Source organism: Streptomyces sp. NPDC025618 (genome assembly GCF_055558795.1).
The window spans coordinates 1-52,268 of the sequence record NZ_JBVHLW010000038.1; the positions used below are offsets into that span (position 1 = coordinate 1).

The 52,268-nt window shown below is 69.6% G+C and carries 47 protein-coding genes and 5 pseudogenes; 32 read left to right on the forward strand and 20 right to left on the reverse strand.

The genetic code is table 11. The features are described from left to right. The first annotated feature begins 139 nt into the window (after window positions 1-139). The 5 genes from ACZ4A5_RS25580 (at window position 140) to ACZ4A5_RS25600 (ending at window position 6,038) form a co-directional block, all read left to right on the forward strand. Complete coding sequence (locus ACZ4A5_RS25580) at window positions 140-1,975, forward strand: transglycosylase family protein (RefSeq protein ID WP_467588763.1); 1,836 nt, start codon at window positions 140-142, stop codon at window positions 1,973-1,975. 302 nt (window positions 1,976-2,277) lie between these two features. Continuing rightward, entirely contained in the window at window positions 2,278-2,739 is a 462-nt protein-coding gene (locus ACZ4A5_RS25585; protein WP_467588765.1) for a spore-associated protein A, read from the forward strand. Window positions 2,740-3,782: 1,043 nt separating this feature from the next. Next, window positions 3,783-4,343: an ATP-binding cassette domain-containing protein gene (locus ACZ4A5_RS25590; RefSeq protein ID WP_467588768.1), complete on the forward strand. Its 561-nt coding sequence runs from the start codon at window positions 3,783-3,785 to the stop codon at window positions 4,341-4,343. Next, window positions 4,340-5,110 carry an ABC transporter permease gene (locus tag ACZ4A5_RS25595; RefSeq protein WP_467588772.1) on the forward strand — a complete coding sequence of 257 codons (771 nt, stop codon included), beginning with the start codon at window positions 4,340-4,342 and terminating at the stop codon, window positions 5,108-5,110. The genes ACZ4A5_RS25590 and ACZ4A5_RS25595 overlap by 4 nt, the downstream gene beginning before the upstream one ends. Further along, a complete protein-coding gene (locus ACZ4A5_RS25600; protein ID WP_467588775.1) occupies window positions 5,103-6,038 on the forward strand; it encodes an oxygenase MpaB family protein in 936 nt (311 codons plus the stop codon). The genes ACZ4A5_RS25595 and ACZ4A5_RS25600 overlap by 8 nt, the downstream gene beginning before the upstream one ends. A 74-nt stretch (window positions 6,039-6,112) precedes the next feature. Here the strand turns inward: ACZ4A5_RS25600 and ACZ4A5_RS25605 are convergent, their stop codons facing one another. After that, window positions 6,113-7,075, reverse strand: coding sequence for a phytoene/squalene synthase family protein (locus tag ACZ4A5_RS25605; protein WP_467588778.1), 963 nt, complete (start codon window positions 7,073-7,075; stop codon window positions 6,113-6,115). A 351-nt stretch (window positions 7,076-7,426) separates the two neighbouring features. Here ACZ4A5_RS25605 and ACZ4A5_RS25610 point away from each other — a divergent pair, with 351 nt between their 5' ends. After that, a complete protein-coding gene (locus ACZ4A5_RS25610) occupies window positions 7,427-8,134 on the forward strand; it encodes an HAD family hydrolase (protein ID WP_467588907.1) in 708 nt (235 codons plus the stop codon). A gap of 105 nt (window positions 8,135-8,239) precedes the next feature. Here ACZ4A5_RS25610 and ACZ4A5_RS25615 read toward each other — a convergent pair whose 3' ends face one another. Both ACZ4A5_RS25615 and ACZ4A5_RS25620 read right to left on the reverse strand, forming a co-directional pair. After that, window positions 8,240-9,739 carry a beta-ketoacyl [acyl carrier protein] synthase domain-containing protein gene (locus tag ACZ4A5_RS25615; RefSeq protein ID WP_467588781.1) on the reverse strand — a complete coding sequence of 500 codons (1,500 nt, stop codon included), beginning with the start codon at window positions 9,737-9,739 and terminating at the stop codon, window positions 8,240-8,242. A gap of 11 nt (window positions 9,740-9,750) precedes the next feature. After that, window positions 9,751-10,116, reverse strand: a complete 366-nt coding sequence (locus tag ACZ4A5_RS25620; RefSeq protein WP_467588785.1) for a DUF5988 family protein — start codon at window positions 10,114-10,116, stop codon at window positions 9,751-9,753. Window positions 10,117-10,400: 284 nt separating this feature from the next. Here ACZ4A5_RS25620 and ACZ4A5_RS25625 point away from each other — a divergent pair, with 284 nt between their 5' ends. After that, the gene (locus ACZ4A5_RS25625; RefSeq protein WP_467588788.1) at window positions 10,401-10,973 is read left to right on the forward strand and encodes a hypothetical protein; all 573 of its coding nucleotides are present in this window, start codon (window positions 10,401-10,403) and stop codon (window positions 10,971-10,973) included. A 27-nt stretch (window positions 10,974-11,000) separates the two neighbouring features. Then, the gene (locus ACZ4A5_RS25630; protein WP_467588791.1) at window positions 11,001-11,669 is read left to right on the forward strand and encodes a hypothetical protein; all 669 of its coding nucleotides are present in this window, start codon (window positions 11,001-11,003) and stop codon (window positions 11,667-11,669) included. A gap of 224 nt (window positions 11,670-11,893) precedes the next feature. Here ACZ4A5_RS25630 and ACZ4A5_RS25635 read toward each other — a convergent pair whose 3' ends face one another. Beyond that, window positions 11,894-12,472: a TetR/AcrR family transcriptional regulator gene (locus tag ACZ4A5_RS25635; RefSeq protein WP_467588796.1), complete on the reverse strand. Its 579-nt coding sequence runs from the start codon at window positions 12,470-12,472 to the stop codon at window positions 11,894-11,896. A gap of 69 nt (window positions 12,473-12,541) precedes the next feature. Here ACZ4A5_RS25635 and ACZ4A5_RS25640 point away from each other — a divergent pair, with 69 nt between their 5' ends. After that, a complete protein-coding gene (locus tag ACZ4A5_RS25640) occupies window positions 12,542-13,135 on the forward strand; it encodes a dihydrofolate reductase family protein (protein WP_467588799.1) in 594 nt (197 codons plus the stop codon). A gap of 11 nt (window positions 13,136-13,146) precedes the next feature. Here ACZ4A5_RS25640 and ACZ4A5_RS25645 read toward each other — a convergent pair. Further along, window positions 13,147-13,504 (reverse strand): annotated as a pseudogene (locus ACZ4A5_RS25645) (transposase); the annotation flags it as partial. A gap of 400 nt (window positions 13,505-13,904) precedes the next feature. Here ACZ4A5_RS25645 and ACZ4A5_RS25650 point away from each other — a divergent pair. From ACZ4A5_RS25650 to ACZ4A5_RS25660, 3 genes are all read left to right on the forward strand, one after another. Next, window positions 13,905-14,387 (forward strand): GNAT family N-acetyltransferase, encoded by a 483-nt coding sequence (locus ACZ4A5_RS25650; RefSeq protein ID WP_467588802.1) that lies wholly within the window; start codon window positions 13,905-13,907, stop codon window positions 14,385-14,387. A 315-nt stretch (window positions 14,388-14,702) separates the two neighbouring features. Further along, on the forward strand, window positions 14,703-15,155 hold the full coding sequence (locus ACZ4A5_RS25655; RefSeq protein ID WP_467588806.1) for a GNAT family N-acetyltransferase: 453 nt from the start codon (window positions 14,703-14,705) through the stop codon (window positions 15,153-15,155). Between the two features lie 147 nt (window positions 15,156-15,302). Next, entirely contained in the window at window positions 15,303-16,145 is an 843-nt protein-coding gene (locus ACZ4A5_RS25660; RefSeq protein WP_467588809.1) for an IS5 family transposase, read from the forward strand. A 213-nt stretch (window positions 16,146-16,358) separates the two neighbouring features. On the opposite strand, the gene ACZ4A5_RS25665 is transcribed toward ACZ4A5_RS25660, so the two are convergent. After that, complete coding sequence (locus tag ACZ4A5_RS25665; protein WP_467588812.1) at window positions 16,359-16,694, reverse strand: hypothetical protein; 336 nt, start codon at window positions 16,692-16,694, stop codon at window positions 16,359-16,361. A gap of 594 nt (window positions 16,695-17,288) precedes the next feature. On the opposite strand from ACZ4A5_RS25665, the gene ACZ4A5_RS25670 reads away from it, so the two are divergent. Next, window positions 17,289-17,558, forward strand: coding sequence for a hypothetical protein (locus tag ACZ4A5_RS25670; protein ID WP_467588815.1), 270 nt, complete (start codon window positions 17,289-17,291; stop codon window positions 17,556-17,558). Between the two features lie 555 nt (window positions 17,559-18,113). On the opposite strand, the gene ACZ4A5_RS25675 is transcribed toward ACZ4A5_RS25670, so the two are convergent. The 6 genes and pseudogenes from ACZ4A5_RS25675 to ACZ4A5_RS25700 form a co-directional block, all read right to left on the reverse strand. Next, on the reverse strand, window positions 18,114-19,250 hold the full coding sequence (locus ACZ4A5_RS25675; protein ID WP_467588818.1) for a serine hydrolase domain-containing protein: 1,137 nt from the start codon (window positions 19,248-19,250) through the stop codon (window positions 18,114-18,116). Between the two features lie 671 nt (window positions 19,251-19,921). Then, window positions 19,922-20,389, reverse strand: coding sequence for a hypothetical protein (locus ACZ4A5_RS25680; protein ID WP_467588821.1), 468 nt, complete (start codon window positions 20,387-20,389; stop codon window positions 19,922-19,924). A gap of 50 nt (window positions 20,390-20,439) precedes the next feature. Further along, window positions 20,440-20,619 carry a hypothetical protein gene (locus ACZ4A5_RS25685; RefSeq protein WP_467588825.1) on the reverse strand — a complete coding sequence of 60 codons (180 nt, stop codon included), beginning with the start codon at window positions 20,617-20,619 and terminating at the stop codon, window positions 20,440-20,442. 142 nt (window positions 20,620-20,761) lie between these two features. Beyond that, entirely contained in the window at window positions 20,762-21,058 is a 297-nt protein-coding gene (locus ACZ4A5_RS25690) for a hypothetical protein (protein WP_467588828.1), read from the reverse strand. A 216-nt stretch (window positions 21,059-21,274) separates the two neighbouring features. Further along, window positions 21,275-21,457 carry a hypothetical protein gene (locus tag ACZ4A5_RS25695; RefSeq protein WP_467588831.1) on the reverse strand — a complete coding sequence of 61 codons (183 nt, stop codon included), beginning with the start codon at window positions 21,455-21,457 and terminating at the stop codon, window positions 21,275-21,277. 507 nt (window positions 21,458-21,964) lie between these two features. Further along, window positions 21,965-22,882 (reverse strand): annotated as a pseudogene (locus tag ACZ4A5_RS25700) (AraC family transcriptional regulator); the annotation flags it as partial. 33 nt (window positions 22,883-22,915) lie between these two features. Between ACZ4A5_RS25700 and ACZ4A5_RS25705 the strand changes: the two are divergent. After that, entirely contained in the window at window positions 22,916-23,485 is a 570-nt protein-coding gene (locus ACZ4A5_RS25705) for a class I SAM-dependent methyltransferase (protein WP_467588835.1), read from the forward strand. A gap of 1,270 nt (window positions 23,486-24,755) precedes the next feature. Here the strand turns inward: ACZ4A5_RS25705 and ACZ4A5_RS25710 are convergent. The 3 genes from ACZ4A5_RS25710 to ACZ4A5_RS25720 form a co-directional block, all read right to left on the reverse strand. After that, window positions 24,756-25,460: a DUF3159 domain-containing protein gene (locus ACZ4A5_RS25710; RefSeq protein WP_467588838.1), complete on the reverse strand. Its 705-nt coding sequence runs from the start codon at window positions 25,458-25,460 to the stop codon at window positions 24,756-24,758. A 314-nt stretch (window positions 25,461-25,774) separates the two neighbouring features. Beyond that, window positions 25,775-26,251 (reverse strand): hypothetical protein, encoded by a 477-nt coding sequence (locus ACZ4A5_RS25715; protein WP_467588841.1) that lies wholly within the window; start codon window positions 26,249-26,251, stop codon window positions 25,775-25,777. Beyond that, on the reverse strand, window positions 26,248-26,931 hold the full coding sequence (locus ACZ4A5_RS25720) for a DJ-1/PfpI family protein (protein WP_467588844.1): 684 nt from the start codon (window positions 26,929-26,931) through the stop codon (window positions 26,248-26,250). The genes ACZ4A5_RS25715 and ACZ4A5_RS25720 overlap by 4 nt, the downstream gene beginning before the upstream one ends. Window positions 26,932-27,119: 188 nt before the next feature. Here ACZ4A5_RS25720 and ACZ4A5_RS25725 point away from each other — a divergent pair, with 188 nt between their 5' ends. Further along, entirely contained in the window at window positions 27,120-28,067 is a 948-nt protein-coding gene (locus ACZ4A5_RS25725; protein ID WP_467588847.1) for a GlxA family transcriptional regulator, read from the forward strand. A 1,314-nt stretch (window positions 28,068-29,381) separates the two neighbouring features. Here ACZ4A5_RS25725 and ACZ4A5_RS25730 read toward each other — a convergent pair. Next, on the reverse strand, window positions 29,382-29,534 hold the full coding sequence (locus tag ACZ4A5_RS25730) for a hypothetical protein (protein ID WP_467588850.1): 153 nt from the start codon (window positions 29,532-29,534) through the stop codon (window positions 29,382-29,384). 125 nt (window positions 29,535-29,659) lie between these two features. Here ACZ4A5_RS25730 and ACZ4A5_RS25735 point away from each other — a divergent pair, with 125 nt between their 5' ends. The 3 genes from ACZ4A5_RS25735 (at window position 29,660) to ACZ4A5_RS25745 (ending at window position 33,166) form a co-directional block, all read left to right on the forward strand. Beyond that, entirely contained in the window at window positions 29,660-30,940 is a 1,281-nt protein-coding gene (locus ACZ4A5_RS25735; RefSeq protein ID WP_467588852.1) for an SLC13 family permease, read from the forward strand. 4 nt (window positions 30,941-30,944) lie between these two features. Continuing rightward, entirely contained in the window at window positions 30,945-31,439 is a 495-nt protein-coding gene (locus ACZ4A5_RS25740) for a universal stress protein (RefSeq protein WP_467588855.1), read from the forward strand. Window positions 31,440-32,278: 839 nt separating this feature from the next. Continuing rightward, the gene (locus tag ACZ4A5_RS25745; RefSeq protein ID WP_467588860.1) at window positions 32,279-33,166 is read left to right on the forward strand and encodes a reverse transcriptase domain-containing protein; all 888 of its coding nucleotides are present in this window, start codon (window positions 32,279-32,281) and stop codon (window positions 33,164-33,166) included. Between the two features lie 175 nt (window positions 33,167-33,341). Here the strand turns inward: ACZ4A5_RS25745 and ACZ4A5_RS25750 are convergent. Continuing rightward, window positions 33,342-34,540, reverse strand: a protein-coding gene (locus ACZ4A5_RS25750; protein ID WP_467588863.1) for an IS3 family transposase whose coding sequence is annotated in 2 segments (ribosomal slippage) — window positions 33,342-34,258 and window positions 34,258-34,540 — 1,200 coding nt in all. Because the reading frame shifts where the segments join, the coding sequence is not laid out codon by codon here. Between the two features lie 226 nt (window positions 34,541-34,766). Here ACZ4A5_RS25750 and ACZ4A5_RS25755 point away from each other — a divergent pair. The 8 genes and pseudogenes from ACZ4A5_RS25755 to ACZ4A5_RS25790 all read left to right on the forward strand — a co-directional run bounded on the left by ACZ4A5_RS25755 (window position 34,767) and on the right by ACZ4A5_RS25790 (window position 45,120). Continuing rightward, the gene (locus ACZ4A5_RS25755) at window positions 34,767-36,167 is read left to right on the forward strand and encodes a 3'-5' exonuclease (protein ID WP_467588866.1); all 1,401 of its coding nucleotides are present in this window, start codon (window positions 34,767-34,769) and stop codon (window positions 36,165-36,167) included. Window positions 36,168-36,226: 59 nt separating this feature from the next. Continuing rightward, window positions 36,227-36,847, forward strand: a complete 621-nt coding sequence (locus ACZ4A5_RS25760; RefSeq protein ID WP_467588869.1) for a DarT ssDNA thymidine ADP-ribosyltransferase family protein — start codon at window positions 36,227-36,229, stop codon at window positions 36,845-36,847. 17 nt (window positions 36,848-36,864) lie between these two features. Beyond that, the gene (locus ACZ4A5_RS25765) at window positions 36,865-38,538 is read left to right on the forward strand and encodes an ADP-ribosylglycohydrolase family protein (RefSeq protein WP_467588873.1); all 1,674 of its coding nucleotides are present in this window, start codon (window positions 36,865-36,867) and stop codon (window positions 38,536-38,538) included. Window positions 38,539-39,291: 753 nt separating this feature from the next. Beyond that, window positions 39,292-40,047, forward strand: a pseudogene (locus ACZ4A5_RS25770) (integrase core domain-containing protein); the annotation flags it as partial. A gap of 302 nt (window positions 40,048-40,349) precedes the next feature. Continuing rightward, on the forward strand, window positions 40,350-41,159 hold the full coding sequence (locus tag ACZ4A5_RS25775) for a protein kinase family protein (RefSeq protein ID WP_467588877.1): 810 nt from the start codon (window positions 40,350-40,352) through the stop codon (window positions 41,157-41,159). Window positions 41,160-41,516: 357 nt separating this feature from the next. Next, a complete protein-coding gene (locus ACZ4A5_RS25780) occupies window positions 41,517-42,503 on the forward strand; it encodes a protein NO VEIN domain-containing protein (RefSeq protein WP_467588881.1) in 987 nt (328 codons plus the stop codon). Window positions 42,504-42,703: 200 nt separating this feature from the next. Beyond that, on the forward strand, window positions 42,704-44,629 hold the full coding sequence (locus ACZ4A5_RS25785; RefSeq protein WP_467588884.1) for a DNA/RNA helicase domain-containing protein: 1,926 nt from the start codon (window positions 42,704-42,706) through the stop codon (window positions 44,627-44,629). A gap of 191 nt (window positions 44,630-44,820) precedes the next feature. Next, entirely contained in the window at window positions 44,821-45,120 is a 300-nt protein-coding gene (locus tag ACZ4A5_RS25790) for a hypothetical protein (RefSeq protein WP_467588887.1), read from the forward strand. A gap of 179 nt (window positions 45,121-45,299) precedes the next feature. Here the strand turns inward: ACZ4A5_RS25790 and ACZ4A5_RS25795 are convergent, their stop codons facing one another. After that, window positions 45,300-45,758: an NUDIX domain-containing protein gene (locus ACZ4A5_RS25795; protein ID WP_467588889.1), complete on the reverse strand. Its 459-nt coding sequence runs from the start codon at window positions 45,756-45,758 to the stop codon at window positions 45,300-45,302. Window positions 45,759-45,762: 4 nt separating this feature from the next. Here ACZ4A5_RS25795 and ACZ4A5_RS25800 point away from each other — a divergent pair, with 4 nt between their 5' ends. From ACZ4A5_RS25800 to nusG, 5 genes are all read left to right on the forward strand, one after another. Then, window positions 45,763-45,906, forward strand: a complete 144-nt coding sequence (locus ACZ4A5_RS25800) for a hypothetical protein (protein WP_467588893.1) — start codon at window positions 45,763-45,765, stop codon at window positions 45,904-45,906. Window positions 45,907-46,407: 501 nt separating this feature from the next. Next, window positions 46,408-46,536, forward strand: a complete 129-nt coding sequence (locus ACZ4A5_RS25805) for a hypothetical protein (protein WP_467588897.1) — start codon at window positions 46,408-46,410, stop codon at window positions 46,534-46,536. Window positions 46,537-46,761: 225 nt separating this feature from the next. Next, window positions 46,762-47,799, forward strand: a complete 1,038-nt coding sequence (locus ACZ4A5_RS25810; protein ID WP_467588900.1) for an RAD23 family protein — start codon at window positions 46,762-46,764, stop codon at window positions 47,797-47,799. Window positions 47,800-47,969: 170 nt separating this feature from the next. Then, window positions 47,970-48,251 carry a hypothetical protein gene (locus tag ACZ4A5_RS25815; protein WP_467588901.1) on the forward strand — a complete coding sequence of 94 codons (282 nt, stop codon included), beginning with the start codon at window positions 47,970-47,972 and terminating at the stop codon, window positions 48,249-48,251. Window positions 48,252-48,314: 63 nt separating this feature from the next. Beyond that, a complete protein-coding gene (gene nusG, locus ACZ4A5_RS25820) occupies window positions 48,315-48,500 on the forward strand; it encodes a transcription termination/antitermination protein NusG (RefSeq protein WP_467588905.1) in 186 nt (61 codons plus the stop codon). A 658-nt stretch (window positions 48,501-49,158) separates the two neighbouring features. Here the strand turns inward: nusG and ACZ4A5_RS25825 are convergent. Then, a pseudogene (locus tag ACZ4A5_RS25825) lies at window positions 49,159-49,446 on the reverse strand (Uma2 family endonuclease); the annotation flags it as partial. 256 nt (window positions 49,447-49,702) lie between these two features. On the opposite strand from ACZ4A5_RS25825, the gene ACZ4A5_RS25830 reads away from it, so the two are divergent. Continuing rightward, a complete protein-coding gene (locus tag ACZ4A5_RS25830; RefSeq protein ID WP_467588910.1) occupies window positions 49,703-49,954 on the forward strand; it encodes a hypothetical protein in 252 nt (83 codons plus the stop codon). A 36-nt stretch (window positions 49,955-49,990) separates the two neighbouring features. Here the strand turns inward: ACZ4A5_RS25830 and ACZ4A5_RS25835 are convergent. After that, window positions 49,991-50,851, reverse strand: a pseudogene (locus ACZ4A5_RS25835) (endonuclease domain-containing protein); the annotation flags it as partial. Between the last annotated feature and the right edge of the window lie 1,417 nt (window positions 50,852-52,268).

Sequence of the window (52,268 nt, forward strand, 5' to 3'; positions counted from 1 at the left end):
TCCTCCTTCCCTCCCTCCCTCCTTTTTCTCCCCCCTCCCCTCTCCCCCCCCCCCCCCCACCCACACCCCCCCAACCCCCCCCCCCCCCCCCCCCCCCCCCCCCCCCCGCCCCGTTCTCTCACCTCTCAGGACTTCCTCCATGCGCAGTAGCTCTCGCGTGCGGCTCGCCGTCGCCGCCGCCCTCGTCTCCTCCCTCGCCCCCGCCGCTCTCCTCACCTCCGCCCCCTCCGCCTCCGCCGCCTCCCTGGCGATGTGGGAGCGGATGGCCCAGTGCGAGGCCACGGGCGACTGGACGGCTGTGAACCCGGTCGGCCCGTACTACGGCGGCCTCCAGTTCTCCAAGCCCACCTGGGACGCCAACGGCGGCACGGAGTTCGCCGCCTACCCCCACAAGGCGACCAAGGAACAGCAGATCACCGTGGCGGAGCGGCTCCTGCGCGCCGCGGGTCCGGGCCAGTGGCCCGATTGCAGCAAGCGGGTGGGCCTGGTCAACGACGGCGTCGACCCGTATCCGCGCGCCACCCCGCCCGTCACCCGCGTCACGGGCTTGGAAGACGGCGGCGTGCTCAGCGGTACGGTCACGCTGACCGCGTCCGTCACCGAGGAGCAGGGGAAGCCGACCGGGACCACTTTCTTCGTGGACGGCGACGCCGTCGGTACGGCTTCCGGGTCCGGGCCCTCGTACAGCGTGAGCGTGGACACCACGACCCTGGCGGAGGGGCCGCACACCGTGACCGCCCGCGCGGTCAACGACGCGGGCCAGACCGGGCCGACGTCCTCGGGTGTCTCCTTCTTCGTGGCCAACCGGGGCACGGCCGGACAGGCCACCGGTGACTTCAACGGTGACGGCAAGGCCGACATCGCGATCCTCTACGGCTACGACCGGGTGGGCAAGGACAACCACACCGCGCTGTGGACGCTGCTGAGCACGGGCGGGGGATCGTTCGCCCCGCCGGTGAAGGTGTGGGACAACCTCGAGGCGGGGACGGGCTCCTGGGACTGGGCCAACTCCAAGATCATCGCTGGTGACTTCAACGGCGACGGCAAGGCGGACGTCGGCGTGCTCTACAACGAAGGCCAGGACGGCGCCAACAACCGCACCGCCCTGTGGACCTTCACCAGCAACGGGCCCGGCTTCGACAAGCCTGTGAAGCAGTGGCGGAGCAGCCAGTCCTGGGACTGGAAGCGGTCCAAGCCGGTCGCGGGTGACTTCAACAGCGACGGCAAGGCCGATGTCGGCATTCTCTACAACGAGGGTCAGGACGGCACCGGCAACTTCCACACCGCCTTCCACATCGCCTACGCCACGGCCGACGGGGTCCAGGAGCCGAAGCGCGTCTGGGACAACAACGACCGCACCACCGGGTCCTGGAACTGGCAGAACAGCAAGCCGGTCGCGGGTGACTTCAATGGCGACGGCAAGGCCGATCTGGGCATTCTCTACAACGAGGGTCAGGACGGCACCGGCAACTTCCACACCGCCTTCCACATCGGCTACGGCACCGCCGACGGCATCAGCCGGCCGAAGCGGGCGTGGGACAACAATGACCGCACAACTGGCAGTTGGAACTGGGAGCGCAGCAAGCCGGTCGCGGGTGACTTCAACGGCGACGGCAAGGCTGACCTGGGCATTCTCTACAACGAGGGTCAGGACGGCACCGGTAACTACCGCACCGCCTTCCACATCGGTTACGGCCGCGCCGACGGCATCAACGCCCCCAAGCGCGCCTGGGACAACAACGACACCACGACCGGCAGCTGGAACGCCGACCGCAGCAAGGTGGTGGCCGGTGACTTCAACGGCGACGGCAAGGCCGACCTCGGCGTCCTCTACAACAGGGGCCAGGACGGCGGGAAGAACAAGGTCGCGCTGCACACCTTCGCCGGTCGTGACGACGAGGTCTCCCGGCCGGTGAAGGCCTGGGACAACGACAATTCGATCAGCTGGGACTGGTACCGCAGCGACCTCGGCTGAGCCGGCCGCCGCGCCGCCGGACGACGTCACTCAGTTCAGCTGCACGCGTGGACCTCTGACAGCCCGTCAGCAGGTCGGCCGCGTGGATGGAGGCGGGGGAGAGGACCTTGTGGACGTTGGCGGGCGCGCCCGCTGCTGGGGCGCGCACCGTGGTGCGGCAGGGTGGCCGGTTCTGCATGGTGAGGGTGAATGGGCGTGCAACTTCTCGGGGGTGTGGAGTGTCTGTGTGGGTACGGAGACGGCCGTCCCGCGTACGTCCACCAACCGGCACCACAGGACTCGCGACTCCCACGGAGGACACAGTGAAGCGTGCTGTACGTACCCGCGTTGCGGGAGCGGCGCTGCTCGCCGCCGCCACGACCGTCACCGGGCTGGTGGCAGGCTCCGGGACGGCCGTCGCCGCTCCGGCCCGCGCCACGGCCACGTACAACCAGGAGTGCGGCGCCGGATACCGGCAGGTCAACGAGATCCCCATCCCGGGCCGCGGCACGGTCGTCCTGACCTACAACGCCGCCACCGGCAAGAACTGTGTGGTCACCAAGCGGAACAGCTCTGCCGGCGCACGGCTGTGGGTGGGCTCCTGGCTCCAGCGCGACAACGACGTGAAGTCGAAGCAGGAACAGTACGGCTTCTTCACCTCGTACTCGGGGCCGCTCTACCTGGAAGCCAAGGGCAAGTGCGTCGACTGGGGCGGCGAGATCGACGGCTATGTCGTGGCCCGCTACAAGACGAACTGCGCCACCCTGGCCCCAAGCGGCCGGTAGACCCGCAGACCCGGCGGTGAGCGGAGCGGTGGGCGGCGGACGTACGGCCCTGCCTGTCACTCCGTTCGCCGCCTAGGGTGACGCGTGGACGGCGTCGTGGCTCTGTCTCACATTCCGTGCCAGAGCCACGATTCAACAGACGCCGACATTCGCCCGCCTACCGGCTCCAGCCGACCGGGGCCGCTCACGGCGTCCGGAACGGGACGCCGAGTCGAAAGGTGTGGGTGCGGCCTGGTCGGCGTTGGGCGGTACGACTCGTCCTTGAGGGGCGCCCTGCTGCCGGAGTGTGCGTGGTGGGCTGCGCCGACTCGAAGTATCCGCCCGACGGTGTGCGCTACCGCGACCCGCTGCCGCACCGACCATGGCCCGGCAGGCCAGCGCACCGATCGACCTGGCCGGACGCGGACGCGACCTGGCCGGATGAGCCCACGCCCACTACCTCCTCCACCGGCACGCCCCACCGCTGCACAAGGTCGTCGCCCCCGGCTACGCAGACACCACCTTGCTGAGCACCGCCGCGAAGCAGGAAGGCCGCAGGACCAGTGAGCGGATCGTGGCGCTCACGAACGCCTTTGTGGCTCAGTCGGCTGCCCCCGGGGCGCGCGCCCCGCTCTGTACGAAGCCACCGCGCCCGGAGTGTCTTCTGACGCCTTCATCGGGCCGAAGTTCGGTCTGCGCGGCGCGCCGGTACCGTCCCGGCGGGCGAAGTGGACCTCGGACGACAACTCCGGCGAGGCCCTGTGGGCGGCTTCTGAAGAGCGCACGTCCGTGGCATACGCCGCCTTCGCGCCCTGGCTCCTGCCCGTCGCCGTACATTCGCCCGTTGTCCTGGCGGGATGCGGCGACATGCCGCGCCGCGCGGTTCAAATCGCTCTGGCAGCACCCGCACAGGAATAGAGTCAGCAATGACGGATTATCGGCATTTGGATGGAGTAGGCACGTAAGTGGGAGGACACCAGGGAGTTGCCACGACCAAGCCGGCTGTGCAAGGCCAATCAGTTCTGGCCGCAACTGGTCTCTGCAAGAGCTTCCGGGGCCGCAAAGTGCTGAGCGGCATCGACCTTGTGCTGGCAGCGGGCTGCATCGCTGGCGTCACGGGTGAAAACGGTTCCGGGAAAACAACCCTGCTGCGCGTTCTGCTGGGCGACCTGCAACCCGACGCCGGCCACATCATCTTCGGTGGCTCCTACGGGCACTGCCCCCAAGTCCCCTTGCTGAACCCGAGCCTGACGGTCGCCCAACATCTCCTCCTCTTCCAGACGGCCTACCGGCTGCCTGGCACGCGGCACGCCCATGGCCTCCTGGAAAGACTCAATTTCACTTCCTGTCTCGAACAGGAAACGGGAACGCTGAGCGGCGGAACACAGCAGAAGCTGAATCTGACACTGGCACTGATGCACGACCCTGACGTTCTACTGCTGGACGAGCCCTATCAGGGCTTCGACTACGAGACCTACCAGGTGTTCTGGGAGCTGGCGGTGGAGCTGCGCGACCGCGGGAAGACCGTTCTCGTGGTGACGCACTTCGTCCCTGACGCCACACCATTCGACCTGCTGCTCAACCTGTCCGGGGGCCGTCTCGCGGTTACACGGGGGCCTGAATGACAGCGATGACGACACCCGTTGTGGTGTCCGGGCGCATGGCGTGCCTCGAATACGCCCGCAACCGACTGGCCATCGTGCTCGTCCTCGGCTTCGTTCCTGTGTGGCTCACACTCGAAAAGATCACTTTTCTGTCCTACCCCGTGAGGTTCACACCGGGCTCGCAGGGCAGCGCCGCCGTGGTCGTGCCGGGCAACGATTTCAGCCTCATCTACGCGGCCGCGAACGCCGTCACCCTGATCATCGGCTTCCTGGCGTTCACGGCCACCTACCGCGGCCGACGCTTCGATCGTCGACTGGTTCGGGCCGGGTTCAGTCCCCTTTCCCTGTTCGCCGGCCGCCTCACAGCGGTCGCCCTGGCTGCCGCGGCGACCGCCGGTTACACCCTTGTGGTCATCCTCGCGCTCACCGATCTGCATCAACCGCTCCTTGTCGGCCTCGCCCTGGCTCTGGCGGCCCTGACCTACGCCGGCCTGGGGACCGCCCTGGCCGCCGTCCTGCCTGGTGAGCTGGAAGGCTTGTTCGTCATCATCATGATCAGCCTGCTCGACAGTGGCCTGCAAAACCCGATGCTCAACCCCCACGCGAACGAGGCCCGTTTCGAACTCCTGCCGACCTACGGGGCGGTCCAGGCCGCCTCCAGTGCCGCGTTCAGCTCCGCGGGCGTCACCGGCCGCCTCACCACACAGGTCACCTGGTACGCACTCCTGACCCTTGTGAGCCTGTTCTGTTTCCGTCTCGGAACCCGAGGCGCAGCCCGCCATGACTGAACTGCTCCGCTTTGCCCGGAAAGGTCGGTTCGAGCTCCGGAACAAGATCCTCGCACTGAACCCCGAACAGGACCATCTGCAGATCTACCGCATCAGCGCCGGCCTGGAATTCCCCTTCGACTACCTGCGCGGAATGGAGCTCGCGCTTCTGCGCACCTTCGCCATCCCCTCCATCGCCGCCCTCCTCGATGCCACCGGAGAATTCGCCTGTGCCGGTCAGCGACGCTACGACGACACCTTCCTGCTCATGGGAGCCCTCGTGCGGTTCGGCTGTGACTCCCCAGAGGGACGGACAGCCCTGCGGACCATCAACCGGGCCCACAGCTGGTACCGCATCAGCAACGACGACATGCTCTACACGCTGGCCGCATTCGTCCTCGAACCCGTTCGCTGGATCGACCGCTTCGGCTGGCGCCCCCTGACCGGGCACGAACGGCACGCGGCCTTTCACCTCTACCGAAGTATCGGACAACGCCTCGCGATCCAGGACGTGCCCGCTACCTACGAGGAACTCAGCACCTTCTACGACGGCTACGAATCCGCACACCAGCGTTCCACCCCAGCCGGAACCCGCGTTGCCGACGCCGCCTTGACCGTCATGGCCTCCTGGTTCCCAGTCCCGCTGCGCCAGGCCGCCAAGAAGATCGCACTCGCCGTTCTTCCGCCGCCGGTCTGCGTCGCCCTCGGCTACCAGCGCCCCCCGGCAGCCCTGGCACACATGGCGAGCTTCGCTCTTCGGGCCAGGGCGCGGTGGCTACGCTGCCTCTGCCGTCCCCGCGAGCTGTCACTGTTCCATGTTCTGCCTCGGGTACGCACCTACACGCTCGACGCACCAGGCGCCGTCATGGAGCGCTTTGGGATCAAGTCGCCTGCCCGCACGGACCATCCGGGGACGGCCCTGTGCCCAAGGCGGGCCGGGCGTCCGTAAGGATTCACTGGCGGGCCAGGCCGGCTGCGGGTCTCCCGGCTCCGCTCAGGGGCATGGAGCAGGCGGGACAGGGCTCAGGTCACGCTCGCCGCAGCCCCGTGCTGTGCCGGAACACCGGCGGGGCCACTGCTGGCAAAACGGCTGACGAGCGCAGCCGAACCGATGACGGCCTTCTGCAGAGGCCCCAGCCGTACCCGGCGTGTGAACACGTCGAAGTTCCGCGACTCCACCTCGGTAAGCAGCGCATGGTAGAGCGAGTGCACTGCCCGGACGGCCGGACGGCTCGAAGGGTGCAGCGCCGCCTCCTGCAGTTCTGCCACGGCCAGAAGCTCACGCGCGCGCCCGACTTGCTTGCGCACCATCGCCCGCATCTGCGGTGTCACCCGAGCGCCCGCAAGGTCCTGGTGGCTCACCCCGCAGGCGGCCAGGTCCTCCTGCGGAAGGTAGACACGGCCCAGTTCGTAGTCCTGACGTACATCGCGGATGATGTTGGTCAATTGCATGGCCTCGCTCATGGCGTCGCCGCCCTTGCCGGCGAGCGCACTGTCCAGCGGTTCGAGAACGGGCAGCATCTGGCGCCCGAACGACAGGGATGCCAGCTCGATGAACCTGCGCAAGTCAGCGTATGTGCTATATGCCGTCACCTGGAGATCCATCTCCTGGGAAGCGAGATAGTCGCGCACATGGCAGGCGGGGATCTGCCACAGCTCCATGGTGCGCAACAGCGCATGCAGGACAGGATGCCGGCTTTCCCCGCTCGTCAGGCCTCTTTCCACAGCTCTGTTCCAGGCGTCGAATCGCGCACCTCTGCGCGCGTGGGACTGCGTGGCGTTGTCCACGATCTCGTCGGTGTAGCGCGCGAAGCCGTACAGCGCCCATGTGAATGGCCGTTTTGGGGCCGGGAGGAGCGCGGAGGCCAGATAGAACTCCAGGCCCTCCGCGGCAATCAGCACCCGCCGACACACAGTGAACGCCGCGCGCGTCCGCGCAGTCGACTGGGCGTCGTCGGTGCCGCACACCGATTGGCACGTATCCATGACATCCCCGTCCTTGATGAGCGAAACCGTAAACAACTGGTGGGGAAGGACGCGGGACCGACAGGCCCCGCCCCCTAATGCAGCCCCGAATGGCTCTGAACGGACCCAGGGGCCGCCGAAGGTGATTGCCTTCGCTGCTCTCCTTTAATAAGGGCTTCGCTCAGCGAACGCCCATGGCACGTGAACGAGTAGGCGTATCGCTGCTCACGGCTGCCGGGGCAGCGCGCGAAGTCGGGGCGGGTGGCATAGCCTTCACTCCGGCCGGTGGCAGGATGACGTGCACCCGGAACGGGGCGTCCTCCAGGACCCGGATGGCCTTGCGCCAGGGGAGGCGGTAGTCGCTACGGTGTTCTGCTTCTCGGGCACCATGTGGCACGAGACGTGCTCGTCGGCCAGGCGGGACGAAGAGGAGGAGTTCACGTGACCGCGACCGGCGTAATTCTCGATATCGGGGGCGTACTGGAGATCACGCCGGAGACGGGGTGGGTGCGACGGTGGGAAGAGCGGCTGGGGCTGCCACTGGGCAGCGTGCATGAGCGGATGTGCGACGTGTGGCGTGCTGGCAGTGTCGGGAGCATCAGCGAGGGGGAGGTGCATGAACAGGTAGCGGTCCGGCTAGGTCTCGAAGCGCCCCAGGCTGAAGCCTTCATGGCTGACCTTTGGACGGAGTATCTGGGGACGCCGAACGAGGAGCTCATCGCCTATGTGCGGGGGCTGCAAGGAAAATGCAGGCTGGGCATCCTGAGCAACAGCTTCGTCGGGGCCCGCGAGCGGGAGACGGCGCTGTACCACTTCGACGAGTTGGTGGAGCAGATCGTGTACTCGCACGAGATCGGCGTCGAGAAGCCTGATCTACGCGCTTTCGAAGCTGCCTGCGCCAGCTTGGAGGTGCGGCCGGAGCGCTGTCTCTTCGTGGACGATGTCACAGCCAATGTTGAGGCCGCCCGGGCGGCGGGCATGCAGGGGCACCTGTTCGAGGACAACGTCGGGACGATCACGCGCATCGCAGCTCATCTGGACGCCGGGCCCTTGACTCCAGCCCGCGTCCTGCTCGGATGACGTCGGCCTGGCCGGGCGCTCCCGGCCGAACCGAGTTACTACGGTGCGAACCCCCAGCTATGACACGGTCTTTCGCTCGCTGATACTGGGCGTTGGGGGGAAGTCTCAGCCATGTTCCGCGCTACTCGTGGAGATGTGTTTCGGAATTCGTCGTCTGTGGTGGACCCTCTGTGGGATGGGATCGATGGTCCTGAGATCCGGATGCCGCCGTGGCCGGGAGGTGGGTTCTGGGTGCTGTTTCCGCTTCCGTGGGCCGGGGCCGTTCGGCGGGAAGGCGGAGCATGACGGTGCCGAGTACGGCGGTCCACAGGTGGACGAGTCCGAAGAAGAACATGCTGGGGCCGATTCCAGCACGGCGTGGGCGTTGGTGCCGGTCACGCCATAGGAGCACACCGCCGCCAGCCGGTTCGGCCCCGGCACCGGCCATGCGGTCGGCTCGGTGGGGACGAACAGCCGGGAGGGCTCCGCATGGTCGATCGCCGGGTTCCACCGGTCGAAGTTGAGGTTGGGCGGAACGCTGCCGTGGCGCAGGCACTCGACAGCTTTGATGATCCCGGCGATGCCGGAGACCGGCTCGCTGTGCCCGATGTTCGTCTTGACGGAGCCCAGCGCGCATCGCCCGCGGCCCTGGCCATAGACGGCGTGGACGGAGGCGTACTCGATCGGGTCGCCGACCGCGGTGCCCGGCCCGTGTGCCTCGACCAGCCCCACCTGTCCGGGGTTGATCGCGGCGCGCTCCACCATCTCGGTCGAGGGAGCGGTCAGCCGACTGGCCTGCCCGTCGTTGTTGACGGCGCTGCCACGGATCACGGCCAGCACCCGGTCCCCGTCCCGGCGCGCGTCCGCCAGCCGCTTCAGCACCAGCACGCCCGCGCCCTCACCCCGCACATAGCCGTCCGCTCGCGCGTCGAACGCGTGGCAGGCACCCCGCCGCGACAGCAGCAACGGCGCTTCCAGATAGTGGGTTACGGGCGAGAGCATCAGCAGCACCGCGCCGGCCAGCGCCATGTCGCACTCGCCCAGCGTCAGTGCCCCGCAGGCGGTATCCACCGCCACCAGCCCGGACGAGCAGTGCGTACTGACCACCATGACCGGCCCGCGCAGGTCCATCGCGAACGCCAGCCGCCCCGCCGCACCGGCCGTGAAGTTCCCGAACAGATAAGGGCTGTTGGGGGCATCCGTCACCGGCCGGGCCTCACGGAACAAGTTGTCCGGTGCGTACGTGCCCACGTACGCACCCGCTCGCGCCCCTCGCAGAGTGTCCACGGGGATACCCGCGTGCTCCACCGCCTCCCACGCCACCTCGGCCAGGAGGCGGAACTGCGGGTCCACCGTGTGCTGCTCGTTCGGAGCCACCGACAACGCCGCGGGATCCCACGCCCATACGTCCCCGTCGAGGAAACAGCCCCACCCGGCCCGCACGGCCAGCTCCGGGTCGTGCACAGCCGCCAGACGCGCCGCATCCCACCGGTCCGCGGGCACCGGGCCCACTGTGCAGCACCTGTCGGCCGCCAGGCGCCACAGCCCGCCCGGGGTCTGCACACCACCCGGGAAGCGGCAGCCGATCCCGGCGATCGCGATGGGCTCAGCGTCCGAAGCCGGCATGGCCAACTCCCTTATTCCGCAATGGCTGTGCTGTAGGAAAGCTGGAAGAGCGGCACCAAGAACCCCTTCACCAATCTGTGTTCGCCGGTGGGCTCGAAATGCTGGTGCCACCCGTAGAAGGCCACCACCCGTGAAGCGTCTGCGTGGCCGTCCGGAAGGCGGTACAAAGGCGGCAGGTCTGGCGGGCCTCCCCGCAGAAGAACCAAACGGTCCCGGCCCGTCACCGCTCCTGCCATGCCCACCACCTCCAGGCGGGGCCTGCCGAGGGCGGACCCGCGCTCCTGAGGCGCTAGGAACCGATACTTCCTCTTCCTCTTATCCACTGGACACGAGTGGGTGAAGTGCGACAAGGCGCAGTAACGGCGCAAACGTGGCATGCGGCGCGTAAGACTGCTCTCCACACGCCCCGCGCCAGCGCCACCTGAGCGTCCCGCTGTCCGCCCTCGCACCCGCCGGAGCACTACGGCGCTGACGAATTCATAGTGGTCACGGCAGGGGCGGTGCTGGCCCGGATCATCCGCACACCGACCTGATCCGGTGAGCCACGTCTGAAGGTCTCTGCGTTCTGTCACTGGGCCAGAGCAGTGCTTCGCCACGGTCCAATGCGCAAGCACGACAAGGAAGATGACAGTGGAGAGGGCACCAAGCTGCCGGGGCAACCGTGGACGCCGCCGAAGGGGCCGCCGACGACGGACGGCGGTCCCCCCGGCGACGGCGGGAAGCACGGGAAATCACTTGGCGGGGGCTGGTCGCGCGCCTCGCGGCGGACGGCGTGCTGACGGCCGGGTGGCAGCCGGTGTTCGAGGCCCTGCCCCGGACCGGGTTCCTGCCCGATGTGCTCTGGCGGCACCACGTGCCGGCCGGCGACGTCGAGGCGGTGAGCCGCACACGGGAGCCGCAGCGGTGGCAGGCCGCGGCCGAGTCCGACGATCCGCCGGTGACGCGGTGGGACTACGGCGAGCACCAGGGTCTGGGGCAGGGGCGGGTGACGTCGTCGTCGGCATCCACCCCTGCGGTCGTCGCCGACCTCAACGTGCGCCCCAGGCGGCGGGTCTTTGAGGTCGGCACGGGCACGGGGTGTAACGCCGGTCTCCTCGCCGCCCGGCTCGGCGCCGCGGCGGTGACCACGACCGAGGTGGACCGGGCCCTCCCGCCGGTGGGTCCGTGGCCGAGAAGGCGCGGATCAGGTCTGGGCAGGGCGGGCCATCCGCTGCGGCTGGTGTGGCCCAGGTGAAAGGAGCGGCTCCAGTATTCTGCCCGCGTGGACGGTACGGATGAGGTCAGGAGTCTTCCCGACTGGCGGGTGCTTGTCGTCGGGGGCGCGTCGGGGATGGGAAAGACCGGTGTCGGGCGGGCATTGGCACGACGGTACGGCGTCCCCGTCGTGGAGGCCGATGACATCGTGGAGGCCCTGCTCGCGGTGACACTGCCTGAGCACCTGCCGGAGGTCCATTTCTGGCGCACTCACCCGGAGGCCGCCCGCCGGACGCCCGAGTCGGTGGTCGAGCGGCAGATCGCGATCGCCGTGGCGCTGGCACCGGCGATCGAGGCGGTGGTGGCCAACCATGTCGGCACCGACACCCCGGTGATCCTGGAAGGGGACTACGTCCTGCCCGGACCGGCGACGCCTGAAGGTCCGGTCCGTGCCGTCTTCCTCCACGAGGACGACGAGGGGCAGGTGACGGCCAACTACCTGCGCCGGGAGCCGGAGGCCGGACCGCAGCGCCATCGCGCACGCGTCAGCGTGCTGTACGGCCGGTGGCTCGCCGCGCAGGCGCGGGCGGCCGGCGTGCCGGTCATCGCTCCGCGCCCGTGGGAGGATTTGGCCAGCCGTGTCGCCGAGACGGTGACAGGCGCCTCTGCTGACACCGTGGCGCTGGCCGCCCGTGTGCGTCTGGGTGCTCGGCCAACAGGGTGCCCGGGACAGTAGGACAGAAGCGCGCGGCGTCTCGCGGAACCGTCCCGGAACCCTGTCTGTCACCGGCCGGGTGTCGTACGATGCCCGGCCGGTAAGCGTGGTGAGGGTCCGTGCCCGGAGGCATCCAGGCCGTTTCGTTCGGATCGGCGGACGGAACCAAGAGCCGGTGACTGCCGAGGCCGGTCCGGTCCAGCCGACTTCCACCGCAGCGGACTGGAGTCTCCTGGACCGGGTGGCTACTCCGCCGCCACGATGCGCTCCACTGCGGCCGTCACCAGTTGTTCACGCTCTGCCTCTGTGAAGACGTCCGGCAGGGTGAGCTGCTCAACGATCAGCCAGTTCAGCGTCAGCATGAGCAGCTTGACCGCCGTCGTGTCGCCGGGGAGACCGGAAGTCTCGTGATAGGCGACGTTGGCATCCACGTCGGCCCGGACCCGCTCCGTGAGGACCTTGCGCAGTTCGGGGCGGCGAGTGGCTTCGAGGCGGAGTTCCAGCAGCGCAAGGTAGCCGGTACGGAAGGAGGCGATGCGGCCCACGAGTTCGCGCATCAGCTCTATGTAGGTGTCCCGGTCGCGGCCGGCCGCCTGCTGTCGGGCAATCGTGGCCTCGTCGGGCTGGAGTCGTTCGTAGACCCGGGCGCCGGCCTGAGTGAACAGGTCGTCGCGACTGGAGAAGTAGTTGGACGCCGTGCCGGCGGGAACGGCTGCCTCGGCATCCACGGCCCGGAAAGTCAGGCCGCGTGCGCCTTCTCGGGCCAGCACCTCGATCGCCGCGTCCACGAGGGCCGCGCGCCGCTGGTCGTTCCGTCTCACCATTGACACCACTCCAGACGTAGTACTACGTTCAAACCACTTCAGTCAGAGTACTACGTGTGGGGGACTACTTTGCGGAAGCTCGTGTACTACATCGGCGTCTCGCTCGACGGCCGCATCGCCGGTCCCGGCGGCGAGTTCGACTTCTTTCCGCAGGGCGACGAGCAGCAGGCCGCCGCCTATTCGACTTGGATGAACGCGCTGTACCCGGAGACCATCCCGACCGCTTATCGCGCGGCCGTCGGCGTCGCCGACGCGCCCAACCGGCGTTTCGACACCGTCGTCATGGGCCTCGGCACCTACCGCCCAGCCCTCGACAACGGGATCACCAGCCCGTACGCGCACCTGCGCCAGTACGTGGTGTCCAGCACTCTCAAGCCAGACACCGACCCAGCCGTCACCGTCGTGCCGAGCGACCCGCTCGCCCTCGTCCGCGAGCTCAAGGGCGAGGTGGACGCCGTGCTGGACATCTGGCTCTGCGGGGGCGGCCAGCTCGCGGGCACCCTGTTGCCCGAGATTGACGAGCTGCTGATCAAGACGTATCCGGTCATTGCCGGTACAGGAATCCCAGTAGTTGACGGTGTCTTCGACCCCGCTGTCTTCGACGTCGCCGAGCGCACCGCCTTTCCCAACGGGGTCACCCTCACCCGCCTCACCCGCCGCTAGGCGGTTGCGGTTCAGCCGGCGGACCAGAGGAAGATGCCCGCGATGTGGAGTCCGGCCAGGCACATGGTCGCCGTCTCCTCGTAGCGGGTGGCGATACCGCGCCACTGCTTGAGGCGGTTGATACACCGCTCCACGGTGTTGCGTCGCTTGCAGGCGTCGCGGCCGAAGGCCGGTGGTCTGCCGCCTTGTCCGCCGCACCGCAGCCGGTGGGCCTGCTGGTCCGCCGGGACGGGGATCACCGCGCGGATCCCTCGCTGTGTACAGGTGTGCGCGGATCGCGCATGAGGGGTACGTCTTGTCCGCCGGGACCACGTCCGGCCTGGTGCGGGGCCGTCCGCGTCGACGCGGAACACGCAGACGTGCCATCACCTGGGCGGAATGCGGGTGTGTCACCGCTTCCACGAACGGCACGCCGGGTGGGGAGAAGAAGCCGATTGCCAGGCCACTCCTGCTGAGCGTTGCGGTCCTTTCCTCTGAGGTGGGACGGGGGTTCGTCGCCTTTTCTGGCGGGTCGGCGTGCGACCTTCCCCGCCTTTCCTCGCATGATCAGCGGTCACTCCGCGAAGCCGGTGTGTATCTCCGGACGGGCGGCGGTGCCGGTCTGCCGACCGCGCGGTACCTTCGCCCGTCCCCGGTGGTGAAGTGCGCGTCCTCCGAGGCCGCCTGGCGAGCACGGCCGGTCTCCGATGCGAGGAGCTCTTCCGCTTTCGTGAAGCACTGTGGGCGTTCCTCGGTGTCCGGGCGATGCCGTAGGCGTATGCTGCGGCGGATGGAGATCCGCATAGCTTCTGCCGAGGACTGGCCGGGCATTTACCGGTTCTACTCGGTGATCATGGCTGAGGGCAGGACGTACGCGTTCCCCGAGGGGCAGACCCTTGAGGAGGCGCGGCCGTGGTGGATGGAGCGGTCGCCAGGGCGCACGGTGGTCGCTGTGGAGGAGAGCGGGGTCGTGGGTTCGGCGAAGATGGGGCCGAACCGGCCCGGACGTGGCTCCCATATCGGCACAGCCTCGTTCCTGGTCGATCCGGCTCATCAGGGCAAGGGCATCGGGCGGGCGCTCGGCGAGTACGTCATCGACTGGAGCCGTGCGGAAGGCTTCCGCGGAATCCAGTTCAACGCGGTCGTCGAGACCAATCCGGCGGTGTACTTGTGGAAGTCGCTGGGATTCGAGGTGATCGGCACCGTGCCGGAAGCCTTCTGCCATCCCGAGCATGGCCTGGTCGGGCTGCATGTGATGCACCGTCGCCTCTGAGAAAGGCCGGGGCACGGCAGCTTCCACGCGGCTGGGCCCGGCCTTTCGGAGACGGTGCCGACCGATGGTCGCGTACGGCGAATCCGTCCGGGACGGGTACGGGGCTGGGCCAGCTGGTCACTTCACCGGTCGAGGGAGCGATCCGTGTCAGGAACGTGCCGCTCCGACTACCGGCGTACCAAACCAGCCAGACGAGGAACCATCGAGAACCGGCGGGGGCTGGCAGCAGTCGATCTTGACAGCCTCGACGTGTGCGAAGTCGGATGTGGTGTCGGGTTGACGGCGAGCAGTGGCACCAACGCGTAGGGGATCGACATGTTCATAGCGGAAGAAGGTGTTTTCGATCCCGCGGAGGTGCTGAACCTCTACGATTCGGTCGGCTGGGAGGGTTACACCAGTGACGTCCACAAGCTCTGTCGCGGTCTCGTGAACTCTCACCTCGTGATCACGGCGCGGGACGGGTCGGGAACGCTCCTCGGGCTGGCCCGGACCATCTCCGACGACGAGCACATCTGTTACGTCCAGGACCTCGTGGTGAATCCGGCGAACCACAGGCAGGGGGTTGGCCGGACGCTGGTTGAGTACCTGATGCGGCGGTACTCCCACTGCCGGTTCTTCCTCCTGTCCACGGACCACGAGTCATCACCGGAAGGCAAGCGCAACCACGCGTTCTACCGGAGCCTGGGCTTCCTGTCGTACGAGGAAAAGGAGATGGCAGGCTTCGGACTGCCCAGGAATCGCCCCGACCTGCGCGGTGTGACTCCATGAGTAAAAGGTTTTGAGGGGGCCCGGGGAGGTGGTTCTGGCCCAAATGCCAGGGAAACGTGCGCCAAGGGGCCGCGTCTAGAGGGCGTCTGAGAAGTCCCTTTCAGGGTAGGTGGCTTGTGTCGTCTTTTCTGGGGTGGGAGGTCGGGGATGACCGGCCGGTGTGCTGCGTATCCGACGGACTTGTCTGATGCCGAGTGGGTGGTGCTCGCACCGCTGGTCCCGCCGCCGAGGCCGGGTGGCCGGCCGCCTGAACACTCCCGGCGCGAGATCATTGATGCGCTGGCTTACTGGTTGCGGGCCGGGTGTGCCTGGCGGTTGCTGCCGCATGATTTCCCGCCGTGGCAGACGGTGTACCACTACTGGCGGGTGTGGCGGATCGAGGGGCGCTGGGAGGAGATCCTGGCTGTCCTGCGGGCGCGGGAACGTACTGGTCAGGGGCGTGAGCCGACGCCGAGTGCGGGCGTGCTGGACAGTCAGAGTGTCAAGGGCACCGAGCGGGGCGGCTGGCACGGGTACGACGGCGGCAAGAAGGTGCACGGCGTCAAGCGTCACCTGATGGTCGACACGCTCGGGCTGGTCCTGGCGGTGTGTGCCAGCCCCGCGGACGTGGGCGACCGGGTCGGTGCTGAAGTCCTCCTCGACCGGTCCGCGGGGAAGTTCCCGCGCCTGCGGCACCTGTGGTCCGACCAGGGCTACGGCGGCCGCGAGTTCCTGGACTGTATCCGCGAGAACACCGGTATCACCATCCAGGTCGTACAACGCCGCGACGGCGGCTTCCGGCACACATGGGTCCGCGACGGCGACACACCACCCCCGGTACCCCGGTTCGCAGTTGTTCCGCGCCGGTGGGTGGTCGAGCGGAGTTTCGCCTGGCTGGGACGCTACCGGCGGCTGTCGAAGGACTACGAATACCTCGCCGACACCTCCGAAAGCGCGGTCTACCTGGCCACCATCATGCTCCTCCTCCACCGCACTACAACCCCCACCTGAAAGGGACTTCTCAGACGCCCTCTAACGCACGCCGTCAGCTCACCCGGGCCGTATCAGCCCGCGAAGTGCTGGGTTATCGGTCGCCTGTCTGTGCCCGCCGGTGCTATGCCGGGCTGCCGTGGGCTTGGTGGCGGCGCCGGCGCCGGGACGGCTCGTCCGCATGAATTCGCCCCGGTACAGGTGGTGCAGCGGGTGTACCGGGGCGGGGCGGAGTCAGCTGAAGATGACGGAGCGGAGCTTCAGCCTGTCGTCCAGGATCTTGCCCGGGTTCATGACGTAGAAGGTGTCGCCGTTGCAGTCGAAGTCGAGGAACACCTTTGCCGTTGACGTGGTGAGGTTCTTCGGAGCGAAGGCCGGGTCCTCATCCGTGGCTCCGGGCACATTGAGGCACTCCCCGCTCGGCGGGTCCTCCAGCCCGCCGGGGGGACCGATGAGGCCGGAACCGTACTGGTACAGGAAGTCCCCGGTGGCGGCATTGGCGGAGGTGGGCATGGTGACGATGAGCGCGAGAGCGCCCAGAGCGGCCCCAGCGGTGTGACGAAGACGCATGAGACTCCCCTTGCCTGTGGTGGATGGGCGCTGACCGGCGGTCAGCCACGTGGCTCAAAAATGCCCCAGAAGCGGGATTGTGTATGCAGAAGCGTTCCGGCGTGCGGGTGTGATTCAGGGCGCGCAGTAGTGATATCAGTGCACAACGTGCACGATTGCGCCCTGGGTATTTCCGTGCCCCCCTCTAAACAAGCCCGTAGCACCACGGAGGTCTCTACATCACCCCGGCCGCAGCCCCTACCATGACGCCGCCGGAGAACCTTGCTCTCCGCATCGCCCTGACGGGGCGCAGGATGAGCTCGCAGCTCCCTCCCGTCCGCCATATCCACGGCCCACCCGATTCAGGGCGCGCGCTCCGATGAGCTAAACGACGGCCGGATGGATTCACTCGTCCTCGAGGTGACAGGCCAGATGCGGGCCGAGCATCCTCAATCTCACGGCCACTGGGATTTCCAACACGCATTCAGGAAGTGCTGCTGGACACCGCACAGTCCGTCGGCCGGTCCGGGACCGTGTCCAGCTGCACGCCTCGTAGACCCGCCCGATCACTGGGTGGCGTCGGCGCGGATGGAGCGGTGCGGCAGACTTCCTTCGGTGACCACTTCACCCGCATCGTCGGCTCGTTCCCGTTCTCTTGGCAAGGGCGTGGTGGCCATCATCTGCCCGGGCTGGGTCTCGCCGGCGGATCAGGCGGCCGCGCTCATCGCCGCCGTGCAGGACGCGTGGCTCCCGGCGGCCCTGGTGCAGGCTGCGGTCGTGATGCTGGAGGCGGCGTCGGGGCCGGAGCCGCTGGATGAAGCCGGGCGGGAACGCGCGGCCGAGCTCGCCGGGTTGCTGGCCAGGTACATGGACCACGGTGCCTGAGGGTGCCTGCCCGCCTTCGGGGCGGAAGAGCGCAGTGGGTTCGATCATGCCGTGGTCGGGGTATGTCGGTTGGCTCCGTCCGTTCGGCGTGCAGGCCGGTCAGGTGTCGCGGTGGGGCGTTCTCGATGCCGGGTACGTGGACACCGGCTCTCGGATCGGCCACGACGGCGCGGAGAGGGAGTATGCGACCACGTTGATGCGGCGACGATGCGGTGGGGTACCGACACCCGGTCCGCGCCACTGTAACGGCTCGCGCATCACGATGCGCGGGCCGTTGTGCGCCGCCCATAGGTGCGCGCACGCAGGGTGACGATGTGCCAGGCCGGTGCGGCCGTGCGCGCCCTCGATCAGAGTGCGGCGCACCCGGTGCGCACCCCCTGGCCAGCTCCGCTGGGGTTGTGGGGTGTTCGTGCCGGTCGTATGTCCGTAGGCCGGGCCTGGATGGTCTGTCCGCCCGCTGGTGAACCCCGTCGTCCAGGGTCCCGGAACGCACCGTCCGTCCTGGCAGGCCGTTGGATGCGCGGCCTGCCGGGCCGGAACGTGTGGTCCCGTCGCTCATGTGCCGCAGAACTCGGCTTCGATGACACGCTGTTCGTGGACGTTCCAGTCGCCGTTGAAGTTCAGTGAGAGTACGTGCTTGCCGTCCGTGGTTGCCATGGTCTGTGATATGGAGCCTTGGATGCCGCCGTTGTGTCCCCATACGTCGGTGCCGCAGGAGAGTTTTATTTTCATCAGGCCCAGGCCGTAGGAGACGGGCGACATTTTCTCGATGGGCTCGGCGGTGGTCATTTCCTGGAGTTGGTGTTTCTTGAGGAGCCGGCCGGAGAGCAGGGCCTGGTAGAACCGGTTGAGGTCGCGGGTGTTGGAGATTATTTCTCCGGCGGCGCCTGCGAGGGAGGGGTTGAGTTCGGTGACGTCGTAGGTGGTGCTGTTGGGTGTTCCGGGGCCGGCGAGTTCTCCGGTGAGCTTTGAGTAGGCCCGTCCGCCGGGTCCTGGTACGTGTACCCGGGTGCCGGGCAGTGTGGTGGAGTCCATGCGCAGAGGGCGCAGGATCCGCTGTTCGATCTCGTGGGCGTAGGAGTGGCCGGTGGCTTTCTGGATGACCATGCCGGCGAGGATGTAGTTGGTGTCGGAGTAGCCCCACTGGCTGCCGGGGGTGAAGGAGGGCCGGTGGGTCATGGCGAGGCGGACGATCTGCTCCGGCGTCCATGTGTCGTAGCGGTGGCGCAGGAAGTCGGTGCCGAATTCTTTGCGTTTGAAGTCCGCGTCGTCGGTGTAGCTGTAGATGCCGCTGGTGTGGTTGAGGAGCTGACGTATCGTGATCTGGTTGCCGTCGTGCCCGTTGCCCTGGACCAGGTCCGGCAGCCAGTGGCCGACCGTGTCATTGAGGCTCAGCTTTCCCTCGGCTTCCAGCTGGAGCATCACCGTGGCCACGAACGTCTTGGTGATCGAGCCTGCCCGGAATCGGTCATCGGCCCCGGGAAGCCGGCCGGTTGCCAGGTCGGCGGTGCCCGCACGGCCTGTCCAGGTGTCGTGCCCCTGCTCGGCGAGGGCGATCGCGCCGGGCGGTCCGCCCTGGACCACCTCGTCCAGGGCCGCCTGGGTGGCCCGGTGTCCGCCTCGTGCCGTCGGTGCCTGCCCGGTGTCCTCACGGCCCGCCGCCGACGCGGGCAGGGTGAATCCGGTGGCCATCACCGCTGTCGCGATCGCCCCGGCGGCAACGCCTCGCAGCCTCCGCGCCCCGCGTCTGCCACCGGTCCGCCTGCCGGGCGATCGTGATCCGTCTGCTGCGTGCGCGTGCTCGTACACGGAAAGGCTCCTGTGAGGCCGGTGGGTGACAACTGATCTTGTGGGGCCAGTATGTGCGGGTGAGGCCCGCGCCCGGGATCCCGCCAACCACCCGTTTTCCGGTGGGGCTAGCCCCACCTGCACCACCGGTCGGCTCCGGATGAACACCAAGGCTGTCTCGCCTCCTGGTCCTGCCTTCGCGGAGGTGCCGTGCGGCCGTCCCGCGGCGGGGGCTGCGCCTGGCTCGCCCGGGCCTTTGGCTGTTCTCGTCGTTGCGCAGCCGCGGTGGCCAGGGTGCCGGGACACCGCCGGCCTCGGCGGGCGGGGGAGGTGATCAGGATGCCGTTGCCGCACCTGGTGCACGTCCGGGTGGTGCATGCTGCTGGTGGTGTGGGTCGCGGTGCCGGACCGCTGTGTGGCCGGCGGGTGGTTCCTGGCGCGTGGATGGCGCGGGTTGTGCTGTTGGTGATGCCTCATGATGTGCCTGGCAGGCGTGGCTCTTTGGAGGGGCCGATCGGTCCGCTGAGCCTCTCAGCTGGAAGGCCGGCCGCCAGGCACGTTTGCCGGGCCGGTGTTCACTTGTCCGGCTTCACCGGCGACGTGCCCGGCCCGGTGGGGTTGTACCGGGGGCTGAGCCGCATCTGTCGGGCTGTCTGCCGATGGGTGGTGCGCCTTGCGCCGACCGCCAGCAGTGCAGAGGTCACCGTGCAGGTGACGACGAAGCCGTTGAGCCACACGTAGCTTTCGGAACGGGGGTATGGCGTCCCGCCGTCCAGGACGCAGTCGAATGCTGGCGGCAGATACGTGGCACGGTGGCCGACGAGGTAATCCACAAGGTGGGGTGCGGCGTCGCGGCAGGCGGGCGCGGGGGAGGGATCCGTCCCCGACCGGGACTCGTGGCCGGATAGTTCGACGGCGCCGAGCGCCATGATCAGAAGCAGGACCGCGGCTACCGCTGGCATGCCGGCGCCCCAGCGCAATATCCGCACGCCCCAGTCGGGCCGCCGACCCGGCAAGAGGACGTCGGCGACGGGGCTGAACATCTTGTCGTGGGTGGCGGCCGCGGTGAAGCGGGGGTGCTGCCCAGGCGGGGTCACCTCGGCGCAACGGGTCGCGGTGCCCAGACGGCTGTCCGCGGCGTGCCCGGCTTCTGCTCGCGCATCAGCGAGCGGAACGTCAACAGCAGCCGCGCCAGGTCGTGCTGATCGGCCCGGACCGTGTGCGTCTCCGGGGCGTAGCCGTACGTGGGGTCGTGGGCGGGCTTCTTCGGCATCGGTCCCCGGCCGCATTGCTACGGCGGCGAGGGCCCCGCCGCAGGGCCTACGGTGCGGCCGAGTGCTCAATGTCCCGGGCCCGCCAAAGCCACGCTGACCTCCGCCGTCCACGCGCCGACCGAACCGCCGGGGCTTCGCGTCTCAGGGTGGCGGCGGCGTCGCGCCGGGCAGTTCCCCGGAGAAAGCCCACCACTGCTCGATGGTCCACACGGCGACACTGGAGCGGTCGGTGGACATCCGCAGCCACACCTCCTCGCCGCCGGGCATGAGCGCGACCTCCAGGTGCTCCTCGTCCCACGTGCCCACCGGGTACATCCACTCGATGCCGTCGGGCCACGTCCGCATCGCCACCGTGCGCACGCTCAGCGCCGCGGCGAAGGCGTCCAGCGCTGCCTTGGGTATCCGCACCTCCGCCGGCTCCCGCTCGAACCCCGCCACCTCGCCCCCTTCGCCTCCTGCGGCGGGCCCGCCCCCGCCGTCGCGGATCAGCGTGACAGACCCGCACCCCGCACGGTGTCACACGCTGTGAGGCTGGCAGGCTCACAGCCCGTCTCCCCAGGTAGACGAGGTGAACTATGAGGCTGTGAGGGGGCGAGGCGGCGATCGCGCCGGTGCTCCCGTACGCCCTGGTGCTGTTCAGTAGAAGGTGACGGATCATGTGTGTGGTACTGAGTGGGTCTGGGGCGGCAGCAGAACGCTGACCAGGTCGCCTTTGCGGTAGAGGTCCGAGTGCGCGAGGGCGATGCTGTCGGTGGCGTTGATGATCGTGGCGGGGTCGTCGGGCCGGTTGCTCGCGTGGCGGCCGGTGGGGTTCTCCCAGTGGCCGTCGTTGATCACCGGGGTTCCGTTCGTGGCCGAGGCCGGTTGAGCCGGACCGGGTGTGAGCGCGGCGGTCGGGCCGAGTACGCCGGGTGTGGTGGCGGGGCGCCGTATGCATAAACTCCCTCGGTCCGAACTGTCGGTCCCGTCCCGCCGGCCGGGTGGGTGCGGCACTTGAACGGCTTGAGTGTGCCGGGGCCCCGGCCGTGCTGCCACAAGGCCCAGGCATGTCGTAACGCTCGAACGTGGGGAATGTTCCTTCGATGCCCTCGTCCTGGCGGGCATCCTCCGTACGGACATGCACGCCCACCGCCCCCTGCCCGGCGGCAGTGATGTGGCCCGCGTGGTCGCTGTGCTGCCCGTGCGGCAGGACTCGGCCTGGAGCCGGCAGTAGCTTGCCAGCCAGTTCCGGTCACTGCTGCGCGAGTACTGCCCGGGCGCCCTGGCCGCTTTCGAACCCTGGGAGAGCGGCTTGTGGTGCCCGGGGGGGTGTGGGGTGGTGGGTGTGGGGGTGAAGTAGGTGCCTGGTGGTACGCCTATGCCGCGGCGGAAGGCTGCTATGAAGGCGCTGGGTGAGCCGTAGCCGACGCGTCGTGCGACGGCTGAGACGGTTGTTCCTGCGGCGAGCATCGGCATGGCTGCCTGGAGTCGGAGTTGTGTGCGCCATTGCCCGTAGGTCATGCCGGTGCCGGAGGTGAAGGCGCGTTGGAGGGTGCGTGTGCTTGCGCCCACGGTGGTGCCCCATTGGGCCAGGGTGCGCCGGTCGGCCGGGTTCGTGTGGAGGGCGTCGGCGATGCGGCGGGCGCGGGGGTCGGTGGGCAGGGGGGCGCGGACGGTGGTGACGGAGACGGGGTGCAGGAGGTCGAGGACGACGTCCTCGGCGCGCCGGCGGGGTTGTGCGGGGAGGGATTCGGGGTCTTGTGCCAGGTGGTTGATCAGTTCGCGTAAGAGGCCGGAGACGGGGACGACTTGGGGTTCGGTCCAGGTCAGGGGGCAGCGGTCCGGCCAGAAGTAGAGGCTGCGCAGGAGGGCGGGGGAGGTGGCGCCGGTGGCGTGCCGGATGCCTGCGGGGATCCATAGTGCGACGGTCGACGGCAGCACCCATGTACGGCCGTGGGTGCGGACGGCGAGGACGCCGTGGGGTGCCCAGGCGAGCTGGTGGGCGGGGTGTTCGTGGTCGGAGAACCATTCGCCGTTGCCGAGGGGGAAGCTGGCGACGGCGACGGCGGCGCCGGGCGGGGAGATGAGGTGCGGCTGTCCGCTGGGGGCCGTTCGCCGGGGGACCCTCCGTTGCTGGTCTGTTCGTTGGGGGACTGTCCGTTGCTGGACTGTCCGTTGTGCGGCCGTTCGTCGGGGGATCCTCCGTTGCCGGTCTGCCCGTTGGGGGTCTGTCTGTTGCGGGGTTGTCCTTTTGGCGTCATGGGTTGACCTCCTGGCCCGTATACGACACCGCTGCTTTCTTCATAGCCTCGTCGCATGCCGATGAACCTGATCCACCGCCGTCTGTGTTCCTCCGACCGGTGGGCCCGCGCTGTACGTGACGATCTCCTGCCGTGGGTCCTGGAAGACGTCCCGCTGGGCGCGGACTGCCTGGAGATCGGCCCGGGTTACGGGGTGACGACGCGGGTCCTGGTTCGCAGGACCGAGCGGCTGACGGTGGTCGAGTCGGATGCCGTGTACGTGGCCCGGCTGCGGCTGCTCTTCGGTGACCGTGTCGATGTCGTCTGCGGGGACGGCGCCGATCTCCCGCTGCCCGGGGAGCGTTTCGACTCGGTTGCCTGTTTCACGATGTTCCATCATGTCCCGGCGGTAGCCGCTCAGGACCGCCTTTTCGCCGAGGCCCGCCGTGTTCTGCGTCCCGGGGGTGTTTTCACCGGCTGTGACAGTCTCAGCAGTGCCCGCTTCCGGCTGGTCCACCTCGGCGATACGTGTGTGCCGGTGCCCCCGGAGACGCTGGAGGCGCGGCTGGGGTTGGCGGGGTTCGAGGAGTGTGTGGTGACGGTGGGGGAGGGGAGTTTCCGTTTCGTGGCGAGGCGGGGGAGGTGAGGTAGCCGGGGCCGGGGCCGGGGCGAGGGCCGGGGGTGGGGGCCGGGGGTGGGGGCCGGGCGGGCCGGAGGGCGGGCTGGGGTTGGGGGTTGGGGGTTGTGCGTGCCGCACAGGGGACGGTGCGCGCGGCTCGCCCGGGGCTGGCCTCCGGGTGCTGCCACACTGGCGGCATGCCCGTGGCCCCGCTCTTTCCGGCTTCTGTGCCCGGCTGACCGCCGCCCATGGCTGGCTGGTCCTCGCGCCATTGAGGCCCAGCAGGAGGGGGCGGGGGGAGGCCGGACGGGACGGAGCGCCGTGTCCTGGCCGGCCTCGTGGCGGCGGCCGGCCCGCTGCGCGGCGGCACCATGCCGCCCCCCCACCGGGGGCTGCCTGTACGTCCGCGTCGGCCGTATCGGCAACGGGGCGGGTGGGGGTCCGTCTGGCGGCGCGGGCCGGGGGCCGGCAGCTGTTCCCGGTGACCGGGGGCCTGTCGGCGCTGGACCGGCCCGCCGGAAATGGCCGACCTGCTGTCGGGGATCTGCGCGCTGGCCGAACAGGGGGAGCAGTGGCAGGCCATGCTCCTGCGGGCGGCACGGGCGGCACGGGCGGCACGGGCGGCACGGGCGGCACGGGCGGGTGCGGGCGGGTGCGGGCGGGTACAGGCGGTACGGGCGGGTACGGGCGGTACGGGCGGTGCCGCGTGGGCGGACCGTGGAAGGGGCGGTACGCCGGCAACTCCCGTAATTCGTCCGGGAACTGGCCGCCGTGGAGGCGTTCTTCCCCGGCCTGGGTTCGCTGGTGGATCTTTCGCGGTTCTTCTGCTGATCGGAAGGGGGGCGGTCCGGTGATGTGGCCCGGCCCGGGGCGAGGGGGGCGGTCCGGGGCCGGTCCGGGTTCTGCCGGTGGTGGGCCGAGGGCAGCGGCGGACGTCCCGGTGTCGTCGGAGCCTCCCCGCCGGTGGGCGATCACGGCGGGCCGGCGGGCCGTGTTGATCAGGGCGGCCAGGGCGGCCAGGGCGGCCAGGGCGGTCCGTGTGGCGGTCTGGTGGTCGTCGTGCTTGCGCACGTCGGCCCGGGTCTCGTCGGACACGTCCGTGGTGTGCGTCGGCGGGGCCGCGTGCTCTCCTCGGCGGGCGCCGGTGCCGTCTGCTCGGTCTCGGTGACCACCGTGGATGCGCGCCTGGCGGCGGCCAGGTGGAGCCGGGCCGCCGCTGTCTGACCGGCGGCCGTGGCCTCCTTCGTGTGTGTGTCGAAGTTTCGTGTGTGTCGAAGTGATGCTTTGTGGCGGATGGTCAAGGCCGTTCGGGGAAGCGCCGGGACTGGTCCCGTGTTCGTGTGGGGCCGGGAGATGGTGTGTACGGGCCCGCGCTGCGTACAGCGCCAGGGCTGCCGGCGGTTTTCTGGATGCCGGACCGGTCTCCGGTGTGCGGCTCGCGGTGGCGGGTCACGGCCCTGCGCGCGAGAGCCAGTGCGGCGGCGGTGATCCCGGGCCACAGCACTGCCATGGCGAGGTGGAAGGCACCGAGCCAGGCGGTCTCCGCATGGTGGTAGAGGGCGGCCTGCGCAGCCAGACTCGCCAGGCACACCAGACCGATGCCTACCGTCATGCGGCAATAGAAACGGTGCAGGGGCCGGTGCGAGCGCCAGTGCGGGGGGCCGCCCACGGCCCGGTTCGCCACCAGGCCGGCCAGGGGACGGCCTGCCGGCACCGACAGCAGGCAGCCCGCCGCGGATGCGGCGGGCAGCAGCATGGGCAGCAGGAAGAAGCCCCGTGCCTGCCCGGTACCGGCCGCCACGGCCGCGCAGGCCATCGCCGTCAGCGCGCCCACCGCCGCGTGCCGGAGGTACCGGCGGGTCCACAGGCCACAGGCGAGGACCAGTACACCGGCCCCGGTGGCCGCCAGGAGGGCGGTCCGCGGCCCGTCGGCACGGTAGGCGGCCACGAAGGCCAGGGCCGGAGCTGTCGTGGCCGCGAGTGCGGGCAGGCGGGCTGTCATCGTGCCCCCGGTCCGGTGTGCGCAGCAGCCGTGCCGGCAGGCTCCAGGGCACGGAGCGCGAGCAGGCCTCCGGTGCCGGGGAGGAGGACGCGTAGCGTGGCACGGCTGCTGCGCCGCGGGTCGCGCCGGGTGGCCGGGACGCCGGAAGGCCAGGCACCCCCGTGTGCGGGGCCGGACAGTGCGGCGGTCTGCCGGGTGTTCGCGGTGGCGGTGTTGGCCGGCGGTACGGTGAGGCTGACCGGTCCGATGGTGGCTGGAGCGTACGGCGGCCTGCGGGCGGGCCGTGGCGCGGGTGGGGGGCTGGCGGTCATGGGTCACCCGTTCGTGGTGGAGCCGGGGCGGAGGATCATCAGGACGGTGACCGTGGCCCAGAGCAGGTTGAAGGTGCCGGTCAGCATGGCCGGGCGCGCGGTCTGCGCACGCGCGAGGGCCGCCGTCCGGTCCGCGGGTCCGGTCAGCTGGGTGAGGAGGCGTTCCTGGGCCGGCAGGACCAGCAGCGCCGGCACCAGTGCGGCCGCGCCCGTTGGCGTGATCGAGGTGATCAGCCAGGGGCTGCCCGGGACGTGCAGCTCGCTGGCGGTGGCGAAGCCGAGGACGGGAATGGTCAGGCCGGGGGTGGTGTAGTCCCGGCAGATGCGGTGCAGCACCCGCACCGTGGCGAGTGCCTGGTGCTGGTCGGGTGTGCCGGCGGCGCGGCGGGCCGCGGCGGGGAACATGCTGCCCGCCACGGTCACCGGGCCGACGGCGATGACCGCCGCGAGTACGTGCAGGATGAGCAGGAGCCTGGTCACCGCGGCTGCTGTGCGCCGGCGGCGGGGGAGGCGGGGCCTTGGTCGCGCCAGACGACGCCGCGGCGCTCGTGGGCGAACAGCTGCTCCACCGCGAGCGCGGTTTTCGGCCCGGCTTCCCGTTCCAGCAGATACAGGCCCAGATCGAGGCCGGAGGTGATGCCGCCGGCGGTGACCAGGTCGCCGTCGTCGACGACCCGGCCCGGGGTGACCTGCGCACCGCCGGCGGCCAGCAGGTCCAGGCCCTGGTGGTGGGTGGTGGCGTGGCGGCCGTGGACCAGTCCGGCCATCGACAGCACCAGCGACCCGCCGCAGACCGTGGCCACCGTGGTGTCCGGTGCGGCCAGCGCGTCGGCCAGCAGTGCGGGGAGCCCGGTGGCCAGGGCGCGGCCGAGGATCACGGGTATCGGTTCCCCGCCGCCGTCGCCGCCGTCCGTGCCCTGCCCGGGGAGCGTGCCGGCCGCGCCCGGCACGACGACCAGGTCCGCCCGGCCGGGGGCCAGCGGAGCGGCGGCCGTCAGCGTGACGCCGGGTATTCCGCTGGGCACCTGCCGGGCTCCCTCCGCACAGACCAGTTCGGCGCTCACCCGGCTGGTGAAGGCCCGGGCGGCGCTGAAGACCTCGAACGGTGCGATGACATCCAGCGGGTCGAAACCATCGAAGAGGACGAACTGTGCCAGCATCGGCGGCTCTCATTTCCCTCGGTTCATGACTGCCGCGCTCACGCTAGGCGGCAGCACAGACCCCGGCCATGGGCTCGGATGACACAACTCAACGGGTTCTCGCCACGTCGCCGGCCAGTGCTTTCACGGCCCCCAACTTGTCTGCCTGTGCTGTGTGTTGCGGCAGGAAGCGGGCGTAGTCTGCGTGGATGCACACCGTGGCGATTCTTGCGCTGGACCAGACGGTGGCCTTCGACATGGCCATCCCGGTCGAGGTCTTCGCACGCGTGCGCCTGCCGGACGGGCGCCGCCCCTACCGGGTGCGCGTCTGCGGGACCCGGCCGGAGGTGCCGACCGAGACGTTCACCATCCGGGTGCCCTGGGGGCTGGAGGGCCTCGCCGGTGCCGACACGGTCATCGTGCCCGGCCGGCAGGAGGACGCGGGACCGCCCCCGCCCGAGGCTCTCCAGGCACTGCGTGACGCCGCCGCCGGCGGCGCGCGCATCGCCTCGATCTGCGGCGGCGCTTTCACCCTGGCCGCCACCGGCCTGCTGGACGGCCTGGCCGCGACCACCCACTGGATCGCCGCCGGCCAACTCGCCCGGCAGTACCCGCAGATCGACGTGCGCCCGGACGTGCTCTACGTGGACAACGGTCAACTGCTCACCTCCGCCGGGGCCTCCGCCGGCCTGGACCTGTGCCTGCACCTGGTCCGCCGCGACCTGGGCTCGGCCGTCGCCGCGGACGCCGCCCGGCTGGCTGTCACCCCTCTGGAACGGGAGGGCGGCCAGGCCCAGTACATCGTCCACGAGCCCCCGCCGCTGCCCCGCGGCTCACTCCTGGAACCGGCCATGGCCTGGATCCAGGACCACCTCGGCGAGGAACTCACGCTGGAGGCCATGGCCGCCCGCTGCGCCATGAGCACCCGCACCTTCAGCCGCCGCTTCCGGGAGCAGACGGGTACGACCCCGCTGCAGTGGCTGCTGCGCGCACGCGTCCGGCATGCGCAGTATTTGCTGGAGAACAGCGGTCATGGCGTCGAACGTATCGCCGTGCAGGCCGGTTTCGGGTCCGCGACCGCGTTCCGTGAACGGTTCAAGCGGGTCACCGGCACGACACCGCAGGCCTACCGGGCCGCCTTCCGCCGTTCTTGCTGACACCGGGAGCACGTCCACCGGGATGGGGCACCGGCGGCCACCCGGTACCCCCGGTACTGCCGGCCACCCCGCGGGCCGCCACCCACACGCCGGCCCCCACGGCGGCCGGGCGCACCGCACCGCGCGGCTCACCCCGATCGCCGCGTCCTGCCCGCGGCTGTGCCGGGGCGGCCGGCCGGTCGCAGCCGCATGGGGGTACGCATGCTGAACTCGCGGGAGTCCGGGGGACTGCCCGCGCCGCCGTCCGCCTCGGGTGCGGGAACCGGCAGCGGATTGCCCTGCGGCCGGGTCCGTTTGCGTTCAGGCGTCGGCCCACTCCTCCCTGGGGATCGGCAGGTGGAACGCGGCGTCGCCCGTCTGCTTCGGGCGGCGCGGGGATGTCATCGTGGGGCGCTTCTGGCTGGGGTCCGGGCGTCATGCCGTGATGCCGTATGCCCCGGAGCACGAGCTCGCCTGTCTGCGGCGGTGTGACTCGCGCACCGGGCTCGCCGGCGTGGTTCTCTGGGGTGGTGTCCATGGTGCTGTGCGCGGGTCTGCTCTCACGGGGCCGGCCCCGCCGCCGTGCCGGCGGGGCCGGGTGTGGTGGGGGTGGCGTGCCGGTGGTGGTCCGAGCTGGCCTGTGACCGGGCCGCGGCCCGGTGCTGCGGCCGCGGGGTGGGGGTCGCGTCCTGGCAGGGGGAACGGGAGGACGCCTGTCGTGTCCCGCCGGTCCGGCGCCTGTTCTTCGCGTTCCTGGCACTGCGGTCCCGCCCACCGCTGCGGCTTCGTCTGCGGTTTCGCCTGTGGCTGTCCCGCCTCGCCCCGCGATCGTGACTGCGCCCTGCCCCTGCCCCTGCCCCTGGCCGGGGGGAATCTGGCCCTGGAAGACCCCCACCTTCCAGATGCGAGGGCGGTCCTGGCGGCCGGCGGGCCCGAGGAACCGGCGGGCCCGAGGAAGGTGCCTCCGGCCGGATAGATGCTGGTGGTCTTCTCGCAGGGCGGGTTCGAAAGGGGCTGTGTGGGAAAGGACCTGCCCGGAGCAGGAATCTCGCCGTGCGGCCTGCCCGATGAGCAAGCTCAAGCGGTGGCGCGGCCTGGCCACCGCTACGGCGAGGCGGCAACGGTGTGCCGGGCGGCCCCGCGTCTCGCGGCCGGCCCCGCCTGGACCGCGAGGTGATCGCTGAGAAACGGCCTGCGGGGGTACCGGCTGCGGTGAGGGCCTTCTTGACGGCGGTGACCGTGTGGGCCCTGAGTTCGCCCTTCAGGAGTGCGCCGAGAGCTGTCACCACCGCGTCGGTCGGTCTTCAGCGTTCCATGCCCCGCCTGGCGCCGGGCTCAGCTGCGGCGTTCGGCGAAGCCGACGGCCAAAACTTCCAGAACCGAGTCGACGGCCGAAACTTCGAGAGCCGAGTCGATGGCCAACGCTTCCAGAACCGAGTGGGCCTGGCCCGAGGCCACGACCTCTTTCCGCGTCAGCGCATGCGTCACGGGCTGGGCGTACCGATCGGCGGGCACCTTCTTGCCCTGCTCGGTCGCCTCAGCCTTGCTTACCGTCCGGGGCAGGGCAGCCCGCGATGAATTCAGGGTCCGGCGGGTGCGCCGGCCGCTGTGTCATGCGGCTGGGAGAGGATCTGGTCGTGAACTCCTGCCTGGCGGAGGGTGTCTCCGTCGTTCTGCTCCTGGCGGTGCTGGCGTGTGCCGTGGTCCGTCCGTTCGGCTGGCCGGAGGCGGTCGTCGCTGTCCCGGCCGCGGGTGTGGTCATCGCCACCGGAGCGATCTCGCTGGACCACGCCTGCGACGAGGCCGCGCGGCTCGGACCGGTGATCGGCTTCCTGGCCGCGGTCCTGGTCCTGGCCCAGCTGTGCGACGACGAGGGCGTCTTCCGCGCGTGCGGGGCGTGGATGGCCCGCGGTGCGGCAGGCCGCCCGCGCCGCCTGCTGGTCCAGGTGTTCGCCGCCGCCTCGGTGATCACGGCGGTGCTCAGTCTGGACGCCACCATCGTGCTGCTCACGCCGGTGGTGTTCGCCACCACCGCCCGGCTCGGCGCCCGGCCCGCACCACACGTCTACGCCTGCACCCACCTGTCGAACACCGCATCCCTGCTGCTGCCGGTCTCCAACCTCACGAACCTGCTCGCGTTCACCGCGAGCGGGCTGAGCTTCACCCGCTTCGCCGCGCTGATGGCCCTGCCGTGGCTGGTGGCGATCACGGCCGAGTACGGGGTCTTCCGCCGGTTCTTCGCCGCCGACCTGGACGCCGGGGCCCAGGCCCCTGCCGTTGCCGAGCCGCCCGAGCTGCCGGTGTTCGCCCTGGTCACGGTGGCGTGCACGCTGGCCGGGTTCGTCCTGACCTCCGCGCTCGAAGCCGACCCCGCCTGGTCGGCCCTCGCCGGCGCCGCCGTCCTCGCGGTGCGGGCGCTGGCCCGGCGCCGCACCACACCGGCCGCCATCGGGCGCGCCGCCGCAGTGCCGTTCCTGGCCTTCGTCCTGGCCCTGGGCATCGTGGTCCGCGCGGTCGTCGACCACGGGCTCGCGGCCGGGCTGGCCCACCTGCTCCCCGGCGGCACCGGACTCGCGGCCCTGCTGGGCATCGCCGCGCTCGCCGCCCTGCTGGCCAACCTGATCAACAACCTGCCCGCCGTGCTGGTCCTGCTGCCCCTGACCGCCCCGTTGGGGCCGGGCGCGGTCCTGGCGGTGCTGCTGGGGGCGAACATCGGCCCCAACCTCACCTACGCCGGCTCCCTGGCCACCCTGCTGTGGCGGAACATCGTGCACGAACACGACAGCGACGTCGAACTCGGCGAATTCACCCGGCTCGGCGCGTTCACCGTCCCCGCCGCCCTGGGACTGTCGGTACTGGCACTGTGGACCTCACTGACCCTCACCGGAGGCTGACGCCATGAAAGTCATCGCCTGGATCACCGAGGGCACCTGGCCCGCCTGCATCGACGCCACCCGCACCCAGGCACCCCAGGACGCCGACATCACGCTGCTCCATGTCACCCCGGCCGACGTCCCCGGCGCGGCGCACGGGGCGTTCGCCGGGCTGCTGGGCCGCGGCCACCCCGAACGCGACCCCGGCACACGGGTGGAGCGGCTGGCGGCGGTCTCCGGCGGCCGGCTCCTCACCGAGGCGGCGGAGCGGCTGGGCCGCCCGTGCGGCCGGGCCGAGCGCACCGGCCGCGTCGAGCGGGAAGTGGTGGCCGCCGCCGGAGGAGCCGGCCTGCTCATCCTCGCCCGCGACGGCGACCGCACCCGTCTCGGGCCCCGCAGCCTCGGCCCCGCCGGCCGCTTCGTCGTCGACCACGCCCCCTGCCCCGTCCTGCTCGTCTGGCCCGGGACCGCCCCCGGCGCCACCACGATCCCGCCCCCGCACCCTCCTCACCACCGGTAGCCGCACGCATCCCGCCGGCACAGCGTCCGTCACCCACGCGGCTGTTCTGCGGTTCGGGGGCGCGTGGTGTCTCTGGTTTCTTACTGTGCTGTTCGTGGGGAGTCTGGGCGGGGCTGCATGCGAAGCGTTCCGGCTGTGCTCTGTACGGCTGTGTGAGCCATGTCCCGGGCCGCCTCGAGTCGTTGTCCCTCCGGCGCGGCGGGATGTCTTTCGCCAGGCCGGGGAGAGCCTGCTGCGTGCCGGCGCCATGGGCGTCGAGGGATGGAGGCGGGAGGAGGGCGGCGGTGCTGACGGTCCGGATGGCGTAGGAGAGCGGCGGTGAGCGGGAGGCCACCGTCTTCGGCGGGCAGATCGGGGCCCCGCACGCTGATGGCTCCCGCTGTCCGTGTACGGGCAACGGCAGGCACCGGCAGCGCCCCTGGATCCGCGGTGTCCGGGGCGGGACCGCTACGTGGCCCGGTGTGGGAGGTGCGGGTGGCAGGGCGGTGAGCGTATGCGCGTGCCGTTGCGGGCGGGATCGGGACTGCACGCCTCGTCGTGCGGCGGCAGGCTGGCGTGGGCGGTGCCGGCCAGGGAGTGGTCCGGGATGAGAGCCGGGGAATCTCGGATTTGTCGGCCCTGTTGGGTATTTCAGGGCACGGCTGCCGCATGTTGGTGAGCCGCTGCACCCGTCGTCTCCAGCGGCGGCCTCCCCGTCGTCGCTCTGGCCGCCGGGGCCGGCGCCGCCGCACGGCCGTGATGAAGGGGCACGCGGACCTGGAGTACGCGTTCTGCGAGGGTGTCCGCGGCGGGACCGCGCAGGTTCCAGAACCGGAGAAGCAGCTGCGGGCGGCGCGACTGTGGCCACGTTCCGTAAGGCCATCGTGAACCAGCGGGCCGAGCTCGAAGAGTTCTGCGAACTGGTGACCTGCCTGATCTTGGCCATCGCTGTTCTCACTCGGGGCAGCAGCGTCTCGACAGAACCTGTCCCAGGCCCGGACGGTGTTGTTCCGTTTCGTGCGCCGCTTCAGCTGCCCGATGGCTCCCTGCAGGAGCGGGAGTCCGGGACGCCCCAAGGGGCTCCTGTTTCTCCCGTCTTGGCGAACCTGTTCCTGCACTACGCGTTCGACACCTGGATGACGCGGGAGTTCCCGGCCATCTGGTTTGAACGCTATGCGGACGATGCGGTGCTGCACTGCAGCTCCGAGCGCGAGGCCCGCCAGGTGCTGGCCGCGCTCACGGACAGGATGGCCGAGGTCGGGCTGCACCTGCACCCGGCCAAGACCCGGATCGTGTACTGCCAGAACGGGAAACGCCGACGCGCCTACGAGCACACGTCGTTCACGTTCCTTGGATACACGTTCCGCGCCAGGCGAAGCCGGAACCGACACGGCGTGCAGTTCCTGTCGTTCGATCCGGCTGTCAGCAAGGACGCGCTGAAGAAGATGGGGCGGGAGGTGCGTTCCTGGCACCTGCACACCCGCTCGGATCTGTCCTTCAACGAGCTCGCGCGGAGGATGAATCCCGTCGTGACGGGCTGGCTCAACTACTACGGCCGCTTCAGACCGTGGGAGTTGCGCACCTTCGCCATGCGCATCAACGCCTACCTGGTGCGCTGGATCCGTCAGAAATACAAGCGGCTCGCAGGCAAGCGGAAGGCCCACGCGAAACTTGTGGAGATCGCCCAACGGTACCCACGCATGTTCGCGCACTGGCGCCTGACCACGGATGCCGTACTGGCCTGTTGATCAGAGTGGCAAGAGCCGTGTAACGGGCGACTGTTACGCACGGTTCTGTGAGAGCCGAGGGGTGAGATTCCCCTCGGCTACTCGGCAGCACCGGTGGGGTCCCGAGCTGCTGGTGGGCGGCGGTCAGCAGGTCGCGGTAGTCGGTCGGGCCTTGTCCCCGAAAGTTGGACACGGATTATGCGGCTTGTGTCAGCGTAACTGACGGTTCGTTGATGGCGTTCTCGTAGGCGATAGGCGAGCGTTGCCCGAGGCGGGAGTGGCGGCGTCGGGTGTTGTAGCGGTGCAGCCAGCGAAAGGCGTCCAGGCGGGCCTCGCGTTCGTTTGACCAGCCCTTTCTTCCCTTCAGGGTTTCCCTTTTGAAGGTCGCGTTGAAGCTTTCCGCAGCGGCGTTGTCGGCCGAGCTGCCGACGGGGCTCATGGACTGGATCACGCCGGCGCGGTGGCATGCCCCGGCGAAGGCGGCGCTCGTGTATTGCGCTCCGTGATCGGTGTGCATGACAGCGCCCTTGAGGCTGCCGCGGGTCCGCTCGGCTGCCGCCAGGGCGGAGACGACGAGCCCGGCCCGCATGTGGCCGGCGATCGCCCAGCCGGCCAGGCGGCGCGAGCACAGGTCGATGACTGTGGCCAGATAGAGGAATTTCCCGCTGCCCGACTTCAAGTACGTGATGTCACCGACGTACTTGGTGTTCGGGCGCTCGGCGGTGAAGTCGCGGCCGACCAGGTCGGATGCCTTCACGGCGGCCGGGTCCGGGATCGTGGTGCGGTGCTTCCTGCGCAGGCGGAGCCCGGCGATCCCGGCGGCGCGCATGATGCGGGCGACGCGCTTGCGGTTGACCCGCGACCCGTCCTCGCGGAGCTCGGCGGTGATCCGCGGGACGCCGTAGGTACCGTCCGATTCAGCGTGGATCTTCCGTATCCGCTCCGCGAGCTTCGCGTCCGCGGCCTGCCGCGCGGCCCTGGCGGGAGCGGTCCTGCGCCAGTGGTAGAAGCTGGAGCGGGCGATGCCGAGCACTGTGCACAACCGCTTGACGCCGTGGCGGCGCTGGTGGTCCTCAACGAAACGGAAGCGGTCTACCATTTCGTCTCCTGAGCGAAATACCGGGCCGCCTTGCGCAGAATCTCCCGCTCGGTCCGCAGCTCGGCGACCTCCTTGCGAAGGGCCCGCGCCTCCAGCTCCGCGGCCGACGGCGTCCCGGCCGACGCGGTGCCCCGCTTCCCGCCGTTCTTCTTGTCATCCACGCGCAGCCAGTTGCGCAGCGTCTCCGCGCTGATGCCGAGGTCGGCGGCGACCGACACGACCGTCGCCCCCGGCCGCGACCGGTACAGCGCGACCGCGTCCGCCTTGAACTCCGGCGGGTAATGCTTCATCCCCACAGGGACTCCCGTTCTCCTGGACCATCACGATCCAGTGTCTAGGGTGTCCAATTTTCGGGGCAAAGGTCCGTGTACCTCAGCAGCCTTCACCCGAATGGGTGGCCGACGTGTCGCTATCCGAAACTGTGCGACAGGATGCTTGTCCGATCTTCAACGCGCCTGGCGGCAGTCGCTTCTAATATGGCCTCAGGTTCGGGGGAGCGAGTCTTGGGGAGGGACCGCGCGGATGAAGGTTCTCAGGCCGGCGCAGCCGACGAGCGAGCAGCTCACGGTGATCAACAACCACAAGCCGGGGGTGTTCGTCGTACGGGGCGCAGCCGGCAGTGGCAAGACCACCACCGCTCTCTACCGGCTGAAGTTTACCGTCCGGTACTGGCAGCGCCGCCGCCGTGACGGTTTCATCGACGGCCCGGTCCGCGTCCTGGTCCTCACCTACAACAAGACTTTGCGCGGCTACATCGAGGAACTGACCAAGGAACAGATCAAGGGCAACGACGTCGAGCTGACGATCTCCACCTTCGCCAAGTGGGCCACCGACCGCGTGTCCTACGAACGGATCCTTCAAGAGCACGAGCACAACGGAAAGCTGGACGCCCTGGCCGCGGCCCTGCCCCTGTCCGAGGACTTTGCACGTTCTGAAGTGGACTATGTCCTGGGCCGCTTCACGCCGGACCGCCTGACCGAGTACATCGAGTGCGAGCGGCAGGGCCGTGGCCGCTCCCCGCGCATGCCGGCCTCGCTGCGCCGCCGGCTGTTGGACGAGGTGGTCGTTCCTTTCCAGGGGTGGAAGAAGGAACAGCAGGCCTGGGACTGGTCTGACCTGGCCAACGCCATGGCGGCCAAGCCCGCCGACGACCCATACCACGTCGTCGTTGTGGACGAGGCCCAGGATTTCTCCGCCAACCAGGTCCGGGCGGTCCTCAACCACGTCACCGACGAGCACACCCTCACCTTCGTCCTCGACGCGGCCCAGCGCATCTACCCCCAGCGCTTCACCTGGGCTGAAGCCGGCTTGAGCGTGGGGCCGCACAACAGCAAGTTGCTGTCCAAGAACTTCCGTAACACCCGGCAGATCGCTGCCTTCGCCGCCCCCCTGCTGCGCGACGTGGAGACCACGGACGATGCCGCGATCCCGGACCTCTCTTCCTGTGAGGAGGACGGCGGCAAGCCCTTGCTGGTCCAGGGAACCTTCACCCAGCAGATGGACCACGTCGTGCAGTTCCTCAACGACCTCGGCCCAGAGAACGACGAGTCCGTCGCCATCCTCCATGCCAAGGGCGGCGGCTGGTTCAGCGAGGTCAGGGCACGCCTTAACGCAGCCGGGCTGGCCTGGGTACCGCTCACGCGTACCGGGGAATGGCCCACCGGCCCGGTGAACGTAGCGCTGTCGACCATGCACTCCGCAAAGGGCCTGGAGTTCGACCACGTGATCATCGTCGGGCTCAGCAGCGAGGTCATGCCGCACGCCGCTGAGCCCGGTGACAGCGAGCGAGACGCGCACCTGCGCCTGCTGGCCATGTCCGCTGGACGGGCCCGCAAGACCTTGACCATCACTTACAAGCCTTCCGAGGCCAGTGACCTCATCGCTTGTATGGACCCGGACACCTATGACGTGAAGGCCGTATGACCACCACGGAGCCGAGTCCGCCCACGTCGGATGGCGAAATACACGCTGAGGGAATCAGCATGCTCATCCAGGAACGAAAGATCACCGAAGTGGTGCACTTCACCACCAACCGTGGTCTGCTCGGCATCCTCGTGCAGCGGCTGTGCAAAGCTCGTGCGCTTCTTGCCAAAGACGAGTACCTCGAGAGCATCTACCACGAGAACACCAAGTGGCGTCGCGAGGACCCCAAGTACTGGTCATATGTGAACCTCAGCATCAGTGAGCCCAACCACCGCTTCCTTCGCATCAGCAGCGACGACTGGTGGGCGAACGAAGACTTGTTCTGGGCTGTCCTCAGCTTCGATCCAGTGATCATGATGCACCCCGGCGTCCTCTTCGCCCCAGGCAACATGGGATACGAAGGCATCACCCCCGTCGAGGGAGTGCCCGGAGCCAGAGCACTCTTCGCTGACTGCGTCCCCAAAGGCTTCAGGAAGACGATGCCGCGTGGGGACCGAGCGCCCCACCTCCCGACCAATCCCCAGGCTGAAGTGCTCTACCCGCAGGCAGTCTCAACCCGACACCTGCAGCGCATCTACGTCCTCACCGATGAAGACGCAGCGAAGGCCGAGGGCATTGTCAGTGTCAGCGGACATGATGAGGTCGACATCATCGTCGACCCGGCAACGTTCGGCAGGTAAGGACTACGGTGAGTGCCATGCAATGGGAGGCAGTACGCGCCTCAGCCCAGTGGGCGGCGTACGGAGATGCACTCGGCTTCATCACCGAACTGACCGACACCGCCGGCGTGCGACGACGCATCGGACAGGATGAAGTCACCACGACCGTGCCCTGGAAGAGGCGCGTGGGAGGCCGCTACGGACGCGACATGCCTCTCCCCGCAGGTGCCTACTCCGATGACACCCAACTGCGCCTTGCAACTTCACGCGCCATTCGCGGAGACGGGGAATTCGACGCCGATGCCTTCGCGAAGATCGAAGTCGTTGCCTGGCAGGCCTACGCCCTCGGCGCCGGCCGCGGGACCAAAGCGGCAGCCACCGGTTTGATGCGGGTCGAAGCCAAGTGGTCCCAGAACGTTTTCGCCACCAAAGCCGCACGCTACGTCGACCTTGGCGGCAACGGCGCCGCCATGCGTATCCAGCCCCACGTCTGGTCCGCACGGGACCTCGCCAACTGGGAGCACATCACCCGCGACGTCGTACGCAACGCCGTCAGCACCCACGGCCACCCCCGGGGCATCCTCGGCGCCGTCCTGCACGCCACCCTGCTGGCCCACGCCCTGGACACCAACGAACTCCCCGGCCCCAAGCAGTGGCGCCCCGCAGTCGACTGGCTGGAGCAGGTACCGGACGTCATCGCAAAAGACGACGAACTGGCATATTTGTGGCTATCTACATGGAGTGATGCCGCTGGCATCGACTTCCGCTCGGCCGCCGTCACCGTCGCCGACGAATGCCGCGCAGCACTCGAGGCCTTCGACCCCGCAACGCCCCTCACAACAGAGACCTACGCTGCCCTGGTGCAGCGGTGGGGCGGCTTCGAGGACGCAACGCGTGGATCAGGCACAGTCACCACTCTGCTTGCCGCGGTTCTGGCACATGCCTATGCCGACTCCCCAGAAGCCGGTCTGCTTCTTGCTGCCAACACCCTCGGCTCGGACACCGACACGATCGCCACCATGGCTGGCGCTCTTCTAGGCGTCGTCACGGCAGGCCCCCCGCCTGGCACTGTGCAAGATGTCCAGGTAATCGACTCCGAGGCACGGCGCATGTGGGACATTTCTCAAGGGCGTGAGGCGTCCACATTCGCTTACCCGGATCTTCTGCGCTGGAGCCCTCCCAAGGCCACGCTCGACCTCGTAGGCCACACGCCAATGGGGCCAGCGTTGGCCGGTCTGGGGCCCCTTACGGCTACGCACACACCAGCAGCGAGTAACCAGGCCACATACGTGTGGGGCGCTCTGTCGTTCGGCCAGAGCGTTCTTGTCCGTGCCAGGCCGGATCTCAGGCCACTGGATGAGAACCTGCTCCCGGGGGACGTGCGACCACCGCGGAATCGGCGGGCTGCAGACATCCCGAAAGAGCAGCAACTCGTCTTCGAAGCTCCGGTGCAGGCTGCCGTATCCGCCGATCAAAGGCCCGTCCTTGCCGGAGCTGCACCTGGTGCGGTGAGCGAGCGTGCCCACCGGCAGGCACCACCGTCCATTGAGGAGATCGTCCAAGAGCTGGCGAGAAACGGGTTCGCTCCCGAGCAGGTAGGCCGGGCGTTGCTTCACCAGATCCGAGGTGGCCGGTACGGCGTCGAGCGGGCCGCTGCGTTCGCTGGGCTACTGGCCCGCGCCTATCACAGCGAGCAGGAACGCCCTCGCTGAAACGAGAGCTGCCTGCCCACGCTGATGCCGATGACGTCCAGGAACTGCTACTGGTCGACGCTGAGCTGGTGGACAAGTTGGGCTATACCGGCGTAATTTCCTCGATTTCTGCATTGAGAGCGCAGTCGCGCTCCAGCTCCGCCAGCTACGGCTCCAGCCAGCCGTTCCCGAGGCCCACATGCCGAAGGCGCCGTGCTCAGTGACGCCGCGGCCGAAGGCGTCGCGCTTCCGAGAGGGAGACCTGGCAGCCAGCCCGGCGCTGATGGTCCCCGAGCCCAGCCGGGAGCCGGAGCGGGCGAAGCGGTGGCGGCTGGGAGGCCTGGGCCGTCGCCGGTAGCTGTAGCAGCGCCTGGACGCCGTCGCCCCTGCACCCTGAGGCGGCGATGGCCCGGCCGCATGGAGGCAAGCTCCTCGCTCGGCGGCACAGAGCCCGGTGCTACCGCCCACCCAGGAAGCGTCGCAGGACGCTCTGCAGCCTGCCGCGCAGCGTCGTCGGCAGGGGCCTGGCGGCAGGGGGAGGGGGCGGTGCGGCCAACCGCGTCGTCTGTCACGCGTGTTCGCCGCTGTCGGGGCACCAGTCACCGAGGTGGCTGTCCGCTATGAGGTCTCGCGACAGTCGGTGTGCACGTGGAAGGCCAAGCACGCCGCCGGTGGTTTCGCCGCTCTCAAGGAGCTGTCCAAGCCGTACTCGCCGACGATGACAGGGAAAACGAACGGGGGCTCCTGACTCTGAGGTGAGAACTTCTTGATGAGTCGGTCCCGTTCCTGGACTTGTCCGCCACGCAGAACGCGATCAGCGAATGGGCGCACGCCTACAACCACTCCCGCCCGCACCAGGCGCTGGAGATGGCGACTCCAGCCGCCCGGCCCGAGCCGGCCACCGTCATCCCCGACCATGGCACGTCCATGGCACGTCCATGGCGAAGACCTCCCCCCAAGGCCGCTCCTGTTGAGCCGGGCCGTCCGCAGCAGCGGTCGAGTTTCGGCACCATCGTGGCTGCCGGCGGTCGGCTTGCCCTCATCCCGTCCGTCCAGCGGATCAAGGTCGGTGCAGACCACGGCGGTCAGCGGGCGCATGCGTGGGTGGACGAATACAGCGTTCATGTCTTCGTCGCCGGCCAGCTGGTCAAGACCGTTCCGTCCAACCTCGACTCGGATGACCTTCACACACTGAAGCTGCGAGGGGCTCGTCCTGCCGGGCCGCCGCCAACTACCGCAGCAGCGGAGCGGCTGAACTCGCTGCCTGACTACACGGCCGTCGAGATTGACTGCAGCCTCGACCACGAAGGCAAGACGACACTGGGCGGACAGAAGATCAAGATCGGACCGGAACTCGCTAACCAGAAAGTCACCTTACGGCTGGACGGACATCTCCTGCTCGTCATCCACGAGGGCCTCCTCGCCAAGCTTCCCGTCGCCGCTTCCTGCTGGCATGCGGCGAAGGCTCCACGGCGCCCACCTCGCGGACACCGAACTCCCAGCGACGGCATGCGGGCCGGTCAGTGTTGAACGTATGGTTCCCCGTGATGGCGTGGCCATGGTCGCCCGTACCCGGGGCCGCGACCCCGGGGGCGTCCGGGCCGCCGGAACAGCCGGCCGCCGCGGCTCGGTGCCCCGGCCGGGGTTTCCCGGTCCGGTGTGGTGTTGCGGTTTTCGCGACGGGTCTACGCTGCGCCCGTGACAACAGTCGAAGCGCGGAAGCCTCCTGCCCGTCCGCCCTCTCAGCCTCCGCCGGGGCGTCCTCCCAGTGGTCCGGGGCCGGACAAGAACCCGCCGTTCCCGCCGAACCCGCCGGTGTCCGGAGTCTGATCATGCGCGTCGAACGCCTTTCCTTTGCCCAGCTCCCCGAAGCCGCCCGCGCGGCGTTGGAGGACCGGCTGGGAGGGGGATGCCGGAGCGTCGACATGAGCACGGGCGAGAGCTCGGGTATCGCGACGCTCCTCGTCCTCCCGGACGGCGGGAAGGTGTTCGTCAAGGGGCTCCCCGAGGGTCACGAGCGGGCCGGTGAGCTGGAGAGGGAAGCGAGGGTCAGCGCCTTCCTGCCCGGGTTCGCTCCCCGGCTGCTGTGGTGTCTGTCGGCGGGCGGGTGGCGGCTGCTGGGCTTCGAGGGCGTCACCGCCACGCCCTGGGCCGATTTCACTGCGGACGGCGGTCATCTGGAGCCGGTGGCGGCGCGGTTGCGGGAGCTGAGTACCTGGCCTGCCCCGGATATCGGTCTGATGACCGCGTGGGACCGGTGGGGCCCGTACTGCGACCCCGGGGACGAGCCGCTGCTGTGCGGGGACCGGCTTCTGCACACCGACCCCGTCGCTACCAATTTCCTTGTCGCCGGCGACCGGGCGTGGCTGGTCGACTGGGCCTGGGCGGCACGGGGGCCGGGATGGATCGACGCGGCCCTGTGGGGCTTCAGGCTCGTCCTGGACGGAAAGCAGACCCCCGGGCAGGCACAGCAGTGGGCCCTGACCGTCCCCGCTTTTGCCCAGGCGCCCCGCCGGGGGGTGCGCGTGCTCACCGAGGCCGAGGCACGGTCATGGGAGGACTGGAAGGCCTACGGGGTGGCAGGGCTCGACACCACCGTCGAAGCCGCTCGCGCATGGGCCGACTTCTGCGCTCGGACATGAGGGCGCAGGGAGAGGCCCGCTTTTCCTGCACCGGTGTGGTGTTGCGTTTTTCGCGACGGGCCGCCGCGCGGGGAGGGCGCCGACCCTGCACAGTGGCCGGCCCTCTCCTGCCCCTCGAGGCGCGGACCGCCGTATCCGCGGCCTCGGCCTGATGCGGCCGCAGCACGTAACCCCCAGACACCAGTAACTGCCCTTCCGCCAGCAGCAATTCCTGCCCGGGCCTTGAGCCCTTCGTGGGACGGTTGTCGGCGGTGCCTGCGGTTGCGCTCTCGGCTGGCGGGGCTGCGTCGAGCTGTCAGGAAGCAGTAGGGAAAAATCTTGTTGACCTGTCGTTAGTGGTGGTCTTAGGGTGCCCTGGTGGTTTCTGAGGCGTTGTTCGTGATGATTCATGTGGGGCAGAAGGTCGGGCACCAGCGGAACCTGGAGCACGGGATGGTGACGCGTTCCTGGGGTTTTCCGAGGAAGCCGGACTGGTACGGGCGGCGGGAGCCGGACTTCGCGGTGCTGGTGACCGGGGCGGCGCCGCGGGTGCAGCCGGGGGAGTGGGAAGCGAAGTCTGTGCGGATGGTGCTGTGCAAGGTGCAGGTCGGTGTGTACGAGGGCACGGCGCCGCACTGGCCGGACGAGGTCGCCGAGGAGCGGGTTATCTACCCCTACCGGCTGGGCCTGGAGCCGCTGGCCGTGCTCGACGATGTGCCGCTGGGCCCGGACGGTCCGCTCAGCGCGGAGGCGTCGCAGGCGGCGCGCCGGTCGGGCACCCAGCAGGGGGTGGGGTACCTGGTGGCGATGGACCCGCAGCCGTTGTTCGACGCGGCCGGCATCGAGGCCGACTGGGCCGCGGACCATGACGTCGCGCTCGCCGCGACACCGGGGGTCACGCTTGAGCAGTTGGAGGGCCCCAACAGCCCCCGGCGCGGGCGGCGGGGCGCGGGCCGGCAGATGGACCCGGAAAAGCGCAAGGCGGTCGAGCTGTACGCCGAGGAGAAGGCCGTCACCCACTACCAGGATCCCGGGCGGGGCTGGACGGCACACAAGGTCGGCAAGCCCTACGACCTGCGTCTGGAGCGGGAAGGGCTGGAGCGGCGGGTGGAGGTCAAGGGCACTACCGGCGCCCCCACCAGCGTGGAGCTGACCGTGAACGAGGTCTTCCACGCCCGCGATAGCCGTCACACCGTCGACCTGTTCATTGTCAGCGACATCAAGGTCACCAGGACGGACGGTGCGTACCACTGCAGCGGCGGCGACGTCCTGCTGCTCGAGGACTGGCAGCCGGCCGAGGAAGACCTGCGCCCCACCCGCTACCAGTATCTCGTCCCCCAGCCCTCGGCCGCCTCCCAGCCGTAACCGCGGTCCGGCTCGCCCGGTCCGGCCCCCTGCACCCAAGGGCGCGACTGTACGACATGGACGCGCGGCATACGCGGATGCGGACGGGCCACTCCGGTGTGCCGGGCGGGGACACCCCCGAAGCTACGGGCCGGGTCCGCGTGCCCAGGCAACGCCGCCCGGCCACCACCGGGCCGCACTCACCCCGCGCGGGGCCACCCGTGCTGCTTCATGAAACGCATCCGACCGAGGAGACGACGATGCCGTTGCTGCGCATGTCCGTGCACGAGTTCGTCACCCGGTGCCAACAGGGCACGGTGGCCGATGAACTGGCCGAGTGTCACCGGCAGGCGCGACTGGGCCGGCTGGAGGACGGGGAGATACGGTCCTGGCGTAACAGCTTGCCGGCCCTGGCCCGCGTGCTGGACGAAGCCGAACTGCAGCATGTCGAGGTATTGATCGAGTACCAGCTGGCCTTGTCCAGCCTGCGGGCCGACGTGGTGCTGGCCGGCTGGCACCCCCGTACGTCTCAGCCGTCCTATGTCATCGTCGAGCTCAAGCAGTGGACCCACGCCCGGGCCCTGCCCGGCACCGAGGACCTCTGTCTGCCAGGAGCCGGCAACAACAACCGGGCCTTCTTGCATCCGGTCGCCCAGGTACGGCGCTACTGCCAGTACCTGCAGGACTTCACCACCGTGCTGGACGCGGAACCCGACGCGGTGGTCGGCGTGGCCTACCTCCACAACGCCGATACCACCAACGTGGCCGGCCTGCTCGCCCTTGAATCCGACCGCCACGGGCGCCTGTTCACGCGCAGCACCCGCGATCAGCTGATCACCTACCTGCAGGAGCGCCTCTCACCCGCTCACGGCACTGCAGCCGCCGACGAACTCATCGACAGCCCCCTGGCACCCAGCCGTCCCCTGCTGCGCGCGACCGCGGAAGAGATCCTGCACGCCGACCGGTTCGTCCTGCTCGACCAACAGCAGGTCGCTGTCTCCCTGGTCCGCCGCGCCGTGAAGAAGGCCCGCGAAGCGGACAGCAAAGAAGTCCTCATCGTCACCGGCGGCCCCGGCTCCGGTAAAAGCGTCATCGCCCTGCACCTGATGCGCCACCTCGCCCACGACCGCCACACTGTGACCCACGCCACCGGGTCCAAGTCCTTCACCCGCACCCTCCACCACGCCGTCGGCACCGACAACCCCCGCGTCCGCAAGCTCTTCGGCTACTTCATGAACTTCGCCGACGCCCCCAAGAACGGACTGGACGCGCTGATCTGCGACGAGGCCCACCGCATCCGCGCCCACTCCGTCCGCCACCGCGGGGTACGCCAGATCGACGAACTCCTCGACGCCGCACGCGTCCCTGTCTTCCTCCTGGACGACCACCAAGTCGTACGCCCCGGCGAGATGGGCAGCCGCAAAGCGATCGACCAGGCCGCCGCCGCCCGAGGCCTGCGCCCGCGCCACATCGACCTCAACGGCCAGTTCCGCAACGGCGGCAGCCGTGCCTACGAACAGTGGGTCCTGCGCCTGCTGCAGTTCACCGACGAGCCCGCCACCGAGTGGGCCGACGAGCAGACCTTCCACGTCCGAGTGGTCGACTCTCCACAGCAGATGGAAGACCTCCTGCAAGCCGAGGAGGCGCAGCACCGCACCGCCCGCATCACGGCTGGCTTCTGCTGGCGATGGAGCGACCCGCGCCGCGGCCGTCTGGTCGACGACATCACGATCGGCTCCTGGCGCAAGCCGTGGAACCTGCGCGGTGAGTCCCCCCTCGACGGCGTCCCCCCGTCCTGGCTGTGGGCCACCGACCCCGAAGGCTTCGGCCAGGTCGGCTGTATCTATACCGCCCAGGGCTTCGAGTACGACTGGAACGGCGTCATCCTCGGAGACGACCTCGTCTGGCGTCAGGACCGCTGGCTCCCCAACCCGCAGGCCAGCAGGGACCCCGCGCTCAGCGGCACCGACCCAGCCACCTTCCTCCGCCTGGTCCGCAACACCTACAAAGTCCTCCTCACCCGTGGCATGTCCGGAACCCTCCTGTACTCCACCGACCCCGAAACCCAGGCACGACTGCGCCAACTGGTTCCCGCACCGACTGCGGCAGAGCCCGACCCGCCTGCGCCGTTCCAGCAGCCCACCTGAACCACAGCACCCGAAGTCACCACGTACGCTGCCGGGCTGGGCTGGCGAGCCGGCCCCGACCTGCCCCTCCTGGCCTCGCCGGAGGAACAGGCCGGGTTCCTGGCCGGGGCGCGCACGCTGGTCGCGAGCTGGACGATTCCGGGCTCCTCGCCCGGTACGCCGACGACCAGGACGGGCAGGCCCTGGGCCGCATGGCCCCCAGCCTCCCCCACCTGGACAGCGTCCCGGCCGACCACCGGCTACGCGTGCGCATGACGACCGCCCGCGCCGCCCTCACCCTCGACCAGGACGTGGCGCATCTGGCGGCGGCCGGCAGCGTCTACGAGTTCGCCCCGGCCGCGGGCCCCGCCCTCCAAGAACTCCTCAACGGCGGGGAGCACACACGGGGGGAGCTCGCGGACGCTGTGGGCATCGGGGTGGACGACCTCGCCGGTCTGGTCCGTGAGCTGGTCGCCGGCCAGGCCGTCGCCATCACCGGGACCGTACGGTGAGCCCCGCTCTGGGTCTGGGGACGTACAAGGTGCGCGTCGTGACGAATGCGGCGCGCACCGCCTGCGTGAAGGGCGCGATGGGGGTGGACACCGCCCCCAGCTACAGCCAGGGCCGTGCCCAGCGCGAGCTCGCGCCGGTGCTCGCCGACTTCCCCGCAGTTGAAGGTCTCGACGATGGCTTATACCCAGGTGTAAGTGTCGTCGGTGACGGCGGGCAGGGCGGCGTTGTCCAAGGTGGTGTGGGGGCTGGGCAGGGCGGCGAGGGCGGGTCCGATGGGCGGGAAGATCGGCAGTCGGCTGGTCTTGCGGTGGTCGATCCACTCGATCACGCCGGTCTCGAATGTGCCGTCGTCGAGTTCGTCGTGTTCCTCGGTGGCCAGGGTTGCCCGGATGTCCTCGCTGATGTGGAGCTGGCAGAGCAGATGGATTTTGCGCGGGGGCGGGGTGGAGCCGGGGCGGGAAACGCGCTGGTCGACCACCCACAGCAGTTCCGGCTCGCTGGCTAGTGTGGTGTCGAGGGCCAGTTCTTCGAGGAGCTCGCGGCACAGTGCGGCGTCTAGGTCTTCGCCGGGTTCGACGTTGCCGCCGGGCGGGGTGTAGTGGACGGAGTCGGGGCGGTCGCGGCGGATGAGAGCCACGTCGGTGCCGCAGAACAAGAGTGCGCCGGTGCGGATTTTGATGCGGGAGAACCATGGGCTCGCCGTTGGTGGCGGCGAGTCCGCGGAAGAGCCCTTGGGCGCGGCCCTGGTTGACGATCTGCCCGGTGTCGATGGTGAAGCGGCGTGAGAAGGACCCGCTCGGCGGGCAGCCGGCGCGCTCCAGCGCCGCCGCGTAGGCGGCGACCTGCGGGTGGACCTGTCCGCGCAGGTGGACGGTGGCCCGTTGGTCGATGCGTTCGAGGGCGTCCGCCTGGTCGGTGAGCACGCCGAGGACCGCGTCGACGTCCGCGCCGGTGGCTGCCTGGTGCTCGTCGCGCCGGCCGAGGCCGAGGCGGGTCTTGTGGGCGAGCAGGGTGTTGAGGAACCAGCGGGTGGCGTCGGTGTACCCGGACACCTTCCGCACGTCCGTTGTCGGGTACAGGTGGAGGGCGGTGAAGGCGACGTCGGGGTGGAAGTCGGGGTCGGCGGCGTAGTACGGGCCGTCGGCGTTGGCGAACCGGTGCAGCCGCACTGTGCGGGCCCGGTGCGGCACCGTCAGCTCCCCGGAGCCCCGGCATCCCGGCGGTACGCTGGCCGGTGCGCCACCGTTCATCAACCACGCACGCACCCTTGACCGAAGGGGGCCCTGGTGACGGAATCGCCGCGCCGCCGCAACGTCGCCCTCGCCTACTGGGTCGACCTCTCCGGCTGCACCTACCGCGAACTGGCCGAAGAAGTCACCAAGACGGCGCGCGCCCACGGCATCCGCAACATCTAGCCTGACGGATCCCGCGTAGGACGGTGGATCAGCAGGAGCGAGCAGCCGCGCAGGCCCACCCCCGCTCTCATCGCCGAGACCCTGACCCGCCGCTGTCACCTGCCCCGCCCGCTGACCCCCGCGGACCTCGGACTGCACCACCCGCCAGGGAACGGCCGCCACACCGGCTCATGGAAGGCGGAAGCCGTCGTTGTAGCCATCATCGACACCGTCCGGAGCGACGCAGTGACCGACCAGACCAGCCCCTCCACCGCGCGCATGCTGACCGGCTCCGAACTCATCAGTGCCGTCCAGCCCTGGCTGCACCTGCCCGACGGCCCCCTCCCCAACCCCATCTGCCCCGGCTGCCTCGGCATGAACGACGTCACTAACAACCAGGCCACCACCGATGCCTTCCGCACCCTCGACAGCGCCCACGGCGGCGGCCTCTCCCGCCGCGCCGTCGTCGGACAGCTTCACGACGTCACCCTCCTCGCCCGCAACGGCCGCACCGGTGACGACGTCGGCCGCGCCCTGTTCGTCGCCATCGCCGACCTCGCCTCCGTCGCCGGATGGATGAACCACGACGTCGGCCGCCATGCACCGAGGCGCAGCACTACTTCCTCCTCGGCCTCCAGGCCGCAAAACAAGCCGGACCCACCGGCGCCGGCATCGCCGGACACCTCCTCAACTGCCTTTCCCGACAGGCCAACCACCTCGGCCGCTCCGAAGACGCCCTCGAACTCGTCCAGGCCGCCCAGTACGGCACCCGCAAACTCCCGCCCGGCCGCCTGCGGGCCTTCCTCTCCACCCTGGAAGCCCGCTGCCACGCTGTCCTCGGGCACCTCCCCGAGGCCGCCCACGCCCTCGGTACCGCCCGACGTCCTCGCCGCTGACCGCGGCAACCCCATCCCCAGCTGGGCTGCCTGGTTCGACGACGCCGAATACCAGGTCACCGCCGGCGTCTGCGAGTCCATCGCCGCCACCCACGACCCCCTGCGCGCACCCCGCGCCATCGAACTCATCACCACCGGAACCGCCCTCCGCCCCCTCGAACGGGTACGCTCCCGCGCCTTCGACCACATCGCTCTCGCCCGCGCCCAGGTCCAGGGCGGCCAGCTCGAAGCAGCCGACCAGACCACCGCCACTGGCCTTGATCTCCTGGGACGGGTGACCTCCACCCGCGTCACCGACCGGCTGCGCGAGCTCGACACCGAACTCGCCGCCACCGGAACGCGGACAGCAGCCGAGACCCGGGACCGTATCCGCACCGCGCTCACCTAGGAGCGTGGTTGCTGCTGGACGGCATCCGTAGATCCTGCCGCACCGTCACACGGGCCGCAGGCGGAGGGACCGGAATGGGGGCGGCGGTCCGGCGGATCAGCCGGATGGTCGACTACACGCATTCGTAGACCCGGTCGGCCAACTGGGCGGCGCCGGCACGGAATGGAGCGGTGCGGCAGACCACCTCTGGTGACCACTCCATCCGCCTCGTCGGCTCGTTCCCGTTCTCTGGGCGAGGGCTGGCGGCCATCACTCGTCCGGGTTCGGCCTCGCCAGTGGACCAGGCGGCCGCGCTCATCGCCGACAGCCGCTGTCCAGGACGTGCGGCTCCCGGCAGCCCTGGTGCAGCCGCGGCCGTGATGCTGGAGGCGGCGTCGGACCCCGAGCCGCTGGACGAAGCCGGGCGGGAACGAGCTGCGGAGCTGGCCGGGTACATGGATCACGATGCCTGAGGCCGAAGGGTAGGTTCGGCCTGCCAGCGTTGGCTGGCCGATGTAACAGTGCAAGGGGACGGTATGACGCATGATAGGGACATCCGGGTTGGTACTGACGTACGGATCACCGGGGGTCCGTTCACCGGCTTCACGGGCCCTGTGCTGGCAGTCGACCCTGCTCGGGGCCGCGTCGAGGTGATGGTGGACATCCTCGGTGATGCGACCAGGATCGATGTCTCCTTGCCGGATGTCATGAGAGTCAACTGAGCCTGCCGCTTTGCAGCAACGAGCAGCCTCCCGCCGTGCGGGGAAGCACGAGTGTGGCACTCCACTGTCGTGCCTGTTCTTTTCCGCCCGTAGTAAGGCCAGGCTGGTCCGGTCATGGCTGTGCCAGGGCCGGACCGGTCTGGAGATCCGGTCCACAGTGGAGGTTGGCCCGCATGCGCCGCTGCCGGGGCAGGTGCCGGCTGCCCGCTCCGCCAGCCCCGGCGGAGCAACCCGTGCGGCATCCGTCCCGGTGGAAGGAACTCGGCGCTGCAGGCTTGCAGGCCTTCCCGCAGGTGCGTGGCGGGCCCTGTGAGCTGTGAGGCTCGTGGGCTGTTTGCCCAGGTGGAGGGCGCGGACTGTGGGGGTGTGAGGCTGTGTGTCCTGCCGTAGCCGTCCAGGATGATGTGCAGGCCACGGTGGAGGAGGGCGAAGGGGCTTATGCGACAGCGCTGCTGAAGGTCACGCTTCGGCAGCCGGTGCGCGGGATGTCTTCCGGGGATGCCCTGCCGCGCAGGGTGCACGTGCTGTCTGCGGTCGCCCGCTGCGCCGGCGGCTTCCCCTGCATGTGGCGGATTACGGATGCTCGGGTTCTGGCGCTGGCGTATCACCTGCTCCAGGGCTGTTTTCGCCCCGCTGTGCGGACTCCTGGAGCAGCTGATCAGCGGACGAGGCGGTCCAGGCTGATCTCGAGGGCGAAAGGAGCGGCGGTCTTGAAGTGTCCGCGGTGAATGCCGGTCGCGACGTAGGCCCGTATGGTCTCGTCCAGGTCGTAGGAGTGGATGGCAGGCAGGCCGCCCTCATCCTCGATGCGCCAGAAGTGGGGGAGGCCGGCGCGGGCGTACTTGAAGGGCTTGGTTTCCCGGTCGCGGGAGCGGGACTCGTCGGAGACGACTTCGACGACGAGCATCACCTGCACCGGCTGTCGCCCGGATCTTCCGCTCCTGCCTCTCCGGTCCGGCCCCCTGCCCCTTACGCCGCCGGGGGCGGCGGCTTGCTTCCGCGGTCACCTCCCGGGTGACGGCCGGCACTGTTACCCGTCCCCGAGGGCGCGTGGGCGGCCCGGAGCTCATGCCGGCCGCCCACGCTGCCGCTTTCTCGGGGGGAGGGGCGGTGGAAGGCTGGCGCGTGCAGGGTCGGGCGCCCGCCTGCGGGCTGGGGCCGTGCAGCGTGCGCTCGGCGAACGCACGGATAATGCTGCGTACTTGACCAGCGGGTACGGTCTGCTGCCAGTGCTGCTCCGGTTCCAGGATGCCGTGCCGGCAGCCCAGGTGCAGTTGCACCGACCCGTCGGGCTCGGTGTGTCCGAAGCGGTAGCGCGGGCGCTGGGCGCAGCCGTCGTGCCCGCTCAGATGTACTGCCTGTGCGACGATGTCCGCGTGATGACGCCGGGGGAGCGTACGTTCCCGGCAGCACCCCTCGCACCGGAACAGGTGGCGCAGACCGGTGCCGCCTGACCGGGGGAGGAAGTGCGCTCCGCCGCCTTCAAAGGTGTTGCAGCTGGCACAGACCGGTCCGCGGACATGGCCGTGCTCGTGGCAGTGATCCCAGTAGTAGGCGCGGCGGTGCTCGCTGCACAGGCAGCACAAGTACTCGTCGGCACGCACGGACGGGTCGAGCGTCTTGTAAAGCACGCCTTGCAGGTGGCCGGTGTACGGCCGGTACCTGCTGCCCGTGCAGGGCGGGCAAAGGGTCACGAAGCCGGCCGATGTCGAGGTGCGCCACTGCCAGGGGTCCCCGGCGGCACCGCAACTGCTGCAGGCAGCGGCTTTCCGGTTGAGGAGGCCGGCGGCCTCCTCGGCCCGGGTCAGCATGGCGGCGTAAGCCTGCGGCAGCATCCACCGGGCCCCTGACCACGACATGAGGGGCAGCGGCCGGGTGCATGCGATGGTGAGGGAGGCGGCGTGCCGCATCAGGCTTTCCGGGGTCAGGCCGCACGGCAGCCCGTCGGCGCCAGGTGTGAACTCGAGGCAGGGATCCTGGGCGCAGGTACAGCCATGCGTGGTCCGTTCGCGGTAGGCGGTGCTTTCGAACCAGTTCTGGATACGGGCCCGCCATGAGCCATGTGCCGGAGACGGTGCTGTGCGCAAGGCCTGAGCCGGCACGGTAACCGCAGTCAGGGTTCCGGTGTCGATGGTGAGGCCGGCCAGCTTCCGGCCCGCATGACGCAGGTCCTTCTCCACCAGTCGCCAGCGCCCTTTGTGTTTGTATCCGCGGACGGCGCTGTCCCCGATGAGGACGTGACCGTTGGCCTGGAAGTCGTAGCGGGCAAGCGCTCCCGGGGCAGCAGGGACGGGGCAGCTCTGGGTGAGGTCGGCGAGGATGCGCTGGGCGTACTGCGGGGAGATCAGCATGCTGCCTCCTGCCAGCGGCTGAGCAGACAGCGGTCCGCGGCGCGCCGCGGCGGCTCCTGCTCCTGCACGGGTTGCGGGAGGTCTGGAGGCACCGGGCGGTACTGTCCCGGCCGGTGCCGGCCGGAAGCCAGGAGATCTTGTTCTGCCGGCGCCGAGTGCGGTGCGCCCGGCCGGAGGACAGGGCAGCAGGAGGACGAGGGCTCGCGGCTCTTCATGGACGTCATGCGGCGACTGTCCCAGCGCCCACTGACAACCAGCCTCCAGCCATTCACACAGACATCGAAAATCCGTATCGACGTTCGGGACTGCTGTGTGGCCTGCCGGCTCGGCACCGCAGGCCGAGCAAACGGATACCGGCCCGGGCGTGCCGCCCCCCGTGACAACACCGACCTGCGCGCCTGGGTGCCACTGTCCGACGTATCCGGCGGCGTGAACGGCCACCGCCCCAAGCTCCCGAGGGCGCCGACGTGTGATCACCGAAACCGGGTGTGGGGCCGGGGCCCGCTACCGGCTGCTCGTCGGGTCGCCTCCACCCCTGCTGGTCACCGGCTGACCGGGCCGGATCCCTGCAGAGCCGACCCCTGCTGTGAGCCGGGGTCGTGCCGCCGGCCAGGACCGATCGCAGCGACGAACCCTCAGGGCGATCGATACACACTCTGCGATCAGCAGCCCGCAGACGACCTGAACCGGAAGGCCGCGCCGCAGCCCACTGAATGGCCGGGCGCCTGATCCCCGCAGGAAAGCAGGGGGCACCTCGGCGTGCTACCGCTTGTGCACAGCTCTAACGCACCAGACACATGACCGCTCTCCCTTCGTTATGAAAGCCTCGCTGCGCCCTGGCGTCTACGAATCACAGGAGAATCCAGCATCAGGCATTGATCATCGCGGGTCCGGTGTTGGCTTCGCTCACGTTGAGCGGCAGCACTCGTGCGTCGCTTCCGGAGACGGGTCTCTGAACGGGCCCCTCAAACAAAGTGACAGGGCGTCACTGATCCGGCCGCGGCGGGACCGGACCCTGGCATCGGCCGGGCGGGATCAGCTCGGGCAGCGCCATGCTGGCGAGGCTGCCGACGGGCACAGCGACGGACTCGTCAGCGATGGCAGGCCGGTGATCTTCGCGCTGCCCGCCAGGCGGGCAGCGCGGGCCGGCAGCGGAAGCGCCGCAGACTGTCTCGGTGGTGTGCTGCCGTGTGCAGCACGAGCCCATCGGCGCGGGTTGCCGCACTGACCGAGCCGGTCCGGTCCGTCTGCAGAGAAGTTCAGGCGCCCTCCCTGCAGGGTCAGTCCAGATCGTCGAAGAGAGAACCCTGTACGGACGACTTACTGATGGTTTCAGAATGAGGTTCGGAGTCGTCTCAAGCAGATTATGTTGCAGGCGAGTTGAAGCATTCCGAGATGGAGGTCGGCTCGTGTTTCG

What these genes read in the sequence shown, in the direction of transcription:
- ACZ4A5_RS25685 (WP_467588825.1), bottom strand. Translation starts at nt 20,619, where the DNA reads ATGCCGAAGAAGCCCGCCCACGACCCCACGTACGGCTACGCCCCGGAG.
- ACZ4A5_RS25710 (WP_467588838.1), bottom strand. Translation starts at nt 25,460, where the DNA reads ATGACAGCCCGCCTGCCCGCACTCGCGGCCACGACAGCTCCGGCCCTG.
- ACZ4A5_RS25790 (WP_467588887.1), top strand. Translation starts at nt 44,821, where the DNA reads ATGGCCCCCAGCCTCCCCCACCTGGACAGCGTCCCGGCCGACCACCGG.
- ACZ4A5_RS25615 (WP_467588781.1), bottom strand. Translation starts at nt 9,739, where the DNA reads ATGCCGGCTTCGGACGCTGAGCCCATCGCGATCGCCGGGATCGGCTGC.
- ACZ4A5_RS25660 (WP_467588809.1), top strand. Translation starts at nt 15,303, where the DNA reads ATGACCGGCCGGTGTGCTGCGTATCCGACGGACTTGTCTGATGCCGAG.
- ACZ4A5_RS25620 (WP_467588785.1), bottom strand. Translation starts at nt 10,116, where the DNA reads ATGCCACGTTTGCGCCGTTACTGCGCCTTGTCGCACTTCACCCACTCG.
- ACZ4A5_RS25600 (WP_467588775.1), top strand. Translation starts at nt 5,103, where the DNA reads ATGACTGAACTGCTCCGCTTTGCCCGGAAAGGTCGGTTCGAGCTCCGG.
- ACZ4A5_RS25580 (WP_467588763.1), top strand. Translation starts at nt 140, where the DNA reads ATGCGCAGTAGCTCTCGCGTGCGGCTCGCCGTCGCCGCCGCCCTCGTC.
- ACZ4A5_RS25720 (WP_467588844.1), bottom strand. Translation starts at nt 26,931, where the DNA reads ATGCTGGCACAGTTCGTCCTCTTCGATGGTTTCGACCCGCTGGATGTC.
- ACZ4A5_RS25725 (WP_467588847.1), top strand. Translation starts at nt 27,120, where the DNA reads ATGCACACCGTGGCGATTCTTGCGCTGGACCAGACGGTGGCCTTCGAC.
- ACZ4A5_RS25755 (WP_467588866.1), top strand. Translation starts at nt 34,767, where the DNA reads ATGAAGGTTCTCAGGCCGGCGCAGCCGACGAGCGAGCAGCTCACGGTG.
- ACZ4A5_RS25760 (WP_467588869.1), top strand. Translation starts at nt 36,227, where the DNA reads ATGCTCATCCAGGAACGAAAGATCACCGAAGTGGTGCACTTCACCACC.
- ACZ4A5_RS25650 (WP_467588802.1), top strand. Translation starts at nt 13,905, where the DNA reads ATGGAGATCCGCATAGCTTCTGCCGAGGACTGGCCGGGCATTTACCGG.
- ACZ4A5_RS25680 (WP_467588821.1), bottom strand. Translation starts at nt 20,389, where the DNA reads ATGTTCAGCCCCGTCGCCGACGTCCTCTTGCCGGGTCGGCGGCCCGAC.
- ACZ4A5_RS25655 (WP_467588806.1), top strand. Translation starts at nt 14,703, where the DNA reads ATGTTCATAGCGGAAGAAGGTGTTTTCGATCCCGCGGAGGTGCTGAAC.
- ACZ4A5_RS25595 (WP_467588772.1), top strand. Translation starts at nt 4,340, where the DNA reads ATGACAGCGATGACGACACCCGTTGTGGTGTCCGGGCGCATGGCGTGC.
- ACZ4A5_RS25735 (WP_467588852.1), top strand. Translation starts at nt 29,660, where the DNA reads ATGCGGCTGGGAGAGGATCTGGTCGTGAACTCCTGCCTGGCGGAGGGT.
- ACZ4A5_RS25675 (WP_467588818.1), bottom strand. Translation starts at nt 19,250, where the DNA reads ATGGCCACCGGATTCACCCTGCCCGCGTCGGCGGCGGGCCGTGAGGAC.
- ACZ4A5_RS25605 (WP_467588778.1), bottom strand. Translation starts at nt 7,075, where the DNA reads ATGGATACGTGCCAATCGGTGTGCGGCACCGACGACGCCCAGTCGACT.
- ACZ4A5_RS25705 (WP_467588835.1), top strand. Translation starts at nt 22,916, where the DNA reads ATGCCGATGAACCTGATCCACCGCCGTCTGTGTTCCTCCGACCGGTGG.
- nusG (WP_467588905.1), top strand. Translation starts at nt 48,315, where the DNA reads ATGACGCATGATAGGGACATCCGGGTTGGTACTGACGTACGGATCACC.
- ACZ4A5_RS25775 (WP_467588877.1), top strand. Translation starts at nt 40,350, where the DNA reads ATGCGCGTCGAACGCCTTTCCTTTGCCCAGCTCCCCGAAGCCGCCCGC.
- ACZ4A5_RS25635 (WP_467588796.1), bottom strand. Translation starts at nt 12,472, where the DNA reads ATGGTGAGACGGAACGACCAGCGGCGCGCGGCCCTCGTGGACGCGGCG.
- ACZ4A5_RS25740 (WP_467588855.1), top strand. Translation starts at nt 30,945, where the DNA reads ATGAAAGTCATCGCCTGGATCACCGAGGGCACCTGGCCCGCCTGCATC.
- ACZ4A5_RS25665 (WP_467588812.1), bottom strand. Translation starts at nt 16,694, where the DNA reads ATGCGTCTTCGTCACACCGCTGGGGCCGCTCTGGGCGCTCTCGCGCTC.
- ACZ4A5_RS25765 (WP_467588873.1), top strand. Translation starts at nt 36,865, where the DNA reads ATGCAATGGGAGGCAGTACGCGCCTCAGCCCAGTGGGCGGCGTACGGA.